Genomic DNA, 55,470 nt, shown 5'->3' on the forward strand with positions numbered 1-55,470 from the left:
GCCCCGCCCTCGGCCCGCGCCAACCGCCCGGCCGAGCCCAAGGTGGCGGCCGTCAAGGCGCCCAAGCCCGTGCGCAGCGACGCCGACCAACAGGCCTTCGACTTCGCGGGCGAAGGCGGCTTCGAACTGCCGCCGCTGGGCATTCTGGCCAAGCCCGGCCAGCGCGGCGGCGCCGTCGACGAGGAATCGCTGAAGGCCAACGCCAAGATGCTGGAGGGCGTGCTTCAGGAGTTCGGCGTGCGCGGCCAGATCGACCAGATCCGCCCCGGCCCCGTCGTCACCCTGTATGAACTGGTGCCCGCGCCCGGCGTGAAGCACGGCCGCGTCGTCGCCCTGGCGGACGACATCGCCCGCTCTATGTCGGCCCGCGCCTGCCGCATCAGCGTGGTTCAGGGCCGCAACGCCATCGGCATCGAACTGCCCAACGCCAAGCGCGAGACGGTCTTCCTGCGCGACCTGCTGGCGTCCGGCGAATACGACAAGAAGAGCCATCTGCTGCCGCTGGCGCTGGGCGAAACCATCGGCGGCGAGCCCTATGTCGCCGATCTGGCGCGGATGCCTCACCTGCTGATCGCTGGCACCACCGGCTCGGGCAAGTCGGTCGGGGTCAACGCCATGATCCTGTCGATCCTGTATCGCCACTCGCCCGCCGAGTGCCGCTTCATCATGATCGACCCCAAGATGCTGGAGCTGTCAGTCTATGACGGCATTCCGCACCTGCTGGCGCCGGTCGTGACCGATCCCAAGAAGGCGGTCGTGGCCCTGAAGTGGACCGTGCGCGAGATGGAAGACCGCTATCGTCGCATGTCCAAGCTCGGCGTCCGCAATGTCGCCAGCTACAACGAACGCGCCCGCGAGGCCCAGGAAAAGGGCGAGCATTTCGAACGCACCGTCCAGACCGGCTTCGACGAGCAGGGCCGCCCGGTTTACGAGAGCGAGAAGATCCGGCCCGAGCCCATGCCCTATCTGGTCGTGGTCATGGACGAGATGGCCGACCTGATGCTGGTCGCGGGCAAGGATGTGGAAGGCGCCGTCCAGCGTCTGGCCCAGATGGCGCGCGCGGCAGGCATCCACCTGATCATGGCGACACAGCGCCCGTCGGTGGACGTCATCACCGGCACCATCAAGGCCAACTTCCCGACCCGGATCAGCTTCCAGGTCACGTCGAAGATCGACAGCCGCACCATCCTGGGCGAACAGGGCGGCGAACAGCTGCTGGGTCAGGGCGACATGCTCTATATGGCGGGCGGCGGACGCATCACCCGCCTGCACGGCCCCTTCGTCGGGGACCAGGAGGTCGAAGAGGTCTGCAAACACCTGCGCGCCCAGGCCGAGCCGGAATACCTCGACCTGATCACCGATGAGCCGGACGGAGATGGCGACGGCGCCTATGGCGATGAAGGCGGCGGCACAGGCGACGACCTCTATGACCGCGCCGTGGCCGTGGTCACGCGCGACCGCAAGGCCTCGACCTCCTACGTCCAGCGCCGCCTGCAGATCGGCTACAACCGCGCCGCCACCCTGATCGAACGCATGGAGCAGGAAGGCGTCGTCAGCCCCGCCAACCACGCCGGCAAGCGCGAGGTGCTGGCCGGACCGCCGCCTATGTAGTTTCGGCTGCGCCGAGACGGCGGCTTTGCCGCCGGGCGCTATCGCTCGCGACGCGGTCGCTCGCTGCTTGAGCGCCAATCGCGCGCACGCCTGGGAACCCCGCGGTTCAGTCGACGCTTAAACGCCTCACGTCCTCAAGCAGCGAGCGACCGCGTCGCGAGCGCTAGGACACTAAAACAATGAACGCCGCTTCATCGGAGCGCCGGAATATGGTCAGGCTGGCGTCATCAGCCTGCCGGATGAAGCCCCCACCCTTACCGGGTCGAAAACCGTTCAGAACGGGAGAAGAAAAGACATGAGCATTTCCCGCCGCGCCTTCGGCCTCGGCTCCGCCGCCCTGGTCGCGCTCGCCGCCGCCCCCGCCGCCGTCCTGGCGCAGGCCGGGCTGTCGGCCGACGACCAAGCCGTGCTGCGCCAGGCCCAGACCTATCTGACCGCCATGACCACGGCCCAGGGGACGTTCGTCGAGACCGGGCCGAACAATCAGCGCCGCACCGGCCGCTATTATCTGCAGCGGCCCGGCAAGATGCGGTTCGAATACACCGAGCCTGCGGGCCTGCTGGTCGTCGCCGACGGCAATAACGTCAGCCGTTGGGATCCGCGCCTGAACGTCTTCCGTCAGGCGCCGCTGGGCCAGACCCCGCTGTCCACCTTCCTGGCGCGCGAGGTCCGGCTGGATCAGGGCGTGAAGATCGACCGGATCACGCGCATGGACTCCGGCGCCTTCGCCATCACCGCCCGCGACGCGCGCCGTCCCAACGAAGGCTCGGTCATCCTGGCCTTCGCCGGTTCGCCCGTGCGGCTGCAGGAATGGACCATCACCGACGCGCAAGGCTCGCGTACGCGGGTCCAGCTGACCACGCTGCAACCGGCGCCGGGCCTGGCCGCCAGTCTGTTCCAGCTGCGCGACCCGACGCGTCGCAATCGCCGCAACTGATCCGCGCCCAGAAAAAGAAGCAGGGCGAATTTGTGACAGTTTGACCTTTTTCGTCGGGCGTGACACTTTGGGCACAGGACGGCGGCGGCCGTCCCGCCCGCCACGGATTCATCCCCGCCTGGCGGCGAGAGAGACGAACTTCATGCGCCCGGACTTCGCTCCGGGCGCTTTTTTAATGCGCGCGACAACCGGCTTAGACCGCGCCCCGCCAAGCTGCTAAGCCCGCTGGCATGAGCCTTCGCATCGTCACCTGGAACATCAACTCGGTCCGCCTGCGCATTGATCAGGTCGCCCGTTTCGTCGCCGAGAACGCCCCGGACGTCCTGTGCCTGCAGGAGATCAAATGCACCGAGGACCAGTTCCCGTGTCAGGCCTTCATCGACATGGGCCTGCCCTACCTACGGATCGGCGGTCAGAAGGGCTGGCACGGGGTGGCGATCGCCAGTCGCCTGCCCATCGTCGACAGCCCCAAGCTGGACGTCTGCCGCGAGGGCCACGCCCGCTGCGTCTCGGCCGTGGTCGAGGGCGTGGAGGTGCAGAACTTCTACATCCCGGCGGGCGGCGACCTGCCCGACCGGGCGTTGAACCCCAAGTTCGATCACAAGATGGACTTCTATGAGCGGCTGACCGCCGAGATGAAGACCCGCGACCGCCAGCGGCCTCTGGTCCTGGCCGGAGATTTCAATATCGCGCCGGGCGAGAACGACGTCTGGAACCACCGCTTCATGTCCAAGGTGGTCAGCCACACCCCCGGCGAGGTCGAGACCCTGTACCGGCTTCAGGACGCAGGCGGTTTCGCCGACGTTTTGCGCGACCAGATCCCCGACCCGACAAAGCTGGCCAGCTGGTGGAGCTATCGCGCCAAGGATTTCCGCAAGTCGAACCGGGGGCTGCGCCTCGACCACCTGTGGACCTCGCCCGGCCTGACGCCCGCCGTGGTCAAGGGCAGCGCCCGCATCCTCGATACGGTGCGCGAATGGGAACGGCCCAGCGACCACGCCCCGGTCGTGATGGACCTGGACGTCTGAGGCCGCCTCAGAAGGGGAAGAAGATCGGGATGGCGACCATGGCCGCCGCCCAGGTGATCAGGTTCAGCGGCGTGCCGACGCGGACGAAGTCCATGTAGCTGTAGCCGCCCATCTGATAGACGAGGACGTTGGTCTGATAGCCGAAGGGCGTGGCGAAGGCGGCCGAGGCGGCCATCATCACCGCCACCAGGAAGGGGCGCGGATCGACCCCTAGGCTCTCGGCCAGGGCGACCGCGATCGGCGTCACGAGCACCGCCACCGTGGCGTTGGACAGAAGCTCGGTCGCGAACAGGGTCACGCCGTAGAGCACGATCAGGGCGCCCAGAGGCCCGAACGGGCGGATCACCTCGATCAGCAGGCCCGCCCCCTGCGCCGCCAGCCCCGTCACCTCGATCGCCGTGCCGACCACCACCATGCCGGCGATCAGCAGCAGGATGTCCGGCTTCAACCCCGAATAGGCCTCTTCCGGCGTCAGCACGCCCAGCAGGATCAGGGCCACCGCCCCGGCGAAGGCCGCCGCCGCGATGGGCGCGATTCCCAGGCCCGCCGCGGCCACCACCAGGACGAAGACCGCCAGGGCAATCAGCGCCCGCTTCCACTGCAACGGGCGGTCTGCTGAAGAATAGAGATCAACGTCGCCCAGGTGGGCGTCGCCGGTGCCGTCGCGCTGGTTGCGGCTTTCGCCGAGCCGGGCCAGCGACGGCAGGGAGAAGGGCAGACGCCACCGACGCGCTCCCTTGACCGCCTGCGCTTCCGCAGCGAGGCGCTCCCGTTCAGCTTCAGCTTCTTCCTCAGCCGTGGCCGAGCGGCCCAATTGGCGCGCGCCGAAAAAATAGAGCCACAGCCCGCCGACCAGGGCGATGATCAGACCCACGGGCGTGATCTCGAACAGGCTGAACACCGGCTGACCGGCGTTTCGCGCCATGTCGTTGACCAAAAGATTGGTCGAGGTGCCGATCAGGGTCAGCAGGCCGCCCAGCACCGTCACATGGCTGAGCGGCATCAGGAACCGCTTGGGCGACAGCTTCAGCGACTTGGCCATGTCGCGCACGACCGGCGCGGCCAGCACCACCACCGGCGTATTGTTCAGAAAGCCGCCGACCGAGCCGCACAGGCCGATCACCACCCAGATGCCCGTCGCGCCAAAACGCTGACACAAGGACGTCGCCTTGCGGATTATCAGGCCCAGCAGACCCGACAGTTCGATGGCGTAGGCGATGACGAACAGCCCGGCCAGGGCGATGACCGCCGGACTGGCGAAGGCGCTCTGCACCTCGACCGGGCGAACCACGCCGAACAGCAGCAAGGTCGCCGCCCCGCTGAGCGCCACCACGTCCGAACGCATCCGCCCGTGAATCATCACCCCGACCACGGCGATCAGAACGATGAGAGCGATGATCTGGTCCAGCGTCACCCGCGCAAGACCCCCTTTTTTCAGCCCAGCCTCGACCGCGATCACGGGCCGGGGCGCCAATCAGCGTTTCTCGTGTTAGGCTGGTTCCATGTCGATCACAACGACCCGTCTGGCCGCGCCGCTCGCCCTAGCGGCGGCCCTGCCGCTTCTGACCTGGTGCCAGCGGCCGCCGGAACCTGCCCCCCCTGCGGATCCGGCCCCGCCGCCGACGGTCGTGCTGGACTCCTCCCTGAACCGCGCCGCCCTGCTGGCCGCCCTGACCGAGGCCGGAACCGCTCTGGCCGACGGCCAGACCCGCGACGCCGCCCTTACCGGCCGAACGGTGTCGGTGCGCCTGCCCTTCGGTTGCGGCGGCGAGGCGGCCGTCGCCGGCGAGGCGGGCGGCCTGCCCCGCCTCGTTCGTAATGCCGACGGAAGCCTGACCCTGACGGTCACGCCGGAAGACCTGGGCGCGTCGGCCCTGGTCCCCGCGACCCGCGAAGGGGCGGTCGACAAGTGGGAGGCGGTCGAAGGTTTCTGGATCGCCCGGCCATGGAGCGGCCTGGACGCCTGTCCGGCGTCAGCGGCTCTGGCCGCCCCCGCCCCGGAACTCGCGCCTTCGCCGGCTCAAACGGCGATCAAGACGCCCGCCGAGGACAAGACGACTGAGGCCAAGACCGTTGACGACGTCGCGGCGCCGCCAATCGTCCAGCTTGAGCGCAGCGCCGGGCTGGCCGCCGTGTTTGAAACGGGCGGATCACGCCTGGGCCGTCGTCAGGGCCAGGCCTATATCCATGTCATTCGGGGAGAAAAGGGCGTCGCGCCGACGCCGGCGCCGGGCGGCTATGCGCTGCGGCTGGAAGGACGGCTGACCGCCTTCGCGGACGGCAAGGCCGTCCATTGCGTCCAGAAGGACGCCGAAAGCCGGCCGGTCTGCATCGCCGCTCTGCGGCTGGACCGGCTGGCCTTCGAGGATGGGGCCACGGGCGCCCTTCTCAGCGAATGGCGCCCGCGTTAATTTAAGCTCAGGCTGCGCCCAGCAGCTTGGCCCCGGCCAGCACGCCCATCAGGATCAGGGTGACGCTGCCGGTGAAGACGACGACGCCTTCGAACGAAAAGCTCGAAGCGCGAGGATGCACGAGTTTCATGACTTGGTTCCTTTCGGCGGGGGAGTTCCGAACGGTCTCAAGATAGGCGGCTCGACTGTACGGGACAAACCACGGTTAGGCCGCGTCGGGTGATCTCAGATCACCCGATCCGCATCCGCGTCCTCATCCAGCCGCGATTCCGCCACGATCCAGTTGAGGAAGCGCCGCAGCTTGGGTTCGTCCGCCCGTTCGGGCAGGACCACCGCCCAATAGGCCAGGTCGTTGGTCAGGGCGTGATCGACCGGCTGAATCAGCCGCCCCTCGCGCAGGTCGTCCGCCGCCAGGGGCGCCGAGGTCAGGGCCACGCCGCGTCCCGACAGGGCCGCTTCCAGCGCCAGGTGGCTATGGCTGAAATGGGGGCCGCGCAAGTGGTTCACCCGCGGATCATCAACCCCGGCGCTCTCGAACCAGGCCTTCCAGCCCATGCGGTCGGCGTAGGGCATGTCGTGCCAGGTCTCATGGATCAGCACCACGTCCAGCAGGTCGGACGGCTGGTTCAACCGCCGCGCGGCGGCGAAGGACGGAGCGCAGACCGGGATCAGCCGCTCATTGACCAGCCGCCGCGCCACCTGCCCCGGATAGGGGCCTTCTCCGTAGCGCAGGGCCACGTCGGCCTCGCCGTTCGACAGGTCGGCGATGCGGTCCTCGGCGAAGACGATCAGGTCGAGATCCGGATTTTCCTCGCTGAAGCGATGCAGGCGCGGCGACAGCCATTTGCTGGCCAGCGACGGCAGGGCGGTGATGCGCAGCTGGCGCGAGCGGCCGGGGCGCACGGCCTCCAACGCGCTTTCCAGCCGCTCGAAAGCGTCGGCCACGCCCTGGGCCAGGCGCTTGCCGTCGGCGGTCAGGCGCACCGAGCGGTTGAAACGGTCGAACAGGCGCAGGCCCAGCCGCATCTCCAGCGCCTTCACATGGCGGCTGACGGCGCCGGGGGTGACGCCCAACTCCTCGGCCGCCTCACGAAAGCTGCCGAGGCGGGCCGCTGCGTCGAACGCCCGAAGCGCCACCAGCGGCGGGGTCGGGCGACGCTCGCTCATCTGGATGTCAGGGCTGGAGGCGGTAGCCGCCGGCGTCGGTCAGCAACAGGCGGGCCTGGCCCGGCTCGACCTCGATCTTCTGACGCAGGCGATAGATGTGGGTTTCCAGGGTGTGGGTGGTGACCCCGGCGTTGTAGCCCCAGACCTCGGTCAGCAGCTCTTCGCGCGACACCGGCTTGGCCCCGGCGCGATAGAGGTACTTGAGGATGTTGGTTTCCTTCTCGGTCAGCCGGACCTTCTTGCCCTTGTCGTCGACCATCAGCTTGGAGGCCGGACGGAACTCATAGGGGCCGACCTGGAAGACGGCGTCCTCGGACTGTTCGTGGCTGCGCAGATGGGCGCGGATGCGCGCCAGCAGGACCGCGAAGCGGAAGGGCTTGGTGACATAGTCGTTGGCGCCGGAGTCGAGGCCGAGGATGGCGTCCGAATCCGACGACTGCGCGGTCAGCATGATGACCGGGGTGGACACGCCCGCCTTGCGGATCAGGCGACAGGCCTCGCGGCCGTCCATGTCGGGCAGGTCGACGTCGAGCAGGATCAGATCGGCCCGCGCCTCCTTGGCCTGGCGCACGCCGTCGGTCGCCGTCGCGGCCTGGGCCGGGCGGAATTCCTCATGAAGCGCCAACTGCTCGGCCAAGGCCTCGCGCAGGTCGTTGTCGTCATCGATGATCAGAATGGTCTTGGGCGTGCGCATGGTCTCTTTAGAATGGCGAGGCTTGAGCCTGACGCCAAGGGCGCCAAACGCGATATTGCGTCCTAAGAGGTCGCAGGGACCATATTTCGTTCCCCGAACAGGGCCGAACCCACTCGAACATGGGTCGCCCCCGCCTCGATCGCCGTCAAATAGTCGCCGCTCATGCCCATCGACAGGACCGAGAGGCTGTTACGCGCAGCGATAGCGGCCAGCACAGCGAAGTGCGGCGCGGGGTCTTCATCGGCCGGGGGAATGCACATCAGCCCTTCGACCGTCAGGCCGTGAACGTCGCGCGCGGCGGCGATCAGGGCGTCGGCGTCGTCCGGCAGGACGCCCGCCTTCTGCGGCTCGGCGCCCGTATTGACCTGAACCAGCATGCGAGGGCGACGGCCCGTCTTGCGCGCGGCGGCGGCCAGGGCGGCGGCGAGGCGTTCGCGATCCAGAGTCTCGATGACGTCGAACAGTTCGACCGCGTCTTGCGCCTTATTGGTCTGCAGGGGGCCGATCAGGCGCAGCTCCAGATCCGGCAGGGCGGCGCGACGCTCATCCCAGTGGGCCTTGGCCTCCTGCACCCGGTTCTCGCCGAACACCCGCTGGCCGGCCGCCAGGGCGGCGTCGAGGGCGGCGTCGCCCTGCGTCTTGGACACAGCCGTCAGCACCACGGAAGCAGGGTCGCGGCCCGCCGCCAGGGCCGCGTCATGGATGCGGCGACGCACCTCGGCGAAGCGGTCGGCGATGGACGAAACGGCGAAAGCGGGCGTAGTGGCGGTCATGACCCTGTCCGAACTCATGGCCGAGGACGCGCGCACCCTTTGGGCGGCGGCCCAGACCCTGTCGCAGTCTGTAGCCCTCGCGGCGGCGCCTGTCAGCCCGCGCCCCCTGCCGCCCCTGCTGTTCTTCACCGATCCAGAGCGGACGCCCCGGCCGTGGGAGACGGCGGCGCGGCTGCCTGCGGGCGCTGGGGTCGTGTACCGCGCCTTCGGCGCCGCCGACGCCGTCGAGACCGGGCTTCGTCTGCGCGAGGCGACGCGGGCGGCAGGCGCATTGCTGCTGGTCGGGCTGGACGCCGCCCTGGCCGAGCGGGTGGAGGCTGACGGCGTACACCTGCCCGAACGCGCCCTCTCGTCGGCCTACGCCCTGTCGGGACGGCGGCCAGACTGGCTGCTGACCGGCGCGGCGCATTCGGAAGCGGCGGTGCGCGGCGCGCGCGACCTGCACGCCCTGGTGCTGTCGCCGGTCTTCCCGGCCGGCGGCGCTTCAGCGGCCAAGCCCGCGCTGGGCGTGGAGCGGTTCTCCGCCTTGGTCACCATGGCCCCCTGCCCGGTCTACGCCCTGGGCGGCGTCACGGCGCGCAACGCGCAAGCCCTCAGCGAATCAGGCGCGTGCGGTCTAGCGGGCGTGGAGGCGATCCAAGCGGCGTTCACCTCTCGCTGAGAGAGCGCCCAGGATCAGAACTTGAAGATGGTCTCGAGGCGCACGCGCGGGGCGGCGCGGCGATCAGCGGCGCTTTCGGGCGCACGGGCCGGATCGACTTCCGGCGAGGCCAAGTTGGCGGCGGCGCCGACGCGCAGGCGCGGGCTGAGGCGGTAATAGGCCCCGGCCTCGACGTCGCCCCAGTCGGCTTCGCGGCCGACGGGCTGGTTCAGGTTGAAGTTCAGGCCCCAGCGGCCGTTCTCGTTCCAGCGCAGGCCGCGGCGCTGGGCGGCGGTCGGGGTGCTGGGCGACTGGGCGGCGATGTCGGTCAGGCTGACGGCAGGGGCGCGGCCGCGCGTCTGCGCAGCGGCGTCGGTCGCCGCCCCGGCCAAGGCCAGGGCGCCCACGCTTGCAGCGATGACGGCGACGAAACGCATTTCACCCACCCTATGGACCGCTCGTTTTCTGCGGCGATCCTCGTTGACGACCTCAGAACGCCTGAACGAGCCGCGTCTGATCTGGGGATAAGATATGGACTGCATTCCTACGGTCAACGGAACGTGGCCCTATGGTACAGGTTCCAGGCGACTCCGGCGCGGGCTGTGGCGCCCTTGTCACGCAGAAGGGCGAGACCGAGGCCTCTATCGGTCGAGTCTGATGCCAGATCGCCTTGTCATCGCCCCTTTTCGCCGTGTTATAGAGCGTTGCTGACGCGAACGTGCGTGGGCGTCGCCAGGCGACGTTCCCTCACGCGCCGTCAAACCCTTTCACGGAGATCACGGAATGGCTCTTGTTCGCGGCGCTGCGGTCGCCCTGATCGCCTCGGGCCTGCTGCTCGGGGGCTGCTCCAGCCTGCCGTTCGGCGGCTCTAAGGCCAAGGCGCCCACCATGGAGGCCCAGCTGGGCATCGGCGTGAACGCCTATCTGTGGCGCGCCACCCTGGACACCCTGTCCTTCATGCCCCTGACCAGCGCCGATCCGTGGGGCGGCGTGGTCAACTATGACTGGTACGTCAATCCGCAGGCGCCGAACGAGCGCTTCAAGGCGACCGTCTTCATCCTGGATCGCCGCCTGCGCGCCGACGCCCTGAACGTCGCCGTGACCAAGGAAGTCAAGGACGCCGCCGGCGCCTGGGTCTCCGCCCCGGTCGCGGCCCAGACCGAAACCGATCTGGAGAACGCCATCCTGACCAAGGCGCGCCAGCTCAACCTCGCCAACGCGGCCCGTCGCTAAAGACCGGCCGCCCCTCACCTTTCGTCTTCAACGCGTCCTCAGGCCCGCCTCAAGCTTCGCGCCTGAGGCGCCGCCTCAGGATACGCCGTGGCCCGCTACGAGCCCAAGACCGCCGAACCCCGCCAGCAGGCCCGATGGGCTGCGGCCGACGCCTTCTCGGTGTCCAACGCCGACACCGGCCGTCCGAAATACTACGTCCTGGAGATGTTCCCCTATCCGTCGGGCAACATCCACATGGGCCACGCCCGCAACTATGTGATGGGCGACGTGGTGGCGCGTCACAAGCGGGCGCAGGGTTTCGACGTTCTGCATCCGATGGGCTGGGACGCCTTCGGCATGCCGGCCGAGAACGCGGCCATGGAGCGCGGCGTCCACCCCGGCGACTGGACCTGGTCCAACATCGCCGCCATGCGCGACCAGCTGAAGCTGCTGGGCCTGTCGCTGGACTGGTCGCGTGAGTTCGCCACCTGCGACCCCGACTACTACGGCAAACAGCAAGCCTGGTTCCTGGAGCTGTTCAAGCGCGGCCTGGTCTATCGCAAGGACGGCGTGGTCAACTGGGATCCGGTCGATAACACCGTCCTGGCTAATGAGCAGGTCATTGACGGGCGCGGCTGGCGTTCGGGCGCCGTGGTCGAGAAGCGCAAGCTGAACCAGTGGTTCCTGCGTATTACTCAGTATGCGGATGATCTGATCGACGGTCTGGCCGAGCTGGAAGGCCGCTGGCCCGAGAAGGTGCGCCTGATGCAGGAAAACTGGATCGGCCGATCCAAGGGTCTGCAGATGAAATGGGCCTGGGCGGACGTCACCCCGGCCGGATTCGACGACGGGCTGGAGATCTACACCACCCGCCCGGACACCCTGTTCGGCGCCAGCTTCATGGGTCTGGCCCCCGATCATCCGATCTCGAAGCAACTGGCCGAGGCCGACCCCAAGGTCGCCGCCTTCGTCGCCGAATGCCGCAAGGGCGGCGCCAGTCAGGCCGACATCGAACAGGCCGAGAAGATCGGCTGGGACACGGGCCTGAAGGTCGTCCATCCCTTCACCGGGGCCGAAGTCTCGGTGTGGATCGCCAACTTCATCCTGTCCGACTACGGTACGGGCGCCATCTTCGCCTGCCCGGCGCATGACCAGCGCGACCTGGACTTCGCCCGCAAATACGACCTGCCGGTGATCCCCGTCGTCCGCCCCGAGGGCGCGGGCGACGACTTCGCCGTGGCGGACGAGGCCTATACCGGCCCCGGCTCCATCTTCCATTCCGACTTCCTGAACGGTCTGGACATCGAGGCCGCCAAGGCCGAGGCCATCCGCCGCATCGAGGCCGCCGGAACGGGCGAAGGCGCGACCATCTATCGCCTGCGCGACTGGGGCGTCAGCCGCCAGCGCTATTGGGGCTGCCCCATCCCGGTCATCCACTGCGAGGCCTGCGGCGTCGTGCCGGTTCCGGCCGACCAACTGCCGGTCGAACTGCCCAAGGACGTCACCTTCGACGTACCGGGCAACCCGCTGGACCGTCACCCGACCTGGAAGCACGTCAACTGCCCGTCGTGCGGCGCCGCCGCCCGACGCGAGACGGACACGCTCGACACCTTCGTCGACAGCTCCTGGTATTTCGCCCGCTTCGCCGACCCCAAGGCGGCCGAACCGATCAACAAGGCCGCCGCCGCCAAATGGCTGCCGGTCGATCAGTATATCGGCGGCGTCGAACACGCGGTCCTGCACCTGCTCTACGCCCGCTTCATCACCCGCGCCCTGTCGGACGCCGGTCTGATGGACGTGAAGGAGCCGTTCGCGGGCCTGTTCACCCAAGGCATGGTGGTCCACGAGACCTATTTCGACGGCCATGAAGACAGCGGCAAACCGCGCTGGGTCGAGCCGTCGGACGTCCGCATCGAGACGGTGGACGGCCAGCGCGTCGCCACCCGCCTGTCCACCGGCGCCGCCGTCACGATCGGCGACATCGAAAAGATGTCGAAGTCCAAGAAGAACGTGGTCGCGCCCCAGGACATCATTACCGCCTATGGCGTAGACGCCGGCCGCCTGTTCATCCTGTCCGACAGCCCGCCTGAGCGCGACATCCAGTGGTCGACCGGGGGCGTTGAAGGCGCCGCCCGCTTCGTCCAGCGCGTCTGGGGCGAGTTCGACGGCTTTGACGCCGCCGCGCCCGCGAACCCCGATGCGGACGCCGCCCTGATCCGCGAGACGCACAAGGCCATCAAGGCCGTCAGCGAAGGCGTCAAGCATTTCCGCTTCAACTCGGCCGTGGCCAAGCTCTACGCCTTCCTGGCGACCATCCGCCAACACGACAAGGCGGGCTCCGAAGCGAAGAAGACCGCCCTGGCCGCCCTGGCGCGGCTGATGGCGCCCTTCACCCCGCACCTGGCCGAGGAATGCTGGACCCGGCTGGGCGAGGCCGGAATGGTGCTGGACGCGCCCTGGCCCGTCTATGACGCCGCCCTGGCCGCCGACGACCAGGTCACCTTGCCCGTGCAGATCGGCGGCAAACGTCGCGGCGAGGTCGTCCTGCCGCGCGGATCGGACAATGCGACGGTCGAGGCCGCCGCCCTCGCCAATCCGACGGTTCAGGCCTACCTTGCCGCCAACAACCTCAGCGTTCGCAAGGTGATCGTGGTGCCCGACCGTATCGTCAATCTGGTGGCCGGCTGATGCGCCGCCTGGCCCTGCTCGGCGTCCTGGCGGGCGCAAGCCTGCTGTCCGCCTGCGGCTTCACGCCCATGTACGGCGAGACCGGCGTCAGCGGCGGCCTGTCGCGCATCGCCGTGACCACGCCGGACGACCGGCTGGGCTATCGCCTGCGCGAGCAGCTGGAGGACGCCTTCGGCCGCGACGGCGCACAGGCCCCCCTCTATCGCCTGACGACCGAGGTCGAGCAGAGCCGTCGCCCTCTGGGCCGCCGCATCGACGACACCGCCAGCCGCTATGAGCTGACGGTCAAGGCCGCCTGGGCCCTGACCCCCGCCGCTGGCGGCGAGACGATCAAGGGCGTGCAGACCACGACCGTCACCTACGCCGCTGCGGATCAGCCCTACGCCGCCATCGCCGCCCAGCAGGACGGCGAGGACCGGGCCGCCGCCGACCTGGCCCGTCTGATCCGCCTGGACATGATGCGCGTCCTGGCGGGGCTCTGAAGGCCTTCGCATGATCCTCTCCAAGCGGCCCGACGTCGACCGCTTCCTGAAGGCGCCGGACGCTGGCGTCCGCGCCGCCGTCATCCACGGCAAGGATCGTTCGGGCGTGACCGAGCGCGCCCTGACGCTGTGCCGCACGATCACCCCGGACCTCAACGACCCCTTCAACGTCACCCTGTTAACCGAAGCCGACATCGACGGCGACGCCGTGCGATTGGAAGAGGCGCTGACGGCGCTCAGCATGATCGGCGGGCGGCGCCTGGTGCGCATCCGGATGTCGGACGGCAAGGCAGGCGTGGACAAGGCCGTGGCCGCCGCCCTGACCGCCCACGCCGAGGGCGCCTATAATCCCGACGCCATGTTGGTGGTCGAGGCCGGGGCGCTGGGCCGCGAATCCGCCCTGCGCAAGGCCGCCGAAAAGGCCCAGGGCGCAGTCGCCATCGCCTGCTATGAAGACGAGGTCGGCGATGTCGCCCGCATGACGCGCGAGGCCCTGGGCGCGGACAAGGTCGGCCTGTCATCCGACGCCCTGGACCGCTTCGTCGCCCGCCTGCCCCGCGAACGCGGCCTGATGCGTCAGGAGATCGAGCGGCTGATCCTCTATATCGGCCCCGGATCGGGCCGCACCATCGATGTGGAAGAGCTGGACGCCCACCTGGGGGTCGAGCCCGACGCCTCCCTGTCAGACGCCGCCTTGCAGGCCTTCGGCGGCCGCCCCGGCCCCGCCCAGGCGGGTCTGCGCCGCGCCCTGGCCGAGGGCGAAAGCGCCGTCATGGCCGTACGCATGGCCTCGCTTCATCTCGGAAAACTACGCCGGATCAATGTCCTGCAAGCCAACGGCGCAGGCGCCAAGGAGGCCGCCAAGGCGGCCGGCGTGTTCTGGAAACAGGAAGCGGAAATGCTGCGCCAATCGCGCGCCTGGCGGCTCGAACTGCTCGACGAGGTGCAGGACAGCATCAACACCGCCGACGTCATGACCAAGACCACAGGCATGCCCGAAGCCCTGATCGCCGAACGCCTGCTGCTGGAGATCGCCGCTCGCGCCAAGCGCATGGGGCTTTAAAGCGCGCACGAGACGGCGGCAGCGTCCCTCAGCCTCGCTTGGAGGCGCGACGGAAGGCGGGCTTGTTCAAGGCCGCCGCCTGACGCTGCATCGACTGCTCCGCCTTGCGAGCTCCATCAATGCCGACGAAGCCGCCATCCTGCTGAGCCGCCTTCTTCGCGGTCAGCGCACGCTTGAGCGCCTCAGCAGCGCTCGATTTTTTGGAAATTTCGTTCATGGGCCGATCCTAGCAGCCCTGCGCGAAAAACAAGCCCTTCCACGCCCTGCGCCGCTCTTTCCGCTTAGACGTCGAGCCCTGACCAATACGCCAAATGAGCTGTATTGACACAAACGTATATAGGGGATTTCTATGGCGATGATCGGTCCTCGATCATCGATCGAGTCATGCACGTCATCACCTGCTGGCGCGTCAGCACTCGCTCTCATCCCCGACTTGCCCGTCCCGGCTTGTTCCTGGACGGGCTTTTTCGTTATGGGCGTCAGCCCCGCATCAGGCGTCGGCACAGGTCGTCGAGCTGTTCCAAAGTGCCGTATTTGACGGTGATCTCGCCCTTGCCGCCCTTGTCGGACAGCGAGACCTTCAGGCCAAGCGCGTCGGACAGATCCTGCTCCAGGGCCGCGATGTCGGCCGCGCCCTCGCCGCTCATGACCGGCCTGGCCTTGGGCGTTTTCGGACCTTCCGCCGCGCGACGCGCCAGGGCCTCGGTCTGACGCACGTTCAGCCCCTTGGCGATGACCTCGGCCGCCAGTTCCTCGGCATTCGGAGCCGTGATCAGGGCGCGGGCGTGGCCGGCCGACAGATCGCCCCGCACCACATGCTCGCGCACCGCCTCGGGCAGTTGCAGCAGGCGCAGGGTGTTGGCGACGTGGCTGCGGCTCTTGCCCACCACCCCGGCCAGGGCGTCCTGGGTACGGCCGAACCGCTCCATCAGAACGGCATAGGCGTTGGCCTCTTCCATCGGGTTTAGGTCGGCGCGCTGGACGTTCTCGATGACGCCGACTTCCAGCACCTCGATGTCGTCCATCTCACGCACGACGATCGGCACCTGGGTCAGGCGAGCCGCCTGGGCGGCGCGCCAGCGGCGCTCGCCGGCGATAATCTGCCACACGCCCTGCTCGCCCGGTTGCGACCGCACCAGGATGGGCTGCAGCACCCCCTTGTCGCGGATCGAGGCCGTCAGTTCATCCAGATCCGTCTTGGCGAAGATCTTGCGCGGCTGGTCCGGATTCGGCTTCAGCGCCTCGATCGGCGCGCGTTGCACGCCGGCCGGCGCCGGGCCGGTCGCGTCGACGGCGACAGGTTCCTGCGCGTTTTCTCCCAGAAGCGCCGAGAGACCCCGGCCCAGACCACGCTGACGTTCGGACAAGATATCGATTCCGTTACTGTTTATCGGATCAGACCGCCCATCAGGCGGCCAGGGCCTGACGACGCTGACGCTCACGCGCCACCAGTTCACGGGCCAGCTTCAGATAAGCCTGGCTGCCCGCACATTTCAGATCATAGATGAGCGCAGGCTTGCCGAAGGACGGCGCCTCGGACACCCGGACGTTGCGAGGGATGACGCTGTCATAGACCTTGTCGCCGAAATGGGCGCGCACATCGGCCGCCACCTGACCCGACAGGGCGTTGCGGCGGTCATACATGGTCAGGACCAGCCCCTGAATCTCCAGCGCCGGATTCAGGCTCTGGCGCACCATGTCGATGGTCCGCATCAACTGGGTCAGGCCCTCCAGGGCGAAGAACTCGCACTGCAGCGGCACCAGGACGGCGTCGGCCGCCGCCATGGCGTTCAGCGTCAGAAGGTTCAGCGACGGCGGGCAGTCGATCAGCACATAGTCAAACCGGGCATGACCATTGCCCCCCTGCTTCGCCAGGGCGTCGCGCAGGCGATAGGACCGGCGATCCGCCTGGCTCAGCTCGATCTCGACGCCCGACATGTCGGCGTCGGCGGCGACGATGAACAGTCCCGGCACGGCGGTCTCAATGGCGGCCTCGTCTACCGGGCGGCCGTCGACGATGACGTCATAGATCGTCACCCGTCGTGTTTCACGTGGAACACCCAGACCCGTGGAGGCATTGCCCTGCGGGTCCATGTCGACGATCAGCACCTTCTCCCCGATCGCCGCCAGGGCCGTGCCCAAGTTGATGGCGGTCGTGGTCTTGCCCACCCCGCCTTTCTGGTTGGAGACCGCCAGGACGCGGGTTTCATGCACACGGGGCTGCTTTACGGACTCAACGGACACGGCGAAGGCTCCCCAGTGAAACGATGCGGCCGCGCGGATCGCTGCGCGAGACCGTAAGCTCAGCCTCAAACTGCCAGACCCGGCGGGCCTCTTTCAACTCAGCCTCGGCCTTCTCTCCCTTGAGAAACAGGCCTTTTGCACCGCGTTGGAAGTAGGGCTGTGCATAACCCAGCAGCTTGTCCATCGCCGCCACTGCGCGCGCGGTGACGATGTCGACGGAAATCGTCTGCTCTTCGGCCCGCCCGTTGACGACGGTCGCGGGCAGATCGAGCGCATCCACGATCGTCTGCAAGAAACGACAGCGCTTGCCCAGGCTGTCGACCAGCCAGACATGGGCGCCCGGACGGCCCTTCAACAGGATGGCCAGGACCACGCCGGGAAAGCCCGCCCCCGCCCCCAGATCAGCCCAGGTCTTGGCCTCCGGCGCCAAGCTCAACAGCTGCGCGCTGTCCCATGCGTGCCGGTTCCAAAAGTCGGGAATAGTGTCCGGCCCGACCAGGTTCATCACCTCATTGGCCTCGGTCAGCATGACCAGAAAGGCTTGCAGATCGGCGATGTTGGCGTCGCTGGCGCCCGTCTGGGCGCGGAAGGTCTGAATGGCGTCCGACATCAGGCGACGACCGCCGCGAGGTCGGCTTCCACGCCCTTCGCCTTTTTCACATGCGCCAACAGCGCCGTCAGGGCGCCCGGCGTCATCCCTTCGATCCGCCCGGCCTGGCCCAGAGTCAGCGGTCGGATCATGGCCAGCTTTTCACGCACCTCATTCGACAGGGCGCCGATGGCCGCGTAGTCAAGATCAGCAGGCAAGGACAGTCCCTCCTCCCGCCGCAGAGCCTCGGCGTCCTGGGCCTGACGGTCCAGATAACCGGCGTAGACGGCGTCGATCTCCACCTGCTCGCGCACGGCGGCGGTCCAGTCGGCGATCTCGGGCCGGACCGAAACAAACTGATCCAGCGACACGGTGGGGAAGGCCAGCAAATCGCGGATCGAACGGCGTTGCCCATCCGCATTGACGGTGATGCCCAGAGCCCCCGCCTCCTTGGGCGTGAACTGCGTTTCACGTGAAACACGGTTCGCCCGGTCTAATCGGTCAGCCTTATCCAGCCATACCTTGGCGCGGTCGGCGCTGACGATTCCGGCCTCGATGCCGAGCGGCGTCAGGCGTTGATCCGCATTGTCCGCACGCAAGGTGAGTCGATACTCGGCCCGGCTGGTGAACATACGATAGGGCTCGGTGACGCCGCGCGTCACCAGGTCGTCGATCATCACCCCGATATAGGCCTGATCCCGGCCGAGGATCAGCGGGTCGGAACCGGCGGCGGCGCGAGCCGCGTTAAGACCCGCGATCAGCCCTTGGGCTCCCGCCTCTTCATAGCCGGTCGTGCCGTTGATCTGGCCCGCGAGGTAGAGGCCGGGCCGCTTCTTGACCTCCAGCGCCGGGGTCAGTTCGCGCGGATCGACATAGTCGTACTCGATGGCGTAGCCGAAGCGGAAAACCTCCACCTTCTCCAGCCCCGGCATGGTGTGGAGGAAGGCCAGCTGGGTCGCATCCGATACCGAGGTGGATATGCCGTTCGGATAGACGCTGGGGTCATCCAGACCTTCCGGCTCCAGGAAGACCTGGTGGCTGGTCTTGTCCGCGAAACGCACCACCTTGTCCTCGATCGAGGGGCAATAGCGCGGACCGCGTCCCGACAGGCGGCCACCATAGACGGCGCTCTCGCCCAGATTCTCGGCGATGATGCGATGCGTCTCTTCCGTCGTGTGGGTGACGCCGCAGGCGATCTGCGGCACCTCGATGCGGTCCGTCAGGAAGCTGAAGGGCGCGGGCTGATCGTCGGCCGCCTGCATCTCCAGCCGATCCCAGGCGATGGTTCGACCGTCCAGGCGCGCGGGCGTGCCGGTCTTCAACCGCCCCATCATCAGGTCGGCGTCATGCAGATCACCGGCCAGCCCCGTCGAGGGGTCTTCGCCAAATCGGCCCGCCGGAATGCGCAGATCGCCGCGATGGATCACGCCGTTGAGGAAGGTGCCGGTCGTCAGCACCACGGCGCCAGCGCGGATCGTCTCCCCTGCCCCCGTCGTCACGCCGACCACCCGGTCGCCGTTCAGGATCAAGCCCTCGGCCGTGCCCGCCATCAGGGTCAGGTTCGGATAGTCGGCCAGCTCCGCCTGCATGGCCTCGCGATACAGGCGACGGTCGATCTGGCTGCGCGGACCGCGCACGGCGGCGCCCTTGGAGCGATTCAACATGCGGAACTGGATGCCGGACACGTCCGCCAGACGCCCCATGACGCCGTCCAAGGCGTCGATCTCTCGCACCAGATGGCCCTTGCCCAGGCCGCCGATGGCCGGGTTGCAGCTCATCTCGCCGATGGTCTCCAGCTTCTGGGTCAGAAGCAGGGTGCGGACGCCCGCGCGCGCGGCGGCCGTCGCGGCTTCGCATCCCGCGTGGCCGCCGCCGATAACGACGACGTCGAAGGTATGATCGGAGGTCGAACTCATGGCGTCCACATAGTCCATTCGAGCCGGAATCGCCACCGGCTCGAGGACCGTTGTTTCACGTGAAACAGGCGAAAGCCGGGCCTATTTGCCGATGCAGAAGGAGGAGAAGACCTCGCCCAGAATGTCCTCCACCCCGATGGCCCCGGTGACGCGGGCCAGGGCGTCGGCGGCGCGGCGCAGATCATCGCCCGCCATCTCGGGCGCCAGATCGAGCGCACGACGCCCTGCCTCAACCGCGGCCAGAGCTTCCGCCAAGCGACGGCGATGGCGCTCACGCGTCACCGCCGGGAAGTCGGCGCCGGACAGGTCGCGGGCCAAACGAGCCGCGATCCAGTCATGCAGTTCAGACAGCCCCTGCCCCGTCGTCGTGCTGACGCTCAGGGCTTCGAGATCGGGCGCCGTCGCCACGGCGCCCAGGTCGGACTTGTTCAACACCTGAAGGTCCGAGGAACGGATGAAGCCGAAAGCCGGATCCGTATCGCCTTCGGTGGAGGGCGAACGAACCCATAGACGCAGGTCGGCGCCCTCGGCGCGCAAGCGTGCGCGACGGATGCCCTCCGCCTCGACCGGATCGTCGCTGTCGCGCAGACCCGCCGTGTCCGACAAGGTGACCGCGTAGCCCCCGATCATGATGTCGGCGTCCAGCACGTCGCGCGTCGTCCCGGCGATCGGGGTGACGATGGCCGCCTCGCGCGCCACCAGGGCGTTGAACAGGGAAGACTTGCCCGCATTCGTCTCGCCGATCAGGACGATGCGATAGCCCTCGCGCACCCGTCGGCCGCGATCGGAATCGGCCAGGGCCGCGCGCAGATCGGCGGCCAGGGCGTCCAGAATCGGCCCGGCGGTGCGCGCCAAATTGTCAGGCACTTCCTCGTCGGGGAAGTCGATCTCGGCCTCAACCAGGGACAGGGCCTTCAGCAGATCACGGCGGAAACCAGCGTAGGCCGCCGACAGGGCGCCGTCGAGCTGACCCAGAGCCTGAGACTTCTGGGCGTCCGTTTCCGCGTCGATCAGGTCGGCGACGGCCTCGGCCTGGGCCAGATCCATGCGGCCGTTCTGGAAGGCCCGTCGGGTGAACTCGCCGGGTTCGGCCGGGCGCAGGCCCAGGGCGATCAGGGCGGTGCTAGCCGCCTCCACCACGGCGCGACCGCCATGCAGATGCAGTTCGGCCGAGTCCTCGCCCGTATAGGAGCGCGGAGCCACGAAGCGCAGCACCAGAGCCTCGTCGATCAGACGGCCCTCTTGGCGCAAACTGCGCACCGAGGCCAGGCGGGGCGTCAGCCCCCCTGCCCCCAGCGCCGTCAGCGTCGTTTCGGTGGCTGGACCCGACAGGCGCAGCACGGCGATGGCCCCCCGCCCCGGCGGAGTGGCGAGGGCGAAGATGGTGTCGCTCACGCCGTCAGGCTCAAGGTTTTGCCGCGCCCGTGACGGCGGCTTCCATCAGGCGGCGGAACTGGTCCTGGGCCTGAACGCCGAAGCTGGTCCAGGTCTTCATCAGTTCATCGGGCTGCATCGCGGCCATATTGGCGTCCATGCGTTTCTGCATCTCGGCGACCAGATGATCGTTGAGCGGCGTCACATCCGGCAGGCCCAGAAAGGCCCGGGCCTCGGCCGGGGTGCAGTCGATCTCAATGTTCAGCTTCATGACATCTGCCTTTCAAGCTGGGCGCGTGTTTCACGTGAAACAGCCCTCAAGCAGCCGCCCGCCGCGCGGGCGGCGCTAGGGCCAGTATCAGGTGTTCATCGACTGGAAGAAGTCCGCGTTGTTCTTCGACTGGCGCAGCTTGTCGAGCAGGAACTCGATCGCGTCCTGCGGACCCATCGGGTTGAGGATGCGGCGCAGGACATAGGTCTTGGCCAGTTGGTCCTTCGGGGTGATGAGGTCTTCCTTGCGGGTGCCGGACTTGAGCACGTCGATCGCCGGGAAGATGCGCTTGTCGGCGACCTTGCGGTCCAGCACGATTTCCGAGTTGCCGGTGCCCTTGAACTCTTCGAAGATCACCTCGTCCATGCGGCTGCCGGTGTCGATCAGGGCCGTGGCGATGATGGTCAGCGAACCGCCCTGCTCCACATTGCGCGCGGCGCCGAAGAAGCGCTTCGGACGTTGCAGGGCGTTGGCGTCGACGCCGCCGGTCAGCACCTTGCCCGACGACGGGACGGTGGCGTTGTAGGCGCGGCCCAGACGGGTGATGGAGTCCAGCAGGATCACCACGTCCTTCTTGTGCTCGACCAGACGCTTGGCCTTTTCGATCACCATTTCGGCCACGGCGACGTGGCGCGAGGCGGGCTCGTCGAAGGTCGAGGCGACGACCTCGCCCTTCACCGTGCGCTGCATGTCGGTGACTTCTTCCGGGCGCTCGTCGATCAGCAGGACGATCAGGAAGACTTCCGGATGGTTGCGCTCGATCGACTTGGCGATGTTCTGCAGCATGACCGTCTTACCGACGCGCGGCGGAGCCACGATCAGGCAGCGCTGGCCCTTGCCGAGCGGGGCGACGATATCGATGACCCGGCCCGAGCGATCCTTCAGCGTCGGGTCCTGGATCTCCATGTGCAGACGCTCTTCGGGGTAGAGCGGCGTCAGGTTGTCGAACAGGACCTTGGTCTTGACCATCTCCGGATCTTCGAAGTTGATCGTATCGACCTTGAGCAGGGCGAAGTAGCGCTCGCCCTCACGCGGGCCGCGCACGGCGCCGTGCACCGTGTCGCCCGAGCGCAGGCCGAAGCGACGGATCTGCGACGGCGAGACATAGACGTCGTCCGGCCCCGGCAGATAGTTGGCGTCCGGGCTGCGCAGGAAGCCGAAGCCGTCCGGCAGGATCTCCAGCACGCCCGAGGCGATGATTTCGACTTCTTCGTCGGCCAGGGTCTTCAGGATGGCGAACAGCAGATCCTGCTTGCGCAGGTTGCCGGCGTTCTCGATGTCCAGGCCTTCGGCGAAGGCGACCAGGTCTTCCGGCGTCTTCTCGTTCAGTTCCTGCAGGGTGATGCGGCCGTTGGGAACGATGGGCTCGCCGTCATCGTCCTCGTCATCCTCCTCGGCCGTGGTGTCGACGCCGTGGTCGTCGTCTTCAGCGACAGGCGCGACGGGTTCTTCGGGCGCGGCTTCCTCGACCGGCGCCGCCCCACGGCTGCCGCCCAGGCTCAGGGTGCGGCGCGGCCGCTCAACAGGCGTTTCCACCGTGTTTTCAGTGACTTCGGTTTCCGGCGTCTCAGGCGTATCGGTCATGATGGCGTGCTCGTTCGCGCACCCGAACACCGCAGGGCGCCCAGGAGCAGAAGGTCGTCGATGGCTTCAGCCGCAAGGGCTGGGAGGGAGGGCGACGATCTCCCGCAGGCTCGAACCGGCAGGCGTCGCGAAAAGAGAGGGACCGCGCTGCACGGATCGGCCGCACGGTTCACCGCAGCGGAACCACGAAAGACCCGTGCCGGTCAAGGGCCCTCAAACAGCGGGCGGCCGCGTCGCCCGCGCTAGGGGCCCTAGAAACTCCATTCCATCGTCACCGACAGCACCATGATGATGGCCAGGACGAAGGGAATCTCATTGGTCATGCGCCAGAAGCGACCGGAATATTTCGACGTGCCCGCCGCGATCTTCTTGCGCTGTCCCGCCAGGAAGCCGTGCCAGGCCGCCAGCAGGAAGACGCCGATCAGCTTGGTCATCATCCAAGGCTGGTGCGCGAAGGACCAGTCGGCGCCGTCGCCGCTGCGCAGCCACAGCAGCCAGCCGCCGAAGACGAAGGCCAGGATCATGGCCGGGTTGATGATGATGCGCAGCAGCCGCGTCTGCCAGACGCGCAGCAAGGCCTGCATCTCGCCGCGCAGGGGTTCAGGCTTGGCGTTCTGCTCGGCGTCATAGGCGAACAGACGCGGCAGGAAGAGCATGCCGGCCATCCAGGCGATCACCGCCAGAATGTGAAGCCCTCGGGCCAGGTTGTAATAATCCATGTCGCTCCCCTCAGGCCGCCCTTGAGCTCTTTGAACAGCCAGGCGGGCAGGCTTTCAAGTGGGCGCATGGTCCCCCCTGCGAGGCGCCCTGGGGCGCGGTCCCCGGCGTCTCCAGCGCCCGTCCGACCGCATCGGCCAGGGCGGTGATGAAGATCGGATCCGCGCTGACTGTCGGCGCCCGCAGATAGGGCGCGCAACCGACCTTATGCGCCAGCTCGCCGTATTCCATGTCCAGCTCGACCAGGGTCTCGATATGCTCGGAGACGAAGGCGATGGGCACGACGACGGCGCCCACGCCGTCCTTGGCCGCCTGTTCGATGGCGTCCGGCGTGGCCGGCCCCAGCCATTTCAGCGGTCCGACCCGGCTCTGATAGCAGATGGCCCAGTCGGTCAGACCCATGTGCTCGACCACAGCGGCCACGGTCGCCTCGACCTGGGCCTGATAGGGATCGCCGGCCGCGACCAGCTTTTCCGGAATGCCGTGCGCCGAAAACAGCACGCGCACCGGTCTGCCTTCAGCCTTGTCCAGCGTTTGCCGGATCAGACGGGCCTGGGCCTCGATCAGGCCCTCGGCGTCCGGATAGCAGCAAATGACGTGGGTCTCGCCCGGCCCGTCGTAGCACTCGCTCCACTTCTTCAGCGACGAGGCCGTCGTAGTCGTCGAGAACTGCGGATAGAGGGGCAGAAGGACGATCTTGTCCGGCTGGAAAGCCTTGACCGCCGCCGCCGTCTCTTCCGTCAGCGGATGCCAGTAGCGCATGGCGATGAAGACGCGGCTGTCGTCGCCCGGCGCGGCGTCGGCCAGGGCGCGCGACAGGGCCTCGGCCTGCTTCTGCGTCTCGGGCAGCAGGGGCGAGCCGCCGCCCATCAGGGCGTAGTTGGCCTGGGCTGAGGTCTCGCGACGGCTGGAGATCAACTTGGCCAGCGGCGTGCGGAACACCCCCGGCAGGCCGATGATGGCCGGATCGTTGAACAGGTTGAACAGGAAGGGTTTGACCGCTTCGGGGCGATCGGGACCGCCCAGATTGGTCAGAACGACCGCCACGCGCCGGTTGGGTCGTCCCTCGAGGGTTGCAGCGGTCCGGGTCATTGGGCGCCGATCCGCTTCAGCACCTGCTCGACATGGGCGATCGGCACGTCCGGCAGGATGCCGTGGCCCAGGTTGAAGATCCACGGCCCCTGGCCCCAGGCCTCCATCAGCTGATCGACGCGGCGATCCAGGGCGTCGCCGCCCGCGCGCAGCAGCAAGGGATCCAGCGCGCCCTGAATGGGCTTGATCGCCTGGACGCGCCGGCCGACGTCCAGCGGACAGGCGGTGTCCAGCGCCACGCCCTGCACGTCGCATTCGCGGGCGTAGCGTTCGGCCAGCGCCGCCGAGCCCCTCGGAAAGCCGATCAGCGGCACGGTGACGCCCAGTTCGCGGGCGCGGGCCACCAGCTTCTGGTGCGGCTTCAACACCAGGGTCTCGAACAGATCGTCGGGCAGGCCCTCGGCCCAGCTCTCGAAGATCTTCAGCACCTGGGCGCCGGCGTCCTGCTGCATCTTCAGATAGTGGGCGGTGGACTCCACCAGCACGTCCAGCAGACCGGCGACAAGCTCGGGGTTGGTATAGGCGTAGGTGCGGGCGGCGGCGCGCTCGCCCTTGCCAATGGTGCGCGCTTCGCCGTCCAGCATATAGGTTGCGACCGTCCACGGCGCCCCAGCGAAGCCGATCAGGGCGCGTTCAGGCTCCAGTTCCGCGCGCACGAGGCTGAGGGTCTGGCCCACGGCCTTGAGGGCCTCTCCAGCCTGCTGAGCCCTGTCGGCCATGGACTGCACCGACGGTAGAGCGCCCAGGCGCGGCCCTTCCCCCGCCTCGAACCACACCTTCTGGCCCAGGGCGCCGGGGATCAACAGGATGTCGGCGAAGACGATGGCGGCGTCAAAGCCGAACCGGCGCATCGGCTGCAGGGTGGCTTCCGCCGCCATTTCCGGATTCAGGCAGAAGGCGATGAAGTCCGGCGCCTTGGCCCGCAGCGCGCGGTATTCCGGCAGGTAGCGCCCGGCTTGACGCATGAACCACACGGGCGGGCGGGAAAGGGTTTGGCCCTGGAGAGCCTGGATCAGAAGGGGCGTGCTCATGCTTCGGGCTTTAGGATGCACACCCCTAAGCCTCAATCCCTATTCAGATTTAAGAATTGAAAGAATTGGTAGGTGGAAGCAGGGCCGGGGAGCGCGGGGATAACTGCGGGCAGTCCCGGTTCGACTCCCTCTTGTCCCCCGATCGCGGCGTGGAAACCCAGGCGTTTACAAGGCGGGGTGTGAGTCATGGGGATAAGCCGTGAAACGCCCGTCAGACTCTGGCTTGCCTCTGGGCGCCGTTGTGGGTGAATCCACGGGCGCCGTTGTTGGACAAAATGTCCTGCCCCCAGCACGGGATGAATCCTCGGCGCCCAGGCGGACGACTCCGGCGCCGATCACCACAACGGCGCCCGCGATCCCCGCTCGCGACCGGCGGCCAGGCTTGCTAGAGGATTCGGCGCCCGGTCTTTCACGAACGGCGTCCCGGCTTTTCAACAGGGCGCGGGGATGATCCGACCGCCGCCTGGAAGGAGACGCCGATCTCATGAGCCCCGCCCGACCGATCGGCGCTTCGCGCCTGGCCACCTATTTCCACGTCCATCTGGTGTCGGACTCGACCGGCGAGACGCTGAACGCCATGGCCAAGGCCGTCGTCGCCCGTTTCGACGGCGTCATTCCCATCGAGCACATCTACGCTCTGGTGCGCTCGACCAAGCAGATGGATCGGGTGCTGGAAGAGGTGGCGGCCGCGCCCGGCGTGGTGTTGCACACCCTGGTCGACCGCGAATTGCGGGAACAGCTCGAGGAAGGCTGTCGCCAGCTTCAGATGCCGCAGATCGGGGCGCTGGATCCGCTGGTCGGCGCCCTGTCGCGCTATCTGGGCGCGGACGTCTCGGCGCGGGTCGGGGCGCAGCACGCCCTGGATACGGGCTATTTCAACCGCATGGGCGCCCTCGACTACGCCATCGCCCACGACGACGGTCAGGGCACGCTGGAGCAGCTGGAGCAGGCCGACGTGGTGTTGTGCGGGGTCAGCCGGACCTCCAAGACCCCGACCTGCATCTATCTGGCGCACCGGGGCATTCGCGCCGCGAACGTGCCTCTGGTTCCCGGCCAGGAGGATGGCGAGCGCTTGACGGGACTGAAGAAGCCGCTGGTCGTCGGCCTGACCGTGTCGCCTGATCGCCTGGTGCAGATCCGCCGCAACCGGCTGGACGGGCTGAACGCCGGCCATGCCTCCGCCTATGTCGACCATGACGCCGTGCGCGAGGAAACCATCAAGGCGCGTCGCGCCTTCGAACGGCGCGGCTGGCCGACCATCGACGTGACCCGTCGCTCGGTCGAAGAGACGGCGGCCGCCATCATCAACCTGTTGAGCGAGCGGCGCGGCCGCAAGCTGGGAGCTTCGATGTGACGACGACCAACGGCGAACGCCTGGTCCTGGCCTCCAAGAGCGCCGCGCGCCGCGCCATGCTGACCGACGCCGGCGTGCCTTTCGCCGTCCAGGTCGCCGACGTGGATGAGGACGCCCTGAAGACGCCGGGCGTCGATCCGGTCGAGCTGGCGGTCGAACTGGCGCGGGCCAAGGCGCTGGCGGTGTCGCGCCATGACGCCGACGCCTGGGTGCTGGGCGCGGATCAGACCCTGTCGTTCGAGGGGGGGCTGGTGTCCAAGGCGCCGACGCTTCAGGCCGCGCGCGAACGCTTAAGCGCCATGCGCGGCCGCTCGCACCAACTGCATTCCGGCGCCGCCCTGGCCCGCAACGGCCAGGTGGTCTGGTCCGGCGTGGACACGGTCGAGATGAAGGTGCGCGATTTTTCCGACGCCTTCCTCGACGCCTATCTGGCGGCGGAAGGCGAGGCCTTGCTGGCCTGCGTCGGCTCTTATCGGCTGGAGGGGCTGGGCTCGCAGCTGTTCGAGGCGGTCGAGGGTGACTACTTCACCGTTCTGGGCCTGCCGCTGTGGCCTGTCCTGGCCGAACTGCGGCGCGCGGGCGTGATCGCGTCATGAGCGGAACGCCGGTCGGCCGCATCACGGGCGCCGCCCTGCTGGGCGGGATCGTCGGCAATCCGGTCAGCCATTCGCTCAGCCCGGTGATCCACAACGCCTGGCTGGAGGCCGGCGGTGTCGACGGCGCCTACGTCGCCTTTGCGCCCAAGGATGCGGCGGGGTTCGAGGCCCTGGTCGCGGCGGGTCGCGCGGGGCTGATCGCGGGCGTCAACGTCACGGCGCCGTTCAAGGAGCAGGCCTTCGCCCTGGCGGATGAGGCTGCGGCGGCGGGGCAGATGACGGGATCGGCCAACATCCTAGTCTTCGAGGATGGCCGGGTGCGGGCCGACAGCGCCGACGGCGCGGGCGTGCTCTACGCACTGGCCGAACAGGCGCCGAAGCTGAAGCTGGACGGCGCCTCCGTCGTCATGCTGGGCGCGGGCGGCGCGGCGCGGGCGGGCGCGGGCGCCTTGATTGAGGCGGGCGCCGCCCTGTCCATTCTCAACCGCACGCGGGAACGGGCCGAGGCCCTGGCCGCCGATCTCGGTCCGGCGGTGTCGGTGGCTCCGGACGCGGGCGTGCTGGAAGGCGCGGATCTGGTCATCAACGCCTTGAGCGTCGCGCCGGACATTTCGCTGGCGGCGCTGAAGCCTTCGGCCGTGGTCATGGATATGACCTACAAGCCCGTGGTCACGCCTCTGTTGGCGGCGGCTCGCGCGCGAGGGCTGACGACGGTGGACGGGCTGGCCATGCTGATCGGCCAGGCGGCGCCGTCGTTCGAGGCCATCTTCCGCCGCCCGCCGCCGACGCTGGACCTGCGCGCCATCCTGCTGAACCATCTGGGAGAGACGGCGTGATCGTCCTGGGCCTGACCGGCTCGATCGGCATGGGCAAGTCGACGACCGCCCAGATGTTCGCCGACGAGGGCGCCGTGGTGTGGGACGCCGACGCCGCCGTTCACCGCCTCTACGGCCCCGGCGGCGCGGCGGTCGCGCCGCTGGCGCAGGCCTTCCTCGGCGTGGTTGTGGACGGCGCGGTCGACCGCCTGCGCCTCGCCGAGGCCCTGGGCCGCGACGAGGACGCCTTCCAGCGGCTGGAGGCCATCGTCCACCCCTTGGTCGCGGCTGACCGCGCCGAGGCGCTGAAGGCGGCGGCGGAAGGCGGGGCGCGTCTGGCGGTCGTCGACATCCCCCTGCTGTTCGAGACGGGGGGCGACGCCTTCGTCGACGCCGTGGCGGTGGTCACGGCCGACGCCGAGATTCAGGCCGAGCGTGTTCTGGCGCGTCCCGGCATGACGCGCGAGCGGTTCGACGCCATCCTGGCGCGCCAGACGCCGGACGCGGAAAAGCGCGCCCGCGCCGACTTCCTGATCGATACCGGACATGGCCTGGAGGCCGCGCGCGACCAGGTGCGCGCCGTAGTGGCGAAGGTTCTCGAACCGGATTGGAAGCCCGCGCCGCCGTCTGCCTGGGGCCTGGGCCGTCTGAGCCTGCTGGCCGAGGGCGTGGGCGGAACGGTCTGGCGGGCCGTCGCGCCCGACGGCCGCACCAGCGTGCTCAAGCGCCTGAGCCCGCAGGCGGCGCCGGATGCGCCCCATGCCCTGGCTTGGCTGCGTTGGCGCGACGGGTCGGGCGCGATCCGTCTGCTGGGCGCTCAGGGCCCCTGGCAATGGCTTGAGGACGCTGGCGACCGCCCTCTGTCCGCCGTGCTGGAGACGGAGGGCGATGAGGCCGCGACCCGCATCGCCGCCGACGTGCTGAGGGCGCTTCATGCGCCTTCGGATCGCCCGGCCGAGGGCCTTCAGACCATGCCGGACCGCTTCGCCGCCCTGGGGGTTGAGGCGACGAGACAGGGCGGTTTGTTCGGCGAGGCGGCCGCCATGGCGGAGGGCCTGATGGCCGAGGGGACGCCGATCCGGCCGCTGCACGGCGACCTTCATCACGACAACGTCCTGCATGGCCCGCGCGGCTGGCTGGCGATCGACCCGCACGGCGTCCTGGGCGACCCGGCCTATGATGCGGCCAATCTGCTCTACAATCCGCTGGAGCGGCAGGATCTCCGGACCGATCCCGCACGGGCGCGGCGCCTGGCCGAGACCCTGGGTCCGGCGGTCGGACGGCCCGCCCAGGCGGTCATGGCCTGGGGCTTCTGCCACGCCTGCCTCTCCGCCGCCTGGCATCTGGAGGACGAGAACCACGAGGAGGCGGGGCGTAGCCTGGCGGTCGCGCGGGCGATCCGTCGCGCCCTGGAGGGCTGAACCCTTTCGCTGAGGGCCGAACCCCGGCATTAAGGGGCATGGCCCGCGAAATCGTTCTCGACACTGAAACCACCGGCTTCGATCCCAAGACGGGCGACCGGCTGATCGAAGTGGGCTGCATCGAGATCGAGGATCTGCTGCCGACGGGGCGGACTTTTCACCGCTTCATCAACCCCGAGCGGCTGATCCCGCCGGACGCCATCAAGGTGCACGGCATCACCGACGACAAGGTGAAGGACGCGCCCAAGTTTCATGAGGTCGTCGATGACCTGATGGAGTTTCTGGGCGATGCGCCCCTGATCGCGCACAACGCCAACTTCGACCGCAACTTCATCGATTTCGAGATCGGCCGCATCGGCCGCAAGCCGCCGCCGCAGGATCGTTGGATCGACACCCTGGCTCTGGCCCAGAAGCGGTTTCCGGGCATGGCCAACTCGCTGGACGCCCTGTGCAAACGCTACAAGATCAGCCTGGTCGAACGCACCTTGCACGGCGCCCTGATCGACGCCCGTCTGCTGGCCGAGGTCTATCTGGAGCTGCGCGGCGGCAAGGAGCGGGCGCTGGATCTGACCTCGACGCGCGGCGGCGCGGCCGAGACGGCGGAGCGCGTCGCCTACGGCGCCCGGCCGCGTCCCCTGCCCTCTTTCGTCACGGCCGAGGAAGAGGCCGCCCACCTGGCCTTCCTCAAGGCGACGATCAAGGACTTCAGCCTGTGGGCGGGCTATGGGGTGACGGTCGAGACCGAGGCTGAAGAAGCCGCCTGAACCGGCGCGTCCGTCGAGACGGGGTTCATGAGGATGTAGGTTCCGGGCCGGATCTGGTGGGCGTCGATCTGGGGGACCAGGCGCCGGAAATGCTCGCTGGCGCAGTGGACGTCGAGCGCGGCCTGGTCGGGCCATTCCTCGATGACGATGAAATGGCCGGGCTGTTTGCGATCCTCGAACAGGTCATAGGCGCGGCACAAGGGCTCCTGCCGAGTCAGGCGCACCAGTTCAGCATAGAGGGGCCTCACCGTCTCGACATGCTCGGGTTTGATGAAGTCCTCGGCGATGACCTTGAGCATCGGCCCTCCTGCGCAAGAAAAAGGGGCGTCCGATCAGACGCCCCTCTCTCGCATAGATAGTCGCTCAAGCAGCGAGGCGCCGGGCGCCTCGCGGGAGCGGCTAAAAATTACGCCTGGCCGGTTTCGGCCGGGGCGCCGGCGATCTGCTGCTGGCGGGCGACGTAGATGGCGGCGAAGTCGATCGGGTCGACCATGAAGGGCGGATAGAAGCCGCCGTCCGAGGTCGCCTGGGCGATGACCTGGCGCGCGAAGGGGAAGAGGTAGCGCGGGCACTCGATCAGCAGCAGGGGCTCGATGTCCTGCGGCTGGACGCCCTGCAGGGCGAACAGGCCGCCGTAGAGCAGTTCCACGTGAAACACCGGGGTCTTGTCGTCGGCCGTGGCCTTGATCGACAGCTTCAGGTCGACTTCGAACAGGCCGTCGGGGCGGCCTTGGGCGTTCATCTCGACGCCCATGTCGATGGCGGGCTTGCCGTCGATGCGCAGGCTGTCCGGCGCCTTGGGGTTCTCGAACGACAGGTCGCGGACGTATTGGGCCAGGATGCGGAAGCCGGGGCCTTGCGGCTGGCCGCCCTGAGGCTGGGCTTGGTCGTGCGTCTGGCCGTTGGCGTCGGCGGGCGGCGTGGCGTCGGTCATGAGTCTGGAAACCGTCTTATAGGAATGAGGCGTCCCGCTCCCCCTGGAGGCGGGTCTGAGGGGGCGGCGGTAGCATGGCGAGACCCTGTGTCGCAACGCCGAGACCCGCGTTCGCCTCTCGCTTCGCCTTGCGCCCGCCCGGATCGACCCCTAATCACGTTGTATGAGCTGCCCTTTCGCCTTTGGGGAGAAAACCCGAGGCGCTTCCCTGTCGGGAAGATGAGGCCTGACTAGTCGAGGAACCCACCGTGCCGGTGACCTTTCAGATCGTGATCTTCGCCGTCATCGCGGCGGTTCTGCTGTTCCAACTCTATAATGTGCTGGGCAAGAAGGTCGGCCGTCAGCCCGAGGACAATCCCAAGCCCGTTCCGGTCCCCGCAGCTCCTGCCGGCGCGCCTGAAGCCGCGCGCGGCCCCGTTGTCGACCCCGCGCTGACGGCCGCCATCGCAGGCTTGAAGACGCGCGATCCGAACTTCGACCCCCACCGTTTCCTGGAAGGCGCGCGCCAGGCCTATGAGACCATCGTCCGGGCCTACGCCAGGGGCGACCGCGACGCCCTGCGTCCGCTGCTGACCGACAAGGTCATGGGTTCGTTCGAGGCCGGGATCGCGGCGCGAGAGGCGCGCGGCGACGCCGAGAGCGTCGAACTGGTCCACGCCCCGCGCGCCGATCTGGAGCTGGCCACGACCGAGGGCGACCGCGCCCTGGCCAAGGTGCGCTTCCTGGCCGAGGTGCGCGGCTCGCTGACCCCCTCGGGCGGCGAGACCGTCACTGAAGAGCGCCGCACCGCCGAGATCTGGACCTTCGAGCGCCGCCTGGGCGCCTCGGACCCCAACTGGGCCCTGGCCCGCGTCGAGCCGGCGACCGCCTGATGATCGCACGGTCCGCGCCCCTCGATCAGACGGGCGCGGCCCGTCTCCTTACGGCTCCGCTTGAGCGACTGGGCGGCCTGTCCGGCGTGCTGGCCCTGACCCTGCTGGCGGCCGCCTGCGCCTCGACGCCGAGGCCGGTTCCGCCGACGCCTGGTCCTGTCCCCCTGCCGCCGCCGGTGTCGCCGCCGGTTCCGCCCGTCGCCGGAGACCTCAATCTGGCCGCCCTGCCCGGCTGGGCCGAGGAGGACCATCTGGCGGCCCTGCGCGCCTACGCCGCCGGTTGCGGCCCGTCGCGCATCGCTGTCGAGACCTGCCGCGACGCCCGCGCCCTGGCCGGCCGCGCCAACCCCAGCGACGCCCGCGCCTTCCTGGAAACCCGCTTCACCGCCGCCGAGGTGCGCACGGACGACGGCGGGCGCGGCCTGCTGACCGCCTATTTCGCGCCCGAGTATCCGGCCCGCCGCGTTCCAGACTCCGAGTTCGACGCTCCTGTTCTCAGCCGCCCGGCCAATCTGTCCAGCGTGGGCGATCGCGCCGCCATCGAGGCGGGATCGGCCCAGTCTTCGGCCCTGGCCTGGATGAAGGCGGAGGATCTGTTCTTCCTGCAGATCCAGGGCTCGGGAACCCTGACCTTCCCTGACGGCGCCCGCCTGCGCGCCGCCTACGCCGCCGACAACGGCGCCAAGTTCGTCGGCATCGCCCGACCGATGGCAGAGGAAGGCCTGCTGCCGAGAGACGGAACCTCGGGCGAGGCCATCCGCGCCTGGCTGGCCGCCCATCGCGGGCCTGAGGCGCGGCGCGTGATGGCGCTGAACCCGCGCTACATCTTCTTCACCACCAGCGCCGACGACGGCAATGAGGCGATCGGCGCGGCGGGCGTGCCCCTGCCCGCGCGACGCTCGGTGGCGGTCGATCCGTCGCGCTGGACCTATGGCGAGGCGGCCTGGATCGAGGCGGACGGCGGAAATCTGCGCGGCGCCCGCGCCAGTTATCGCGGCCTGGTCATGACGCTGGACACCGGCTCGGCCATTCGTGGACCGGTGCGCGCGGATCTCTATATCGGGCGCGGCGACGCCGCGGGACATGAGGCGGGCGCGGTGCGCCACCCCTTGCGCATGTGGCGGCTGATCCCGCGCGGTTAGATCAGCCGCTGTTCGCGTCAGTCTCGGACGCGCGTAACCGTATTGTCGATGCCGTCGACGATCTGACGCGGCTGGCCCGAGGAGCGCCAGCGCACGACCTGCCCCGCGCCCGAAACCTCCAGAACCGCGTCAGGCGTCAGGGTGATGGAGACCTTGTTGTCAACGCCCGTCAGCTCCAGGCCCGCGCATACGCCCGTCAGGGTGATGTCGTGATTGGTCCCCTGGATTTCGACGCGGCGGCCCTGGCAGGGAATGGTCCGCTTGTGACCCTCGCCGGCGATTTCGATCAGGTCAGGGCTCAGATCGACGCTGCCGACCTGGGCAGGCGGGGGAGCGAGAGCCAGGAGGGCGAGAGAGGCGAGCGGCGTGAACAACATGGGGAGGTCCGGTATGGCCTAGCTTGAGACCGTGATGAATGTCCGCCTCAGGCATTGGTTCCTGGCCTCAGGCCGCTTTACAGATCGCCGGATTTCCAATGGCGGAACCGTCTGACGCGAAGGCGGGTTCTGGCTTTGCCTTTCGAACAGGGAGAAACGGTTATGCCGAAGGGGGCCTGGAGGTATCTGGACCGGCGGCTGTTTATGGCCGGCGCCGCCGCCAGCGGTCTGATGTCGGCGGGCGCCGTCCAGGCCCGCGCGACGGCGACGACGGTCTTCCATGGCGGTCCGATCCGCACCATGGACGATGCGCAGCCGTCGGCCGAGGCCGTGGCGGTGCGCGGGCAGACCATCCTGGCGGTCGGCGCCCTGGACGCGGTGCGCGCGGCGGCGGGGCGAGGCGCGCGCCTGGTGGATCTTGACGGGCGGACCCTGCTGCCGGGCTTCTTCGATCCGCATGGTCACGTCTCCATGGTCGGGCTGCAGGCGCGCTACGCCAACCTCTTGCCTGCGCCGGACGGCGAAGGGAAGGACATCGCCGCCCTGCAGCGGATCACGCGCGACTGGATGAACCGGCACGAGGCGCTGGTGCGCGACACCGGCCTGGTCATCGGCTTCGGCTATGACGATTCCCAGCTGAAGGAGCGGCGGCACCCCACGCGAGACGAGCTGGACGCCATATCCGACGCCGTGCCGGTGCTGTTCCTGCACCAGTCGGGGCATCTGGGCGCGGCCAACGGCGCAGCCCTGGCCGCGGCGGGCGTCGGGACGGATACGGCGGATCCCCCCGGCGGCGTGTTCCGACGCAAGGACGGCTCGCGCGATCCGAACGGCGTGCTGGAGGAGACGGCCCTGTTCGCCGTCATGGGCGCCCTGTTCACCCGACTGGACGCCGAAGCCAACCGCCAGATGATCGTCGAGGGCGCGCGCTACTACGCCCGGTTCGGATACACCACCGCCCAGGACGGGCGGTCCTCCACCGACACCTGCCGCATGATGGCGGGGCTGGCCGAGGCGGGCGCCCTGCCCATCGACATCCTGTCCTTCCCCGACATCCTGACCTCGACCGACATCATGGCCACGCCCCTGTATCGGCGGAGCTATGAGGGCCGGTTCCGCATCGGCGGGGTCAAGCTGACGCTGGACGGCTCGCCCCAGGCCAAGACGGCCTGGCTGTCCCAGCCCTATTTCGTCCCGCCCGAAGGTCAGCCCGCCTCCTGGCGCGGCTATCCGGCGGTGACGGAGCAGCAGGCCCTGGACGCTGTGGACCTGGCCTTCGCCAACGACTGGCAGATCGAAGTCCACGCCAACGGCGACGCCGCCATCGACCTGATGATCGCCGCCGTGCGCGAGGCCGCGCGCAAGCACGGCGCCCGCGACCGCCGCCCGGTGCTGATCCACGGCCAGACGACGCGGATGGACCAGCTGGACGAGCTGAAGGCCTTGGGAATCGTGCCTTCCTTCTTCCCCATGCACACCTTCTACTGGGGCGACTGGCACCGGGATTCGGTGCTGGGGCCGCGTCGGGCGGAGTTCATCTCGCCCTGCGGCTCGGCCTGGCGGCGCGGGATGCGCTTCACCAGCCACCACGACGCCCCGGTGGCCAATCCCGACGCCCTGCGGGTGCTGTCGGCCACGGTCACGCGCCGCACCCGCTCGGGCGACATCCTGGGGCCGGACGAGCGCGTGCCGGTCGAGGTCGCCCTGAAGGCCATGACCCTGTGGGCCGCCTGGCAGCACTATGAGGACGACCGCAAGGGCTCGCTCACGGCTGGCAAGCTGGCGGACATGGTCCTGCTGGATGCGGACCCCATGACCGTCGATCCCGACCGCCTGGCCGGGATCAAGGTCACGGACGTCTATAAAGACGGCCGTCCGGTCGAGCTGGGTTGAGGCCCTAGCGCTTCTTCAGGCTGCCCAGCACGCCGCGCAGCAGTTCGCGGGTGATAGTCGAGCCGGCGGTGCGCAGCACCGACTTGGTCAGGGCCTCCATCGGCGTCTGCCGGTTGGACGGGGCGCGCGGGCGGGGCGAGGCCGGCGCGCGCGGCGCCGGAGCCGAACGCGCCGCCTTTTCCGCCGCCTTGGCTTCGGCAGCCGCTGCGGCCGTTTCGGCTTCGATGCGGTCGGCCTGGGCGCGGCGGGCGTTCAGCACCTCTTCGGCCGACTCGCGGTTGACCGCCGTGTCATAGACGCCGCGCACGGGGCTTGCGGCCATGGTGGCGGCGCGCTCGGCCTCGGTGGCCGGGCCGAGGCGCGAATCCGGCGGACGGATCTTGGTCTGGGCCACCACGGTCGGCGCGCCCTTTTCATCGAGGGTCGACACCAGGGCCTCGCCGACCCCCAGGGCCTGAATGGCCTCGGCCGTGTCGAAGGCGGGGTTGGCGCGGAAGCTCTGGGCGGCCGCGCGCAGGCCCTTCTGCTCGGCGGGGGTATAGGCGCGCAGCGCGTGCTGAACGCGGTTGCCCAGCTGGGCCAGGACGCTGTCGGGAATGTCGGCCGGGTTCTGGGTGACGAAATAGACGCCGACGCCCTTGGAGCGGATCAGGCGGACCACCTGCTCGACCTTCTCCAGCAGGCCCTTGGGCGCGTCGTTGAACAGCAGGTGGGCCTCGTCGAAGAAGAAGACCAGGCGCGGCTTCTCCGGGTCGCCGATCTCGGGCAGCTGCTCGAACAGCTCGGACAGCAGCCACAGCAGGAAGGCGGCGTACAGGCGCGGGCTGTTCATCAGCCGCGTGGCGTCCAGCACGTTCACCTGGCCCCGGCCGTCCAGGGCGGTGCGCATCATGTCCTCCAGACGCAGGGCCGGTTCGCCGAAGAAGGCCTTGCCGCCCTGCTGTTCGAGCTGAAGCAGGGCGCGATGGATGGCGGCGATGGAGGTTGGAGAGACGTTGCCGACCTCGCGGCCGATGGTCTGGGCGTTTTCGCCGACATAGGCCAGGAGTGCCCGCAGATCCTCAAGGTCCAGCAGCAGCAGGCCTTCCTTGTCAGCGACGTGGAAGGCGACGGTCAGCACCCCCTCCTGCACGTCGTTCAGCTCCAGCATCCGAGCCAGCAGCACGGGACCGACGTCGGACACGGTGGCGCGGATCGGGTGGCCCTTCTGACCGTACAGATCCCAGAAGACGACCGGGGCCGACTTGCCGTTCAAGGTCAGACCCATCTTGCCCGCGCGCTCGGCGAACTTTTCGACGCCGCCGCCCTGGCTGATGCCCGACAGGTCGCCCTTCACATCGGCGCAGAAGACCGGGACGCCCGCTTCGGAAAAGCCCTGGGCCATGATCTGCAGGGTGACGGTCTTGCCTGTGCCGGTGGCGCCGGCGACGACGCCGTGGCGGTTGGCCCGGTTCAGCAGCAGCCGTTCGGCCGCGCCCTCGAAGGACTGGCCGAGAAACAGGGCGGGGGCGTCGGTCATGAAGAGGGTCTCCTGCGTGCTTGTTCCATGCTTAATCGACCGCGCCGCCGCCGCAAGGCGGAACCGCCGCGGTTTACAGCGATTGACGCCGTTCCCGGCCACGACGACACTTCCGCCATGAAGCTTCCGATCACCGTCAGTCATTCCTCCCCGGCCACGAATGCGGTGGTGCTGATCGCCGTCGTGGCGGCGGGCGCGGCCCTCTACTGGCTCAGGGACATCCTGACGCCTCTGGCCATGGCCGTCTTCCTGATGATCATGATCGACGGGGTGAAGCGCGCCATCGAGCGACGCACGCCGATCCCTCCGCGTTTCGCGGGGGCGGCGGCCCTGATCGTGGTGGTGCTGGGCTTCCTGGCCTCGATCTGGATCATCGTCGACGGGGCGGCGGGTTTCTTCACCGACGCCTCGGGCGTGGCGGGCAGCATCGGCCCGCGCATCGACCAGATCAGCCGCGACGTCTCAGCCCTGGTCGGGATCAGCGATCCGCCGACCCTGCACGACATGATCGCCGGCATCGACATGCGCGGCTGGCTGACCACGACGGCCTTCCAGGTGCAGGGCGCGGCCACCGGCGCCTTCTTCGTCATGATCTACCTGGGCTTCCTGCTGGCCTCGCAGGCGGGGTTCCGCAAGAAGATGGTCGGCATGTTCCCCGAGCGCGGCCCGCGCCAGGAGGCGCTGGAGGTGTTCGAACGCGTGCGCGGCGGGGTCGAGGGCTATCTGTGGGTCCAGGCCGTGACCGGGGCCATGATCTGCGCCGTGGCCTGGGGGCTGATGCGGGCGGTGGGGCTTCAGAACGCCGAGTTCTGGACCTTCGTCATCTTCATCGTCGGCTTCATTCCGGTGCTGGGCGGCGCCGTGGCGGGCTGCGCCCCGCCGCTGTTCGCCCTGGTCCAGTTCGAGAGCTATTGGCCCGCCCTGATCCTTTTCGTCGGTCTTCAGACCCTGCTCTTCCTGGTCGGCAATCTGGTCCAGCCGCGGATGCAGGGCGACAATCAGAATATCGACCCTATCGTGGTGCTGCTGGCCCTGGCCTTCTGGGGCAAGCTGTGGGGCGTGGCGGGGATGTTCCTGTCGACCCCGCTGGCGGTGATGGCCATGGCCATCCTGGCGGAGTTCAAGGGCTCGCGGTGGATCGCCGTGCTGTTGTCGGGCGACGGCGAGCCCTATGCCGCCAAGCAAACGAAGAAACCGGATAAGAAAACTGAATCTTCACCCAAGAATCGGGGCGGTTCTACCCTGTTGAATCGTATACTGGGGCGCGACGTCCCGCCGCAGGCTTAAAGCTAGAAATATTCGTCTTCTTGTCCTTGAACTGCCGCAATCGACGCCTATCTCATCCTCACACGACGACGCGGTCCTCCCCTCCCCCTCCCGGACCGCGACGTCCCAGGCCGGCGCTTCCCCTCCCCCTCCTGAGCGCCGGACCGAGCAGGCCGTCGGACTCCGTTCGACGGCCTTGTTCGTTTCTAGGGCCGATTTTTCCTTATGCCGACGCGCGCTTCTGTCCGATCACGGCTGAATTGGGGCTTTTATTTCTCTGTTCTGCGGCGGGCTTGGCTAAAACAGTCCACAACTGGGCCTCCTGCGCCACATGGTGCGGTGCACACTGAAATTCCCTGTCTTTCGGGGCGTCGGCGGCCTAGCCGTTCTCGCCGGGGACGCTAAGGTGCGGCTGTTTTCCCCAGCGGTTTTCCACCGCGCCGTTCGAGACCTGAGTCATGTCCGCTGCTTCGCGCATCGTTCCCGCCGTTCCCGCCGACCTGGGAGCGCTGGAGGCGGCCTACGCGCGGATTGCGGCGCCGCCGGGCGCGGCGGAGAAGACCCTGCTGGCTCAGGCCTTCGACGACTATTCGGCGGATGAGACGCCCGAGCTGGGCGGAGACGACCTGGCGGTCCTGCTGGCCGGCGCCTGGCGCGGCGCGGAGGCCCGCAAGGCGGGCGAGCCCGCCCGCATCACCGTCGGTCCGCTGGCCGACGCCGCCGGCGTCAACACCGGCTATGACCAGATCCTGATCCTGCAGGACGACAACCCCTTCCTGGTCGACAGCGTCCTGGGCGAACTGGCTGAGGCGGGCGTCACCGTCCGCGCCCTGTTCCACCCCATCGTCGAGGTCGAGGCCGGTCGTCGCGACTCCCTGATCATCGTCGTCATCGACCCCCTGCCGCAGGAACGCCGCGACGCCCTGGGCGAAGGCCTGGCGCAGGCCATGGCCGATGTGCGCGTCGCCGTGCGCGACCACGGCGCCATGGTCCAGACCATGCGCGAAGCCGTCCAGCGTCTTGAAGCCGCCCCGCCGAAGGGCGTCGATCCCGAGGTGCTGAAGGAGAACCTCGAGTTCCTGCGCTGGGCCAAGAGCGACCATTTCGTCTTCCTGGGCGCGCGCGACTACGACTATCCGCGTGACGCGTCCGGCTCCTATGAGGCCGAGGCGCCGTTGAACCAGTCCAGCGACGGCCTGGGCGTGCTCAGCGATCCCGAGCGCCGCGTCCTGCGCCGCGCCTCCGAGCCCGCCGTCCTGACCGCCGCCATGCAGCGCCAGATGGACGAGAGCGATCCCGTCACCGTGGCCAAGGCCAACATGCGCTCGCGCGTGCACCGCCGGGCCTACATGGATTACGTCGGGGTCAAGCGCTACGACGCCGACGGCAAGCCGACCGGCGAGACCCGCTTCGTCGGCCTGTTCACCGCCGAGGCCTACGACAAGATGGCCAAGGAAGTGCCGCTGATCCGTCGCAAGGTCGCCAATGCGCTGGAGCGCGCGGGCAAGACGCCGGGCAGCCACAACTACAAGCGCCTGAAGAACATCCTCGAGAACTACCCCCGCGACGAACTGTTCCAGATCGGCGAGGACGAGCTGCTGGATACGGCGCTGGGCATCCTGCACCTGTACGACCGTCCGCGCATCCGCCTGTTCACGCGCCGCGATCCGTTCGATCGTTTCGTCTCGGTGCTGTGCTTCATCCCGCGCGAGCGTTTCGACGCCGGTCTGCGCCAGCGCATCGGCGGCATCCTGGCCCAGGCCTGGGGCGGCCGCGTCTCGGCCTGGTATCCGCAGCTGACCGATCAGCCGCTGACCCGCGTCCACTACATCATCGGCGTGACGCCGGGCGATCATCCGATTCCGGATCTGAAGGCGCTTGAAGCCGAGGTGGCCGAGGCCGGCCGCAGCTGGATCGACCGCTTCGAGCGCGCCCTGCGCCTGGCCGGGGTGGACGAGGCCGCCGTCGGCCCGACCAGCGCCCGCTGGGCCGAGGGCTTCGGTGTCGCCTTCCGCGCCCGCTATGATGCGGCCGAGGCCGTGGCCGACCTGGAGCAGTTCGACCGACTGAACGACGGCTCGGCCGCCGACGGCGTCCACGCCGAGCCGGTGGCGGTGCGCGCCTTCCGTACGGCCGACGAGACCAATCTGCAGTTCCGCTTCAAGCTGTATCGCCGTGGGGCGGCCGTGCCGCTGTCGGACGTCTTGCCGATCCTGGCCGACATGGGCCTGAAGACGCTGGAGGAATCCGACCACGTCGTGCGCACGATCGGCCAGGAGCCGATCTACATCCACGACTTCCTGCTGGAAGATCCGCGTGGCGCCGACCTGGTGTTCGCCGATCTCAAGATCCCGTTCGAAGAGGCCTTCAAGGCCGTGTGGAACGGCCGCACCGAGAGCGACGGCTTCAACCGCCTGGTGCTCGAGCTGGGCGTCGACTGGCGCGAGGCGGCCCTGATCCGCACCCTGGCCCGCTATCGCCAGCAGACGGGTCTGGACCCGTCGCAGTCGGTGCAGGAAGCCGCCCTGCGCGAGTATCCCGACGTGGCGCGCGCCATCCTGGCGCTGTTCAAGGCCAAGTTCGATCCGGCGCACGGCGGCTCGGTCGCCGAACGCGAGGCGTCTGTCGCCGAACTGGACGCCAAGATCGAGACCCTGCTGCAGGACGTGAAGAGCCTGGATCACGACAGGGCCTTACGCCGCATCGCGGCCCTGATCGACGGCATCAAGCGCACCAACTTCTATCAGGTCGACGCCGAGGGCACGCCCAAGGCCCATATCTCGATCAAGATCGCCGGTCAGGAACTGGCCGACCTGCCCCTGCCCAAGCCTTTCCGCGAAATCTTCGTCTGGGCGCCGCACATCGAGGGCTCGCACCTGCGCTTCGGCCCGGTGGCGCGCGGGGGCCTGCGCTGGTCGGACCGTCGCGACGACTTCCGCACCGAGGTTCTGGGTCTGGTGAAGGCCCAGCAGGTCAAGAACTCGGTCATCGTGCCGGTCGGCTCCAAGGGCGGCTTCTATCCCAAGCAGCTGCCGGTCGGCGGCACGCGCGAGGAGACGCAGGCCGAGGCCATCCGCGCCTACAAGACCTTCCTGTCCGGCATGCTGGACATCACCGACAACATCGTCGGTGAAGGCGCGCCGGTGCGTCCGGCCAATGTCGTGGCCTGGGAGGGCGACGACCCCTATCTGGTCGTGGCCGCCGACAAGGGCACGGCGACCTTCTCGGACATCGCCAACGGCGTGAGCCAATCCTACGGCTTCTGGCTGGACGACGCCTTCGCCTCGGGCGGCTCTGCCGGCTACGACCACAAGGAGATGGGCATCACGGCGCGCGGCGCCTGGGAGGCGGTCAAGCGCCACTTCCGCGAGCTCGGCAAGGATATCCAGACCGAGCCCTTCACCGTGGTCGGCGTCGGCGACATGTCGGGCGACGTCTTCGGCAACGGCATGCTGCTGTCGCAGGCGACCAAGGTCGTGGCCGCCTTCGATCACCGCGACATCTTCATCGACCCGAACCCGGACGTGGCGAAGTCGTGGGCCGAGCGCAAGCGCCTGTTCGAGACGCCGCGCACCAGCTGGCAGGACTATGACAAGGCTCTGATCTCGGAAGGCGGCGGCGTCTTCTCGCGCTCGGCCAAGTCGATCGCCCTGACGCCGCAGATCAAGGCGCTGCTGGATATCGAGGCCGACAGCGTCGATCCGGTCACTCTGATGCAGGCCATCCTCAAGGCCCGCGCCGAGCTGCTCTACTTCGGCGGCATCGGCACCTACATCAAGGGCGCCGGCGAGACGAACCTGCAGGTCGGCGACAAGGCCAATGACGCCATCCGCATCAACGGCGGCGAGATCCGGGCGCAGGTCGTCGGCGAAGGCGCCAACCTGGGCGCGACCCAGCTCGGGCGGATCGAAGCCGCCCGCGCGGGCGTGCGTCTGAACACCGACGCCATCGACAACTCGGCCGGCGTGGATTCCTCGGACCACGAGGTGAACATCAAGATCCTGACCGGCGGCGCCATCGCCTCGGGCCATCTGAAGGCCGAGGACCGCAACGCCCTGCTCAAGTCGATGACCGATGAGGTCGCGGACAAGGTGCTGGCCCACAACTACGACCAGACCCTGGCCCTGACGCTGCAACAGGCTGAAGGCGCGGCCGCGCTGGACTCTCAGCAGGCCTTCATGCAGCACCTGTCGTCGATCGGTAAGCTGAACCGGGCGGTCGAATACCTGCCCGACGACGCCCGCATCGCCGAGATGAAGCTGCAGGGCCAGGCCCTGACTCGGCCGGAGCTGGCGGTCCTGACCGCCTATTCCAAACTCGAGCTGTTCGACGAGATCGTCGGCTCGACGGCGCCGGACGACGCCTTCTTCGAACGCCTGCTGCTGGAATACTTCCCGGCGCCGCTGGCTCAGTTCGAAGAGGATATGAAGGGCCATCGCCTGCGTCGCGACATCATCGCCACCGTGCTGTCGAACGAGATCGTCAACATGGCCGGGCCGACCTTCCCCGATCGCCTGCGTGCGGCGGCGGAATGCGACACCGCCGCCATGGTCACGGCCTTCGAGACCGCGCGTCACGTCTTCCGCCTCGACGAGGCCTGGAAGGCGGTGTCGGCCCTGGACCTGAAGATTCCGGCCGAGGCCCAGACGGCCCTCTATCAGGAGATCGCCCTAGTCCTGCGTCGCCAGACCTTCTGGCTGGCGCGCCGCGCGGCTCGCACCGAGACGACGGTCGGCGGCATGATCGCCGCCTATCAGCCCGCCGCCGACGCCCTGCGCGCCGCCGGTCCGGAAGTGTTGTCGCGTTATGAGCACGCTCGCTACGAAGGCCGGGTCCAGACCTTCATCGGTCTGGGCGCGCCGGAAGAGCTGGCCCGCGACATCGCCATGCTGCGTCCGATGGTGGCCACGGCCGACATCGGCGACCTGTCGGGCGAACTGGGCTGGGACGCCCCGGCCATGGCCCGCGTCTATCACCAGGTCGGCGCCGCCTTCGATTTCGACCGCCTGCGCGTGGCGGCCGGGTCGGTGCCGTCCGGCGATCGCTTCGATCGCCTGGCCGTGCGTCGCCTGATCCAGGATCTGATGACCGAGCAGCAGCAGCTGACCCGCGCCGTGGCCAAGGCCTCGGCCCAGGCGGCTGGCGCCGGCGAGGACAGCGCCGAACAGGCGGTCGACGCCTGGATCGGCGCCCGCATGGATCAGGTGGAAGCCCTGCGCGCCTCGGTCGATGAGATCGAGACTTCGGGCTCCGGCTGGACCTTCGCCAAGCTGACCATCGCCAACGGCGAGATCCGCGAGGTGCTGGCTTCAGCTTCCTAAGCGAGGTGACGCCGGGCGAGAGCCCGGCGTCACGCGCTACGTTCGCGACGCGGTCGCTCACTGTTTGAGCGCATGAGGCGTTTGAAAAGTGAGCGATGGTCGTGAAGTCGCTTTTAAGGCCCGTCCGTTTCGTCGTTTGGCGAGGCGGGCGGGCCTTGGCGTTTGGGGCGGGGTCGGTTTAGGTGGCCCTTGCTGTTCAGCGAACCGGAGGGCCCATGCCCAGGAAGTTCCTCGTCGTCGTCGACGACACTCCCGAATTGGACGCGGCCCTGGCCTACGCCGCGCGCCGCGCGCGTTCGACCGGGGGCCATGTGGTGCTGTTACGCGCCCTGGTCGGCGGATCGGACGAGCACTGGTCGGGCGTCCGCGATGAAATCCGACGCCAACAACGCGAGGAGGCCGAGGCTCTGTTGGCCCGGCTGGGCGAAAAGGTCGCCGAGACGTCCGGCGCTCCTCCCGTCTATCTGATCGAGGAAGGCGATCCCCAGGCCGCCATTCGCAAGGCGGTCGGCGATGATCCCGACATCAAGATCCTGATCCTGGCTGCGGGCGCCAACGGGCGCGGCCCTGGCCCCCTGGTCTCGGCGGTATTGAAACAGGGCGCCGCCCTCACCGGCCGAAAGCTGCCCGTCACCATCGTTCCCGGCGAACTGACCGAGGCCGAGATTCTGGATCTGGCGTAATCCGGATTCGCTATGCTCGGCCGCGGGGCCTCGCGGCTTGGGCGACCTGGGCGGGACCATGAGGCCGAGCGGCGTTGATGGAGAGTTGCGTCGTCGGCTCTGTCCTTGGGGCTTAACGCCCACTTGAACCATGGCGTCGCAGGGCGCATCTGGGGTTCATGTTCATCCAGACCGAAGCCACGCCCAATCCCAACGCCCTGAAGTTCCTGCCGGGCCGCGACGTCGCGGTTCAGGACGTGTTGGAATATCGCACGATCGATGAAGCGGCGGCCTCGCCCTTGGCCGAGGCTCTGTTTGAGCTGGAAGGGGTCGAGGGCGTCTTTTTTGGCGCCGACTACGTCTCGGTCACCCGCGCGGCCCACGGCCCGGACTGGACCGAGATGAAGGCGCCGATCCTGTCGGTCATCATGGATCATTTCGTCTCGGGCGCGCCGCTGGTGCGCGAGGGCGAAACGGCGACCGAGGACGCCGGCGAGGACACGGAGATCGTGGCCGAGATCAAGAGCCTGCTCGACAGCCGCATCCGTCCGGCCGTGGCTCAGGACGGTGGCGACATCCTGTTCGACCATTTCGACGAGGAGACCGGCGTGCTGCGCCTGCGGATGCGCGGCGCCTGCGCCGGCTGCCCCTCCTCCTCCGCCACGTTGAAGGCCGGGGTCGAGCAGATGATGCGCCATTACGTTCCCGAAGTGACCAGCGTCGAACAGGTGCTGTAAGCGCCGCCCTGTTTCACATGAAACACTCGTCGGACGGCGCGTCGTCGGGCATGATGGCGCCATGAGCGGTTCGGACGAGACATTCCAGGCGCGCGCCCTGGGCGAGGCCCTGGCGACGCTGCGGCGCGAGCGGGGTCTGAGCCAGGCCGAGGCGGGCCAGCGGATCGGCATGACCAGCCAGGGCTGGGGCCTGTATGAGGCGGGCAAGCGCTCCAGCCTGTTTCGTCCTGACGTTCAGCGCCGCCTGACCGGCGCCCTGGACGCCACGCCTGAAGCCTTGGTCCTGCAGCTGGAAGGCGAGCCGGCTTCACCTGAAGTCCTTGCCGCCAATGGAGTTTCGGCGCGCGGCCGGGCGTTCGAGGGCGCTCCCATCGCGTCGCGTCGGCTGCGGTTGGAGACGGATGAGCTGACGCCCTGGGCCTCCGCCGGGACGGTGCTGGAATATGCGCCGGGGCGTTGGCCGCGTCGGGGACAGGGCTGCATTATCCAGATGGACGACGGTGTTCAGAAGGTTCGTCTCTATGATCGCGCCGACGATGCGGAAGTGGTGGTCTTCGGCGCGGGCGGTCTGGATCGGTCGGAGCGGATCGCGCGCTCGCAGATCCAGTCGATGTCGGCGGTCACCGGCCGCCTTGACGATGAATGAAACAAAATAGTTGCATTCTCGCGCGGGTCATGAAACGCTCTGGTTGAAACCGGAGGGGTCATGTCGCGTCGCAGTCATCATATCGACCAGGCAGTCGGCCTGCGCATCGCCGCCCGGCGGTCCGCCCTGGGCTGGTCTCAGTCCGTTCTCGGACGGGAACTGGGCGTCAGCTTCCAGCAGATTCAGAAATATGAGACGGGGGCCAACCGCGTCTCTGCTTCGCGCCTGCATCAGGCGGCGACCGCCATGGGATGTTCGGTCGCCGATTTCTTTCCCGCGCGCCCCAGTGTCGAGGGGGAGGTCGAGCTGGTCCATCCGGTTCTGGCCAGCGCCGAGGGGCGGGGTCTGGCCGAGGCTTTCGCCCGCATTCCCGACGCAGGCGCGCGCCGGGCCCTGACGCGGGTCGCCCAGGCCATGGCGGGCGCCTGATCGACGCCCGGCGTCGTGACGGTCGCATCCGAAGCGGTTTCGCATTAGGGACAGAACCATGAAGGTCATGGTCATCGACACGGCGCTCGGCGCCTGCGTTGCGGGGGTGTTCACGGGCGAGGCGGATGCGGCCCCGCCCTACGCCTTGGGCGTGCGCGCGGAGGTCATGGCCAAGGGGCATCAGGAGCGTCTGGGCGGTCTGGCGCGCGATGCGGCGGCCGAGGCGGGGGGCTTCGACGGGATCGACCGCATCGGCGTGACGGTGGGGCCGGGCTCTTTCACCGGCCTGCGGGTCGGTCTGGCCTTTGCGCTGGGTCTGGGCGCGGCGCTGGATCGGCCGGTGGTCGGCGTCTCTACGCTGGACGCCCTGGCCGCCTCGGTTCCCGCCAAGGGGATGGTCGCCGCCGTGATCGATGCGCGTCGGGGCCAGGTCTATGCGCGCCTGTTCCGCGACGGCGCGCCGTTGGGCGAGGCTGAGGCCCTGCCGCTGGAGACGGCGCGCGACCGCATCCTGGCCGCCGCCGGAGCCGCACAGCCGACCCTGGTCGGCAGCGGGGCGGCGCTTCTGGCCGAGACCTTCCCTGAGCTGGCGGGCGCGGCCTTGCACCCCCTGCCCGCGCCGACGCCAGAGGCGGTGGCGGCGCTGACCCTGGCCGCCGATCCGGCGACGTCGCCGCCGCAGCCGCTCTATCTGCGCGCGCCCGACGCTACGCCGCCCAGCCGCCTGCCGGGCCAGCCGCGCCAGCCCGCCGCGTGAGCGCGCCGCTTTTCCCGACTGCCGATCCTGGGCGTCTCGCCGCGATCCACGCCGAGGCTTTTGCGACGCCGTGGGATGAAGCGGCCCTGACCGAACTGCTGACTTCGCCGGGCGTGTTCGCCGTGGCCGAGGAGGACGGCTTCATCCTGATCCGCGTCGTGGTCGACGAGGCCGAGATCCTGACCCTGGCGGTGCGGCCTTCGGCGCGTCGCGCGGGCCTGGGCGTTCGCCTGGTCGAGGCGGCGGTGGTGCGGGCCGCCGCCCTGGGCGCCGAGCGGATGTTCCTGGAAGTGGCTGAAGGCAACGTCGCCGCCCGCGCCCTCTACGCCCGAAACGGCTTCGTCGAGATGGGGCGCCGTCGCGGCTATTATTCGCATACGGACGGACGCCGGGAGGACGCGCTGACGCTTGTCCTGAACTTCCCTGAATAGCTTCCATAAGGCGACGGTACAGCCTATCTTCGCCGCCATGGACCGGATCGAAAAACTTTGCGCCGAACGCGGCATGCGCATGACTGAGCAACGTCGGGTGATCGCCCGCGTCCTGTCGAACGCCGAAGACCACCCCGATGTGGAAGAGCTGTATCGCCGCGCCTCGGCGATCGACCCGCACATCTCAATCGCCACCGTCTATCGCACCGTGCGCCTGTTCGAAGAGGCCGGCGTGGTCGAGAAGCACGACTTCGGCGACGGCCGCAGCCGCTATGAAGAGGCGGGCGACGACCACCACGACCACCTGATCGACACCAAGACGGGCGAGGTCATTGAATTCTTCGACGCCGAGATCGAGCGGCTGAAGGCCGAGATCGCGCGCAAGCTGGGCTATGAGCTGGTCGGCCATAAGCTGGAGCTCTACGGCCACGTCATCCCCGGCGCCGAGCCGGTGGAGCGCGAAGGCCTGATCTATAAGCGCCGTCCGCGCGACGAGACCGAAGACTGACCGCCGTCGGCGTTCGCGTCGTCTTGCCGTCGTCGATTTCGGCGATCATAAGCCGTGCATGACTGATACGCTCGACCTTCCCGCCCCGGCGGACGCTGGCGCATCTGACGCGAGCGTCGCGCCCAAGCGCCTGTTCATCAAGACCTACGGTTGTCAGATGAACGTCTATGACTCCGAGCGCATGGCCGATGTGCTGCGGCCGTTGGGCTATGCCCCGACCGAGACGCCGGAAGACGCCGACTTCGTCATCCTGAACACCTGCCACATCCGCGAGAAGGCGGCCGAGAAGGTCTATTCCGAACTCGGCAAGCTGCGGCAGATGAAGGAGGCGCGCGACGGCGGCATGACCATCGCCGTGGCCGGCTGCGTCGCCCAGGCCGAGGGCGAGGAGATCATGAAGCGCCAGCCGGCGGTCGATCTGGTGGTGGGGCCCCAGGCCTATCACCAGCTGCCGGAACTGCTGACCCGCACCGCGCGGGCGCGCGGCGAGCGCATCGGCGCAGACTTCGCCCCCAACGAAAAATTCGACGCCCTGCCCGCTGCGCGCGGCACGGACGGGGTGACGGCCTTCCTGACGGTGCAGGAGGGCTGCGATAAGTTCTGCACCTTCTGCGTGGTGCCCTATACGCGCGGCGGCGAATGGTCGCGGCCGGTGGCGGCCGTGCTGGACGAGGCCCGCGCCCTGGCCGACCGGGGCGTGCGCGAAGTCACCCTGCTGGGCCAGAACGTCAACGCCTATGATGGCGAGGGGCCGGACGGGAAGCCGTTCACCTTGGCGAAGCTGGCCTACGCCCTGGCGGACATCCCCGGCATCGACCGCATCCGCTATACGACCAGCCACCCGAACGACATGTCGGACGACCTGATCGCGGCGCACGGCGAACTGGACGCCCTCATGCCCTATCTGCACCTGCCGGTGCAGGCGGGCTCGGACCGCATCCTGCGCCTGATGAACCGCAAGCACGGGCGTCAGAAGTATTTCGACCTGATCGACCGCATCCGCGCGGCGCGGCCGGACATGGCGTTGTCGGGCGACTTCATCGTCGGCTTCCCCGGCGAGACGGATCGCGATTTCGAGGACACCATGGATTTGGTGCGGCGGGTGAACTACGCCAGCGCCTTCTCCTTCATGTATTCGCCGCGTCCCGGCACGCCCGCCGCGACCATGGCGGCCCAGGTGCCGGACGCCGTGGCCAAGGAACGTCTGCACGCCCTGCAGGGCCTGCTGACCGAGCAGCAGGTCGCCTTCAATCAGTCGCTGGCTGGGCGCGTCCTGCCGGTGCTGTTCGAGAAGAAGGGCCGCCACGGCGCCCAGGCCATCGGCCGCTCGCCCTATCTGCAATCGGTCCACGTCGAGGACGCGGATCAACTGATCGGCCGGATCGTTCCGGTCGAGATCATCAGCGGCCAGCAGAACAGCCTGTCCGGTCGCCTGATCCAGACGAACTGACGCCTGTTTCGCCACGCGCCGTGTGCGGGACAGGAGCACGCAATAACGTCCCTCAAGCAGCCTCGCACCGCATGCGAGGCGACAGGGACTCTTAAGGAGATCTCATGGCGCGAGAGTCCGAGTTCCTGTCCCTCAGCGATGCGGCCCTGCGCGCCGTCATCGGGCCGCAGAGCCGCCATCTGGCTCTGATCGAGGACGCCTTCAAGGTGCTGGTCGAGACGCCGGGCGGCGGGGTGTCGATCAATGGCTCGACGCGGGATCGCGCCCAGGCGCGCCGGGTGATCGAGGCCCTGTCGAACCGGGCCGAGGCGGGCGCGGAGATCACCGAGGCCGACGTGCGCACCGCCCTGGGCGCCGCCGTGACCCAGCCGCGCGCCGAACCGGCGGGCCGCAGCGGGGGACGCAGCGTGCCCGAAGGCGCCGCCCTGCCCGTCGGCCGTCGCGGCGCCATCGCCCCCAAGACGGCGTCTCAGGCGCGCTATCTGGAGATGCTGGGCCGTTGCGAACTGACCTTCGGCGTCGGCCCGGCGGGCACGGGCAAGACTTTTTTGGCGGCGGCCTACGGCGCCTCCCTGCTGAAGCGGGGGCAGGTGGACCGGCTGGTCATCACCCGCCCGGCCGTCGAGGCGGGCGAGAAGCTGGGCTTCCTGCCGGGCGATCTGAACGAGAAGGTCGACCCCTATCTGGCCCCGATCTGGGAATCGCTGAACGATATCCTGGGCGTCGACGACGTGCGCCGTCGCCGCGAGAAGGGCGAGATCGAGGCCGCCCCCATCGCCTTCATGCGCGGCCGCACGCTCAGCCACGCCTTCATCATCGTCGATGAGGCGCAGAACACCTCGCGGATGCAGATGAAGATGGTGCTGACCCGCTTGGGCGAGGGCGCGCGCATGGTGGTGACGGGCGATCCGTCGCAGGTCGATCTGCTGAACCCGCGCGATTCCGGCCTGGCCCACGCCCTGCGCATCCTCAAGGACGTGGAGGGTGTCGGCGTGCAGCAGTTCAAGTCCGAGGACGTGGTGCGCCACGCCATGGTCGAGCGCATCGTGCGCGCCTATGACAGCGACGCCGCGCGCAGCCGCCCCTTCCCCGACCTTGAGGACGACGCCTGATGATCGAGGTCGAGATCGACAGCGAGGGCTGGACCGAGGTCCTGCCCAAGGCGGCGGCGATCGCCGAACGCGCGGCGAGCGCGGCCCTGGGAACGATCGAAGGCGATGTGGTCGTGCTGTTGGCTGACGACGCGGCGGTGCAGGATCTGAACGCGCGCTTTCGCGACAAGGACCGGCCGACGAACGTGCTGTCCTTTCCGGCCGCCGAGAGCGCCTTTCCGCATCTGGGCGACGTGGTGCTGGGCTACGCCTATTGCGCGGCGGAGGCTAAAACGCAGGGCAAGACCCTGTCGGATCATCTGAGCCATCTGGTCGTCCACGGGGTGCTGCACCTGCTGGGCCGTGATCACGAGGACGACGCCGAGGCCGAGGAGATGGAGGCCGAGGAGCGCGAGATCCTGGGCGAATTGGGCGTCGCCGATCCCTATGCAGCCGAGCATGAGGGCGCCGCGTGAGCGGGGCGCTCGCCGCCCGGTTCGCGGGCCTGCTGAACCATCGCTGGGGCCGGATCGGCTTGGCGCTGCTGGCCGGGGCGGGCGCCGCCCTGGTCCATCCGCCGTTCGGCTTTTTGCCGGGCCTGCTTGGCTATCCCCTGCTGTTGCTGCTGGCGGATCGAGCCGGGGGCATGAAGGGGGGCTTCTGGGTCGGCTGGCTGGCGGGGTTCGCCTATTTCTTCATCGGCTGCTGGTGGGTGGCTGAAGCCTTTCTGGTCAATCCGGCGCAGGCATGGATGGCGCCGTTTGCGGCCAGCCTGCTGCCGGCGGGCATGGGGCTGTTCTGGGGGCTGGCGACAGTGGCCTATCGCTGGCTCCGGCCGGCCGGGGCGCGGCGCGTCCTGCTGTTCGCCGCCCTGTTCGCCTTGCTGGAGTGGACGCGCGGCCATGTGCTGACCGGCTTTCCGTGGAATCCGGCGGGCGCGGGCTGGGCGGCCGGATCGGCCATGTCGCAGTTCGCCTCGGTCGTCGGGGTCTATGGGCTGGGCCTGATCACGGTGGCGGCGGTCAGCGCCTTGGCGCCTCTGGCGGATGCGGGGCCGCGACGGCCGCGCCTGATCGCGGCGGGGCTGGGCGCGTTGACCCTGATCGGCTTGTTCGTTTTCGGCGCCGTGCGCCTGTCATCGGCGCAGGTGGTGCAGACGCCGACCTTGGTGCGCCTGGTCCAGGCCGACATCGCCCAGGACTACAAGTGGAGCCCCGAGGCCTATCACGCCATCCTGGGTCGTTATCTGGAGTTGACCGCCCAGCCCGCCGCCGCCCTGCCCGACGTGGTGATCTGGCCCGAGGGCGCCCTGCCGACCACGGCCAATGATCTGTTCGCCACCAACGACGCCTATGCCGTGGCCGCTGCGTTGCAGACAGGCCAGACGCTGCTGGCGGGCCTGAGCCGGGGCGAGCCGGATCCCAGCGCCGAGACCGGCGCCCGCTATTACAACAGCCTGTTCGCCCTGCACGACGAAGGGGCGATGGGCCTGCGTATCGGCCCAATCTACGACAAGCACAGGCTGGTGCCGTTCGGCGAATACCTGCCGATGGGCGCGTTGATGAGCAAGATCGGGGTGCGCAGCCTGGTCCACGTCCCCGCCGATTTCACAGCCGGACCGACGCCCGCGCCGATCAGCCTGGTCAACGCCCCGCCGGTGCAGCCGCTGATCTGCTACGAGGCCCTCTATCCCGGTTTTACGCCAGCGACGGCGGCGACGCGCCCGGCGTGGATCGTCAACGTCTCCAACGACGCCTGGTTCGGCAAGACGTCGGGTCCGCGCCAGCATCTGAACCTGGCTTCCTATCGTGCGCTGGAGACCGGTCTGCCGGTGGCGCGGGCGACGCCGACAGGCGTCTCGGCCATGATCGACCCCTGGGGACGGATCGTGGAGGGCAAGCGGCTGGACCCCGGCCAGGCGGGGATCATCGACGTGCGTCTGCCGCAGGCGGCGCCGCCGACGCTTTACGGCCGGTGGGGCGATATGGGGTTCGCCGTCTTGCTGATTATAATGCTGATCGCGGGGCGGGGCCGCGCCGGAATTGGGAGACCGGCGCGTTAACCATATCGTGAGGGGCGACTGCGCCCCTGAGACGCGAAAACGCATGACAGAGGCCGGGGGCGGCGGCATGTCGACAAGAAAAACAGGGAAGAGGGCAGGACATGGTCAGGGGTTCCGGGGCTGATGGTCCCCATCTGGTGGATCGGCATGTGGGACGGCGCGTCTGTGAGAAGCGCATCGCTCTGGGCTATAATCAGACCGATCTGGGCCAGGCGCTGGGGGTCACCTTCCAGCAGGTGCAGAAATACGAGAAGGGCGCCAATCGGATCTCGGCGTCCAAGCTGTGGGACATCGCCCGCTTCTTTCGCGTCGACATCGGCTATTTCTTCGAGGGGCTGACCGGCGCGGTCCAGCCGGGTATGGCCGAGGGCGAGGCGGAGCCCTTCGTGCACGACTTTCCCGCCACTCGTCAGACCATAGAGATCGGCCGTCTGGCGCCGCGCCTGTCGTCGCGCCAGCAGAAGCTGGTGGTCGATCTGATGCGCGAGCTGGTCGAAGACGACGCCGACAACGACGGCTGAAGGCGTCGCGAGCCAGCGGACAAAGAAAAAGGCGCGGAGCGATCCGCGCCTTTTCCTGTCTTGGAGCTCGTTTGGGATCAGGCGGTCAGCGCCGTCTCCGAGGCGACGATGCGGCTGGCGGCGTGGACCACGGCGCCGATGCGCAGGGCGGCCTGGATCTGGACGTTCGGCACGGCGTGTTTGCGCAGCTCGCCTTCGTGGGCGTCCAGGCAGGCGCCGCAGCCGTTGATGGCCGAGACGGCGGTCGACCATAGCTCGAAGTCCAGCTTGTCGACGCCCGGATTGGCGATGACGTTCATCCGCAGCTTGGCCGGCAGCGTCGTGTACTCCTGGTTCTTCATCAGGTGCAGCGAGCGGTAGTAGATGTTGTTCATGCCCATGATGGCGGCGGCGGCCTTGGCGGCGTTCATCGCTTCGGGCGTCATGGCCGTCGCGGCCTGGGCCTCGATCAGCTTGACCACGGGGCCGACGCCGATGGCGTGCGCCGAGGCCAGGAAGCTGCCCCACTTCTGCTGGTCGTTCAGCACAGTCTCATTGGCGAGCGAGGACAGGTTCAGCGAGATGTCCTTGCCATAGGCCGGGATCAGGTCGCGCAGGGCGTCGATGGACATTTTCGTGTTCCTTTCAGGAAGCGACGCTTCAAAGAGCGGCTATCGTTCGCGACGCGGTCGCTTACTTCTTGAGCCGTCTTTTGGGGCCGTATTTCGTGATGGGCGCTCAAGTCGCGAGGCTCCGCGAGCCGAGCATAGCGCCCAAATAAAATCATCAGGCATGAAAAAGGCGGCGACAGTCGCCCGCCGCCGCCTCTTTCGAGGGGCGGCCCGGACCCTACTCACGCGGTCCGGGCCTGGTCGTTGCGACCCTTGGGCCAGTACTTACGCGGCCAGGGTGTCGCCGCCGACCGGACGGTTGCAGGCGCACAGCTCGTCGGTCTGAAGAGCATCGACCACGCGAAGCGTGTCTTCCGGCGAACGGCCCACGTTCAGGTTGGTGACGTAGACGTGCTGGATGACGTTGTGCGGGTCGACGACGAAGGTCGCGCGCAGGGCCACGCCTTCTTCTTCGTCCAACACGCCCAGGGCGCGGGCCAGCTTGCCGCCGTTGTCGGCGAACTGCCAGATCGGCAGCTTGTTCAGGTCGGCGTGGTCACGGCGCCAGGCCAGCTTGGTGAACTCATTGTCGGTCGAACCGCCCAGGACCACGGTGTCGCGGTCCGCGAAGTCCTTGCCCAGCTTGGCGAAGGCGGCGATTTCGGTCGGGCAGACGAAGGTGAAGTCCTTCGGGTAGAAGAAGATGACCTTCCACTTGCCTTCGAAGCTGTCCTGCGTGACGGCTTCAAACGCCGAGACGCCGTTTTCCTCGTGGCTGTTGAAGCCCGGCTTGACGCCGATAATTTTGAAATCAGGCAGTTTTTGACCGACGCCGAGCATCGCGCTTCTCCTAGATGCAGAAAAATGGACCGCCGGATCGCGGGGAGTGCGAACCGTCGAAGCCATGAGATGGCCCCTGGCGCAGCTTAAGTCAAATCGATCATTTTGCTCGATGGAATAGATTTATATTATGATCGAGGCGAAAGGTGATATAAGGCCGCTCGATTGGTTCAGGCCTGACGATAGATGCGCCCTATGTCAGCTCTGACCGCATAGCCGTGTGAACCCATGTCCGTCCTGCCTACCCTGCGTCAGCTGCAATATCTGAAGCTCCTGGCCGAGCACGGCTCGTTCAGCCGCGCCGCCGAGGCCGCCCATGTCAGCCAGCCCGCCCTGTCGTCAGGGGTGCAGGAGCTGGAGCGGGTGCTGGGCGCGGCGGTGGTCGAACGCACGCGCGGCGCGGTGATCCTGACGGCCGTGGGCGCCGAAGCGGTGCGCCGGGCCGAAGACGTGCTGGCTCGCGCCGAGGATCTGGTCGAGGCGGCCCAGAATGCGGGCAAGCCGCTGTCGGGCCGGTTTCGTCTGGGCGTCATTCCGACGGTCGCGCCCTTCCTGCTGCCGCGCGCCCTGCCGGGGCTGAAGACCCTTTATCCGGGCCTTCGCCTGTTCCTGCGCGAAGATCTGACGCCGCGTCTGATCGCCGGACTCAAGGCGGGCCATCTGGACGCGGCCGTCATCGCCCTGCCCTATGAGGCCTCCGGCATCGACCACGCCCGCATCGGCGACGACGAGATCATGGCCGCGGCCCCGGTGGATCATCCGCTGGCGGGGGCCGGGCCGATCCCCGACGGCATGTTGAAGGCCGAAGACCTGATCCTGCTCGAGGACGGCCACTGCCTGCGCGACCAGGCGCTGGCGGCGGTCAATATAGAGGCGCCGCGCGGCGAGGACGTCTTCGCCGCCACTTCCTTGCACACCCTGGTGCAGATGGTGTCCTCAGGGCTGGGG

At 68.4% G+C, this 55,470-nt stretch carries 54 protein-coding genes and 2 pseudogenes (1 of these 56 only partly in view); 33 read left to right on the forward strand and 23 right to left on the reverse strand.

All coding sequences use genetic code 11. The features are described 5' to 3' along the window. The 3 genes from BJP32_RS13470 to xth all read left to right on the forward strand — a co-directional run. Positions 1-1,611: DNA translocase FtsK (locus BJP32_RS13470; RefSeq protein ID WP_076224490.1), on the forward strand; the 1,611-nt coding region annotated here is incomplete at its 5' end. Positions 1,612-1,906: 295 nt separating this feature from the next. Then, complete coding sequence (locus BJP32_RS13475; protein ID WP_046652698.1) at positions 1,907-2,548, forward strand: outer-membrane lipoprotein carrier protein LolA; 642 nt, start codon at positions 1,907-1,909, stop codon at positions 2,546-2,548. 230 nt (positions 2,549-2,778) lie between these two features. Further along, positions 2,779-3,576 carry an exodeoxyribonuclease III gene (xth, locus tag BJP32_RS13480; RefSeq protein WP_046652696.1) on the forward strand — a complete coding sequence of 266 codons (798 nt, stop codon included), beginning with the start codon at positions 2,779-2,781 and terminating at the stop codon, positions 3,574-3,576. A gap of 7 nt (positions 3,577-3,583) precedes the next feature. On the opposite strand, the gene BJP32_RS13485 is transcribed toward xth, so the two are convergent. Further along, positions 3,584-4,990, reverse strand: a complete 1,407-nt coding sequence (locus tag BJP32_RS13485) for an SLC13 family permease (protein WP_040346437.1) — start codon at positions 4,988-4,990, stop codon at positions 3,584-3,586. An 88-nt stretch (positions 4,991-5,078) separates the two neighbouring features. Between BJP32_RS13485 and BJP32_RS13490 the strand changes: the two genes are divergently transcribed. After that, positions 5,079-5,987 carry a hypothetical protein gene (locus tag BJP32_RS13490; protein WP_046652695.1) on the forward strand — a complete coding sequence of 303 codons (909 nt, stop codon included), beginning with the start codon at positions 5,079-5,081 and terminating at the stop codon, positions 5,985-5,987. 7 nt (positions 5,988-5,994) lie between these two features. Here BJP32_RS13490 and BJP32_RS17835 read toward each other — a convergent pair whose 3' ends face one another. The 4 genes from BJP32_RS17835 to BJP32_RS13505 all read right to left on the reverse strand — a co-directional run bounded on the left by BJP32_RS17835 (position 5,995) and on the right by BJP32_RS13505 (position 8,621). Beyond that, a complete protein-coding gene (locus BJP32_RS17835) occupies positions 5,995-6,117 on the reverse strand; it encodes a hypothetical protein (protein ID WP_046652694.1) in 123 nt (40 codons plus the stop codon). Between the two features lie 95 nt (positions 6,118-6,212). After that, positions 6,213-7,154 (reverse strand): transcriptional regulator GcvA, encoded by a 942-nt coding sequence (gene gcvA, locus BJP32_RS13495; RefSeq protein ID WP_046652693.1) that lies wholly within the window; start codon positions 7,152-7,154, stop codon positions 6,213-6,215. A gap of 7 nt (positions 7,155-7,161) precedes the next feature. After that, positions 7,162-7,848: a response regulator transcription factor gene (locus BJP32_RS13500; RefSeq protein ID WP_003166566.1), complete on the reverse strand. Its 687-nt coding sequence runs from the start codon at positions 7,846-7,848 to the stop codon at positions 7,162-7,164. A 62-nt stretch (positions 7,849-7,910) separates the two neighbouring features. After that, positions 7,911-8,621: a YggS family pyridoxal phosphate-dependent enzyme gene (locus tag BJP32_RS13505; protein ID WP_095046069.1), complete on the reverse strand. Its 711-nt coding sequence runs from the start codon at positions 8,619-8,621 to the stop codon at positions 7,911-7,913. Here BJP32_RS13505 and BJP32_RS13510 point away from each other — a divergent pair. Beyond that, positions 8,620-9,282, forward strand: coding sequence for a thiamine phosphate synthase (locus tag BJP32_RS13510; RefSeq protein ID WP_223850638.1), 663 nt, complete (start codon positions 8,620-8,622; stop codon positions 9,280-9,282). The two genes, BJP32_RS13505 and BJP32_RS13510, sit on opposite strands and share 2 nt — an antisense overlap. Positions 9,283-9,296: 14 nt before the next feature. On the opposite strand, the gene BJP32_RS13515 is transcribed toward BJP32_RS13510, so the two are convergent. Next, entirely contained in the window at positions 9,297-9,698 is a 402-nt protein-coding gene (locus tag BJP32_RS13515; RefSeq protein ID WP_046652691.1) for an NtrZ family periplasmic regulatory protein, read from the reverse strand. Positions 9,699-10,044: 346 nt separating this feature from the next. Between BJP32_RS13515 and BJP32_RS13520 the strand changes: the two genes are divergently transcribed. The 4 genes from BJP32_RS13520 (at position 10,045) to holA (ending at position 14,706) form a co-directional block, all read left to right on the forward strand. Next, a complete protein-coding gene (locus tag BJP32_RS13520) occupies positions 10,045-10,494 on the forward strand; it encodes a DUF3576 domain-containing protein (protein ID WP_003166564.1) in 450 nt (149 codons plus the stop codon). An 87-nt stretch (positions 10,495-10,581) separates the two neighbouring features. After that, positions 10,582-13,161: a leucine--tRNA ligase gene (gene leuS, locus BJP32_RS13525; protein WP_046652690.1), complete on the forward strand. Its 2,580-nt coding sequence runs from the start codon at positions 10,582-10,584 to the stop codon at positions 13,159-13,161. Next, entirely contained in the window at positions 13,161-13,643 is a 483-nt protein-coding gene (gene lptE / locus BJP32_RS13530) for an LPS assembly lipoprotein LptE (protein WP_003166563.1), read from the forward strand. The genes leuS and lptE overlap by 1 nt, the downstream gene beginning before the upstream one ends. A 10-nt stretch (positions 13,644-13,653) precedes the next feature. Beyond that, entirely contained in the window at positions 13,654-14,706 is a 1,053-nt protein-coding gene (holA, locus tag BJP32_RS13535) for a DNA polymerase III subunit delta (protein WP_046652689.1), read from the forward strand. Positions 14,707-14,734: 28 nt separating this feature from the next. On the opposite strand, the gene BJP32_RS13540 is transcribed toward holA, so the two are convergent. The 11 genes from BJP32_RS13540 to hemE all read right to left on the reverse strand — a co-directional run bounded on the left by BJP32_RS13540 (position 14,735) and on the right by hemE (position 25,524). Continuing rightward, positions 14,735-14,923: a hypothetical protein gene (locus BJP32_RS13540; RefSeq protein WP_046652688.1), complete on the reverse strand. Its 189-nt coding sequence runs from the start codon at positions 14,921-14,923 to the stop codon at positions 14,735-14,737. A gap of 262 nt (positions 14,924-15,185) precedes the next feature. After that, a complete protein-coding gene (locus BJP32_RS13545) occupies positions 15,186-16,073 on the reverse strand; it encodes a ParB/RepB/Spo0J family partition protein (protein ID WP_083674003.1) in 888 nt (295 codons plus the stop codon). Positions 16,074-16,113: 40 nt separating this feature from the next. Then, positions 16,114-16,920, reverse strand: a complete 807-nt coding sequence (locus BJP32_RS13550) for a ParA family protein (RefSeq protein WP_046652686.1) — start codon at positions 16,918-16,920, stop codon at positions 16,114-16,116. Positions 16,921-16,939: 19 nt separating this feature from the next. After that, on the reverse strand, positions 16,940-17,560 hold the full coding sequence (gene rsmG, locus BJP32_RS13555) for a 16S rRNA (guanine(527)-N(7))-methyltransferase RsmG (protein ID WP_003166558.1): 621 nt from the start codon (positions 17,558-17,560) through the stop codon (positions 16,940-16,942). After that, positions 17,560-19,473, reverse strand: coding sequence for a tRNA uridine-5-carboxymethylaminomethyl(34) synthesis enzyme MnmG (gene mnmG / locus BJP32_RS13560; RefSeq protein ID WP_003166556.1), 1,914 nt, complete (start codon positions 19,471-19,473; stop codon positions 17,560-17,562). Before mnmG ends, rsmG begins: the two co-directional genes overlap by 1 nt. A 63-nt stretch (positions 19,474-19,536) precedes the next feature. Next, positions 19,537-20,850, reverse strand: coding sequence for a tRNA uridine-5-carboxymethylaminomethyl(34) synthesis GTPase MnmE (gene mnmE / locus BJP32_RS13565; protein WP_076224492.1), 1,314 nt, complete (start codon positions 20,848-20,850; stop codon positions 19,537-19,539). A 10-nt stretch (positions 20,851-20,860) separates the two neighbouring features. Next, positions 20,861-21,100, reverse strand: coding sequence for a DUF6489 family protein (locus tag BJP32_RS13570; protein ID WP_003166554.1), 240 nt, complete (start codon positions 21,098-21,100; stop codon positions 20,861-20,863). 87 nt (positions 21,101-21,187) lie between these two features. Further along, on the reverse strand, positions 21,188-22,684 hold the full coding sequence (rho, locus tag BJP32_RS13575) for a transcription termination factor Rho (RefSeq protein ID WP_223850637.1): 1,497 nt from the start codon (positions 22,682-22,684) through the stop codon (positions 21,188-21,190). Between the two features lie 251 nt (positions 22,685-22,935). Next, the gene (locus tag BJP32_RS13580) at positions 22,936-23,403 is read right to left on the reverse strand and encodes a CopD family protein (protein WP_003166551.1); all 468 of its coding nucleotides are present in this window, start codon (positions 23,401-23,403) and stop codon (positions 22,936-22,938) included. 10 nt (positions 23,404-23,413) lie between these two features. Beyond that, positions 23,414-24,493, reverse strand: coding sequence for a ferrochelatase (gene hemH, locus BJP32_RS13585; protein ID WP_046652682.1), 1,080 nt, complete (start codon positions 24,491-24,493; stop codon positions 23,414-23,416). Then, positions 24,490-25,524 (reverse strand): uroporphyrinogen decarboxylase, encoded by a 1,035-nt coding sequence (gene hemE, locus BJP32_RS13590; RefSeq protein WP_046652681.1) that lies wholly within the window; start codon positions 25,522-25,524, stop codon positions 24,490-24,492. The genes hemH and hemE overlap by 4 nt, the downstream gene beginning before the upstream one ends. Positions 25,525-26,008: 484 nt before the next feature. Between hemE and BJP32_RS13595 the strand changes: the two genes are divergently transcribed. The 6 genes and pseudogenes from BJP32_RS13595 (at position 26,009) to dnaQ (ending at position 30,474) form a co-directional block, all read left to right on the forward strand. Beyond that, positions 26,009-26,878, forward strand: a complete 870-nt coding sequence (locus BJP32_RS13595; protein ID WP_003166549.1) for a pyruvate, water dikinase regulatory protein — start codon at positions 26,009-26,011, stop codon at positions 26,876-26,878. Further along, a complete protein-coding gene (locus tag BJP32_RS13600) occupies positions 26,875-27,474 on the forward strand; it encodes a nucleoside triphosphate pyrophosphatase (protein ID WP_046652679.1) in 600 nt (199 codons plus the stop codon). The genes BJP32_RS13595 and BJP32_RS13600 overlap by 4 nt, the downstream gene beginning before the upstream one ends. Further along, on the forward strand, positions 27,471-28,310 hold the full coding sequence (locus tag BJP32_RS13605; protein WP_076224494.1) for a shikimate dehydrogenase: 840 nt from the start codon (positions 27,471-27,473) through the stop codon (positions 28,308-28,310). Before BJP32_RS13600 ends, BJP32_RS13605 begins: the two co-directional genes overlap by 4 nt. Further along, positions 28,307-28,894: pseudogene (gene coaE / locus BJP32_RS17730) on the forward strand (dephospho-CoA kinase); the annotation flags it as partial. The gene BJP32_RS13605 and the pseudogene coaE, both read left to right, overlap by 4 nt. 57 nt (positions 28,895-28,951) lie before the next feature. Beyond that, positions 28,952-29,710: pseudogene (locus BJP32_RS17735) on the forward strand (aminoglycoside phosphotransferase family protein); the annotation flags it as partial. 38 nt (positions 29,711-29,748) lie between these two features. Then, positions 29,749-30,474 (forward strand): DNA polymerase III subunit epsilon, encoded by a 726-nt coding sequence (dnaQ, locus tag BJP32_RS13615; protein WP_076224497.1) that lies wholly within the window; start codon positions 29,749-29,751, stop codon positions 30,472-30,474. On the opposite strand, the gene BJP32_RS13620 is transcribed toward dnaQ, so the two are convergent. Together BJP32_RS13620 and secB are read right to left on the reverse strand one after the other, a co-directional pair. Next, a complete protein-coding gene (locus tag BJP32_RS13620) occupies positions 30,432-30,773 on the reverse strand; it encodes a putative quinol monooxygenase (protein ID WP_076224499.1) in 342 nt (113 codons plus the stop codon). The two genes, dnaQ and BJP32_RS13620, sit on opposite strands and share 43 nt — an antisense overlap. 107 nt (positions 30,774-30,880) lie before the next feature. Beyond that, the gene (gene secB, locus BJP32_RS13625; RefSeq protein ID WP_003166543.1) at positions 30,881-31,408 is read right to left on the reverse strand and encodes a protein-export chaperone SecB; all 528 of its coding nucleotides are present in this window, start codon (positions 31,406-31,408) and stop codon (positions 30,881-30,883) included. A 254-nt stretch (positions 31,409-31,662) separates the two neighbouring features. On the opposite strand from secB, the gene timA reads away from it, so the two are divergent. Continuing rightward, positions 31,663-32,280 (forward strand): TIM44-related membrane protein TimA, encoded by a 618-nt coding sequence (timA, locus tag BJP32_RS13630; protein WP_076224520.1) that lies wholly within the window; start codon positions 31,663-31,665, stop codon positions 32,278-32,280. Then, complete coding sequence (locus BJP32_RS13635; protein WP_143255476.1) at positions 32,280-33,422, forward strand: MltA domain-containing protein; 1,143 nt, start codon at positions 32,280-32,282, stop codon at positions 33,420-33,422. Before timA ends, BJP32_RS13635 begins: the two co-directional genes overlap by 1 nt. A gap of 17 nt (positions 33,423-33,439) precedes the next feature. On the opposite strand, the gene BJP32_RS13640 is transcribed toward BJP32_RS13635, so the two are convergent. Then, positions 33,440-33,799 (reverse strand): DUF3060 domain-containing protein, encoded by a 360-nt coding sequence (locus BJP32_RS13640; protein WP_076224500.1) that lies wholly within the window; start codon positions 33,797-33,799, stop codon positions 33,440-33,442. 162 nt (positions 33,800-33,961) lie between these two features. Here BJP32_RS13640 and BJP32_RS13645 point away from each other — a divergent pair, with 162 nt between their 5' ends. Further along, complete coding sequence (locus BJP32_RS13645) at positions 33,962-35,692, forward strand: amidohydrolase (RefSeq protein WP_198935297.1); 1,731 nt, start codon at positions 33,962-33,964, stop codon at positions 35,690-35,692. Positions 35,693-35,696: 4 nt separating this feature from the next. Here the strand turns inward: BJP32_RS13645 and BJP32_RS13650 are convergent, their stop codons facing one another. Further along, the gene (locus BJP32_RS13650; protein ID WP_076224502.1) at positions 35,697-37,211 is read right to left on the reverse strand and encodes a helicase HerA-like domain-containing protein; all 1,515 of its coding nucleotides are present in this window, start codon (positions 37,209-37,211) and stop codon (positions 35,697-35,699) included. A 117-nt stretch (positions 37,212-37,328) separates the two neighbouring features. On the opposite strand from BJP32_RS13650, the gene BJP32_RS13655 reads away from it, so the two are divergent. From BJP32_RS13655 to BJP32_RS13720, 14 genes are all read left to right on the forward strand, one after another. Continuing rightward, on the forward strand, positions 37,329-38,498 hold the full coding sequence (locus BJP32_RS13655) for an AI-2E family transporter (RefSeq protein WP_040346430.1): 1,170 nt from the start codon (positions 37,329-37,331) through the stop codon (positions 38,496-38,498). Positions 38,499-38,935: 437 nt separating this feature from the next. Then, positions 38,936-43,798 carry an NAD-glutamate dehydrogenase gene (locus BJP32_RS13660; protein ID WP_076224503.1) on the forward strand — a complete coding sequence of 1,621 codons (4,863 nt, stop codon included), beginning with the start codon at positions 38,936-38,938 and terminating at the stop codon, positions 43,796-43,798. Positions 43,799-44,013: 215 nt separating this feature from the next. Beyond that, positions 44,014-44,481: a universal stress protein gene (locus BJP32_RS13665; RefSeq protein ID WP_046652674.1), complete on the forward strand. Its 468-nt coding sequence runs from the start codon at positions 44,014-44,016 to the stop codon at positions 44,479-44,481. 158 nt (positions 44,482-44,639) lie between these two features. After that, positions 44,640-45,197 carry a NifU family protein gene (locus tag BJP32_RS13670; protein ID WP_046652673.1) on the forward strand — a complete coding sequence of 186 codons (558 nt, stop codon included), beginning with the start codon at positions 44,640-44,642 and terminating at the stop codon, positions 45,195-45,197. 61 nt (positions 45,198-45,258) lie between these two features. After that, complete coding sequence (locus BJP32_RS13675) at positions 45,259-45,843, forward strand: helix-turn-helix domain-containing protein (protein ID WP_076224505.1); 585 nt, start codon at positions 45,259-45,261, stop codon at positions 45,841-45,843. Positions 45,844-45,903: 60 nt separating this feature from the next. Further along, on the forward strand, positions 45,904-46,272 hold the full coding sequence (locus BJP32_RS13680; RefSeq protein WP_046652671.1) for a helix-turn-helix domain-containing protein: 369 nt from the start codon (positions 45,904-45,906) through the stop codon (positions 46,270-46,272). Positions 46,273-46,330: 58 nt separating this feature from the next. Then, positions 46,331-47,029, forward strand: a complete 699-nt coding sequence (tsaB, locus tag BJP32_RS13685) for a tRNA (adenosine(37)-N6)-threonylcarbamoyltransferase complex dimerization subunit type 1 TsaB (RefSeq protein WP_076224506.1) — start codon at positions 46,331-46,333, stop codon at positions 47,027-47,029. Beyond that, positions 47,026-47,460 (forward strand): ribosomal protein S18-alanine N-acetyltransferase, encoded by a 435-nt coding sequence (gene rimI, locus BJP32_RS13690; RefSeq protein ID WP_076224508.1) that lies wholly within the window; start codon positions 47,026-47,028, stop codon positions 47,458-47,460. The genes tsaB and rimI overlap by 4 nt, the downstream gene beginning before the upstream one ends. Before the next feature lie 37 nt (positions 47,461-47,497). Then, on the forward strand, positions 47,498-47,968 hold the full coding sequence (locus BJP32_RS13695; protein ID WP_003166535.1) for a Fur family transcriptional regulator: 471 nt from the start codon (positions 47,498-47,500) through the stop codon (positions 47,966-47,968). A gap of 58 nt (positions 47,969-48,026) precedes the next feature. After that, complete coding sequence (gene miaB / locus BJP32_RS13700; RefSeq protein ID WP_076224510.1) at positions 48,027-49,418, forward strand: tRNA (N6-isopentenyl adenosine(37)-C2)-methylthiotransferase MiaB; 1,392 nt, start codon at positions 48,027-48,029, stop codon at positions 49,416-49,418. A 104-nt stretch (positions 49,419-49,522) separates the two neighbouring features. Continuing rightward, positions 49,523-50,530: a PhoH family protein gene (locus BJP32_RS13705; RefSeq protein ID WP_046652666.1), complete on the forward strand. Its 1,008-nt coding sequence runs from the start codon at positions 49,523-49,525 to the stop codon at positions 50,528-50,530. Then, positions 50,530-50,985 carry an rRNA maturation RNase YbeY gene (gene ybeY / locus BJP32_RS13710; protein WP_046652665.1) on the forward strand — a complete coding sequence of 152 codons (456 nt, stop codon included), beginning with the start codon at positions 50,530-50,532 and terminating at the stop codon, positions 50,983-50,985. The genes BJP32_RS13705 and ybeY overlap by 1 nt, the downstream gene beginning before the upstream one ends. Then, positions 50,982-52,571 (forward strand): apolipoprotein N-acyltransferase, encoded by a 1,590-nt coding sequence (gene lnt, locus BJP32_RS13715; protein WP_095046044.1) that lies wholly within the window; start codon positions 50,982-50,984, stop codon positions 52,569-52,571. The genes ybeY and lnt overlap by 4 nt, the downstream gene beginning before the upstream one ends. Before the next feature lie 101 nt (positions 52,572-52,672). After that, a complete protein-coding gene (locus tag BJP32_RS13720) occupies positions 52,673-53,092 on the forward strand; it encodes a helix-turn-helix domain-containing protein (RefSeq protein WP_046652663.1) in 420 nt (139 codons plus the stop codon). 77 nt (positions 53,093-53,169) lie between these two features. Here BJP32_RS13720 and BJP32_RS13725 read toward each other — a convergent pair whose 3' ends face one another. Next, positions 53,170-53,703 carry a carboxymuconolactone decarboxylase family protein gene (locus BJP32_RS13725; protein ID WP_046652662.1) on the reverse strand — a complete coding sequence of 178 codons (534 nt, stop codon included), beginning with the start codon at positions 53,701-53,703 and terminating at the stop codon, positions 53,170-53,172. A gap of 264 nt (positions 53,704-53,967) precedes the next feature. Beyond that, on the reverse strand, positions 53,968-54,522 hold the full coding sequence (locus BJP32_RS13730; protein WP_003166530.1) for a peroxiredoxin: 555 nt from the start codon (positions 54,520-54,522) through the stop codon (positions 53,968-53,970). 228 nt (positions 54,523-54,750) lie between these two features. On the opposite strand from BJP32_RS13730, the gene BJP32_RS13735 reads away from it, so the two are divergent. Beyond that, positions 54,751-55,470 carry the 5' portion of a hydrogen peroxide-inducible genes activator gene (locus BJP32_RS13735; RefSeq protein WP_046652660.1) on the forward strand. It continues 174 nt past the right edge of the window, so 720 of the gene's 894 nt are visible here — the first part of the coding sequence; its start codon is at positions 54,751-54,753; its stop codon lies beyond the right edge, outside the window.

This window comes from Brevundimonas sp. ZS04, from assembly GCF_001956865.1.
GTDB classification, from domain to species: Bacteria; Pseudomonadota; Alphaproteobacteria; order Caulobacterales; family Caulobacteraceae; genus Brevundimonas; species Brevundimonas diminuta.

What these genes read in the sequence shown, in the direction of transcription:
- BJP32_RS13650 (WP_076224502.1), bottom strand. Translation starts at nt 37,211, where the DNA reads ATGACCGACGCCCCCGCCCTGTTTCTCGGCCAGTCCTTCGAGGGCGCG.
- BJP32_RS13510 (WP_223850638.1), top strand. Translation starts at nt 8,620, where the DNA reads ATGACCCTGTCCGAACTCATGGCCGAGGACGCGCGCACCCTTTGGGCG.
- mnmG (WP_003166556.1), bottom strand. Translation starts at nt 19,473, where the DNA reads ATGGACTATGTGGACGCCATGAGTTCGACCTCCGATCATACCTTCGAC.
- dnaQ (WP_076224497.1), top strand. Translation starts at nt 29,749, where the DNA reads ATGGCCCGCGAAATCGTTCTCGACACTGAAACCACCGGCTTCGATCCC.
- holA (WP_046652689.1), top strand. Translation starts at nt 13,654, where the DNA reads ATGATCCTCTCCAAGCGGCCCGACGTCGACCGCTTCCTGAAGGCGCCG.
- BJP32_RS13605 (WP_076224494.1), top strand. Translation starts at nt 27,471, where the DNA reads ATGAGCGGAACGCCGGTCGGCCGCATCACGGGCGCCGCCCTGCTGGGC.
- gcvA (WP_046652693.1), bottom strand. Translation starts at nt 7,154, where the DNA reads ATGAGCGAGCGTCGCCCGACCCCGCCGCTGGTGGCGCTTCGGGCGTTC.
- xth (WP_046652696.1), top strand. Translation starts at nt 2,779, where the DNA reads ATGAGCCTTCGCATCGTCACCTGGAACATCAACTCGGTCCGCCTGCGC.
- miaB (WP_076224510.1), top strand. Translation starts at nt 48,027, where the DNA reads ATGACTGATACGCTCGACCTTCCCGCCCCGGCGGACGCTGGCGCATCT.
- BJP32_RS13635 (WP_143255476.1), top strand. Translation starts at nt 32,280, where the DNA reads ATGATCGCACGGTCCGCGCCCCTCGATCAGACGGGCGCGGCCCGTCTC.
- BJP32_RS13655 (WP_040346430.1), top strand. Translation starts at nt 37,329, where the DNA reads ATGAAGCTTCCGATCACCGTCAGTCATTCCTCCCCGGCCACGAATGCG.
- BJP32_RS13500 (WP_003166566.1), bottom strand. Translation starts at nt 7,848, where the DNA reads ATGCGCACGCCCAAGACCATTCTGATCATCGATGACGACAACGACCTG.
- BJP32_RS13580 (WP_003166551.1), bottom strand. Translation starts at nt 23,403, where the DNA reads ATGGATTATTACAACCTGGCCCGAGGGCTTCACATTCTGGCGGTGATC.
- BJP32_RS13640 (WP_076224500.1), bottom strand. Translation starts at nt 33,799, where the DNA reads ATGTTGTTCACGCCGCTCGCCTCTCTCGCCCTCCTGGCTCTCGCTCCC.
- BJP32_RS13515 (WP_046652691.1), bottom strand. Translation starts at nt 9,698, where the DNA reads ATGCGTTTCGTCGCCGTCATCGCTGCAAGCGTGGGCGCCCTGGCCTTG.
- BJP32_RS13680 (WP_046652671.1), top strand. Translation starts at nt 45,904, where the DNA reads ATGTCGCGTCGCAGTCATCATATCGACCAGGCAGTCGGCCTGCGCATC.
- BJP32_RS13675 (WP_076224505.1), top strand. Translation starts at nt 45,259, where the DNA reads ATGAGCGGTTCGGACGAGACATTCCAGGCGCGCGCCCTGGGCGAGGCC.
- BJP32_RS13660 (WP_076224503.1), top strand. Translation starts at nt 38,936, where the DNA reads ATGTCCGCTGCTTCGCGCATCGTTCCCGCCGTTCCCGCCGACCTGGGA.
- BJP32_RS13475 (WP_046652698.1), top strand. Translation starts at nt 1,907, where the DNA reads ATGAGCATTTCCCGCCGCGCCTTCGGCCTCGGCTCCGCCGCCCTGGTC.
- BJP32_RS13490 (WP_046652695.1), top strand. Translation starts at nt 5,079, where the DNA reads ATGTCGATCACAACGACCCGTCTGGCCGCGCCGCTCGCCCTAGCGGCG.
- BJP32_RS13670 (WP_046652673.1), top strand. Translation starts at nt 44,640, where the DNA reads ATGTTCATCCAGACCGAAGCCACGCCCAATCCCAACGCCCTGAAGTTC.
- hemE (WP_046652681.1), bottom strand. Translation starts at nt 25,524, where the DNA reads ATGAGCACGCCCCTTCTGATCCAGGCTCTCCAGGGCCAAACCCTTTCC.
- BJP32_RS13620 (WP_076224499.1), bottom strand. Translation starts at nt 30,773, where the DNA reads ATGCTCAAGGTCATCGCCGAGGACTTCATCAAACCCGAGCATGTCGAG.
- BJP32_RS13540 (WP_046652688.1), bottom strand. Translation starts at nt 14,923, where the DNA reads ATGAACGAAATTTCCAAAAAATCGAGCGCTGCTGAGGCGCTCAAGCGT.
- tsaB (WP_076224506.1), top strand. Translation starts at nt 46,331, where the DNA reads ATGAAGGTCATGGTCATCGACACGGCGCTCGGCGCCTGCGTTGCGGGG.
- BJP32_RS13720 (WP_046652663.1), top strand. Translation starts at nt 52,673, where the DNA reads ATGGTCAGGGGTTCCGGGGCTGATGGTCCCCATCTGGTGGATCGGCAT.
- rsmG (WP_003166558.1), bottom strand. Translation starts at nt 17,560, where the DNA reads ATGTCGGACGCCATTCAGACCTTCCGCGCCCAGACGGGCGCCAGCGAC.
- BJP32_RS13595 (WP_003166549.1), top strand. Translation starts at nt 26,009, where the DNA reads ATGAGCCCCGCCCGACCGATCGGCGCTTCGCGCCTGGCCACCTATTTC.
- BJP32_RS17835 (WP_046652694.1), bottom strand. Translation starts at nt 6,117, where the DNA reads ATGAAACTCGTGCATCCTCGCGCTTCGAGCTTTTCGTTCGAAGGCGTC.
- BJP32_RS13725 (WP_046652662.1), bottom strand. Translation starts at nt 53,703, where the DNA reads ATGTCCATCGACGCCCTGCGCGACCTGATCCCGGCCTATGGCAAGGAC.
- BJP32_RS13505 (WP_095046069.1), bottom strand. Translation starts at nt 8,621, where the DNA reads ATGACCGCCACTACGCCCGCTTTCGCCGTTTCGTCCATCGCCGACCGC.
- BJP32_RS13730 (WP_003166530.1), bottom strand. Translation starts at nt 54,522, where the DNA reads ATGCTCGGCGTCGGTCAAAAACTGCCTGATTTCAAAATTATCGGCGTC.
- BJP32_RS13705 (WP_046652666.1), top strand. Translation starts at nt 49,523, where the DNA reads ATGGCGCGAGAGTCCGAGTTCCTGTCCCTCAGCGATGCGGCCCTGCGC.
- lptE (WP_003166563.1), top strand. Translation starts at nt 13,161, where the DNA reads ATGCGCCGCCTGGCCCTGCTCGGCGTCCTGGCGGGCGCAAGCCTGCTG.
- hemH (WP_046652682.1), bottom strand. Translation starts at nt 24,493, where the DNA reads ATGACCCGGACCGCTGCAACCCTCGAGGGACGACCCAACCGGCGCGTG.
- BJP32_RS13570 (WP_003166554.1), bottom strand. Translation starts at nt 21,100, where the DNA reads ATGAAGCTGAACATTGAGATCGACTGCACCCCGGCCGAGGCCCGGGCC.
- BJP32_RS13665 (WP_046652674.1), top strand. Translation starts at nt 44,014, where the DNA reads ATGCCCAGGAAGTTCCTCGTCGTCGTCGACGACACTCCCGAATTGGAC.
- secB (WP_003166543.1), bottom strand. Translation starts at nt 31,408, where the DNA reads ATGACCGACGCCACGCCGCCCGCCGACGCCAACGGCCAGACGCACGAC.
- ybeY (WP_046652665.1), top strand. Translation starts at nt 50,530, where the DNA reads ATGATCGAGGTCGAGATCGACAGCGAGGGCTGGACCGAGGTCCTGCCC.
- BJP32_RS13645 (WP_198935297.1), top strand. Translation starts at nt 33,962, where the DNA reads ATGCCGAAGGGGGCCTGGAGGTATCTGGACCGGCGGCTGTTTATGGCC.
- rho (WP_223850637.1), bottom strand. Translation starts at nt 22,684, where the DNA reads ATGACCGATACGCCTGAGACGCCGGAAACCGAAGTCACTGAAAACACG.
- BJP32_RS13695 (WP_003166535.1), top strand. Translation starts at nt 47,498, where the DNA reads ATGGACCGGATCGAAAAACTTTGCGCCGAACGCGGCATGCGCATGACT.
- BJP32_RS13520 (WP_003166564.1), top strand. Translation starts at nt 10,045, where the DNA reads ATGGCTCTTGTTCGCGGCGCTGCGGTCGCCCTGATCGCCTCGGGCCTG.